The following is a 45,167-nucleotide window of genomic DNA, read 5'->3' on the forward strand; positions in this document are numbered from 1 at the left end:
GGGTTGGGGCTGGGGCGGGGGGGTTTTGGCAGGGGGGGAAAAGGTGCTGGGAAAACCACCCCCGCGCCGTGTTTTTGGCTTCGTATCGGGGTGCGGGGGGTGTGGCTGCGCTGGATGGGTTGGGTGCGTCTGCTGCGGTTGGGTGGGTGGGTGCGGGGGTTGGAGGGTGAGGGGTCCCTTTCGCGAGAAAGGTGCCTCTCGCGGATTGGGGGTCCGTGAGGGGTGCTTTGGGGGAATCGGGGGTTTGTGAAGGCGGGTGCCTGCGGATCTTGCCTTTGTCCCGCAAGTCTTGGAGGACGCCTTGAGGGAATCGAGGTCTGTGAAGGCTGCCGCGCGGATCTTGTTCCTGTCTTGAAAGCCGTGAAGGGCTCCTTGAGGGAATCTGATTCCCTCAAGGAGCCCTTCACGGCGGTGGCGCTCGTGTCGGTGTCGCGGTGGCCTCGTGGGGCTCGCGTTCGCGGGGGGTGTCTGCTGGTCAGTCTCGGCCCAATGCCAGGGCTGCTCTCCCGCCGCGTCCGTGAGGGGAACCCTGACGGACTCAAAGGCTGCGAGCGCCCCTGTAGACCGGGTGCGGGGGCGTGAGGGGAACCCTGAGGGAATCAGAGTCCGTCAGGGTTCCCCTCACGGAACCGCGGTCAGGCCAGGGCGGCGTCCAGCGTGATGGTGGTGCCGGAGAGGGCCTTGGAGACCGGGCAGGTTTGTTCTGCGGTTTTTGCCAGTTCGGCGAATTGTTCCGCGGTGACGCCGTCCAGTTTCGCGCGCAGGGTGATGGCGATTCCGCTGATTTCGAAGCCGCCGCCCGCTGCCGGGCCGAGGGTTACTTCTGCGGAGACGTCGATCGATTCCGCTTCCAGGTTCTGGGATTCCAGCACTCCGGAGAGGTTCATCGCGAGGCAGCTCGAGTGCGCGGCGGCGATGAGTTCCTCAGGGCTGGTCTGGCCGTCCGGGTCGCCTGCCCGGGTCGGGAACGACACCTCGTAGGTGCCCAGGTTCGACGAGTCGAAGGTGACCTCGCCCTTGCCTTTCTGCAGTCCGCCGGTCCAGTGGGTGGTTGCGTCGCGGCTGGGCATCGCTGTCTCCTTGAGGGCGTCGTGGATGCGTACCTCCATGAAGGTAGTGCGCAATTACATTGCGCGCAAGGTAATTCACGAAAACGGGTGGCCGGGTGCGGCAGACTGCGAGGGGTGACCAATGCTCCTGAACGTCCTGACCCGCCGATGGCGGGGGACGAGCGCACTCAGCTCACCGGGTTCCTCGACTTCCTGCGGGCCAGCGTGGTGTGGAAATGCTCCGGGCTCTCCGACGAGCAGGCTCGCCGGCGGCACTTGCCCAGCGAGCTGACCACGATCGCCGGGTTGCTGTGCCACCTCACTCTGGTGGAGAACTACTGGTTCCGCATCGTGCTGGACGGGCAGCCGGACGAGTGGGCGGATCGGCTCGAGATCGATCGGGACGCTGAGTTCCGGGTCGCGTTGGAGCTGCCGATGACGCAGTTGATCGCGGACTACGAGGCCGAGGTCGAGAAGTGCCGGGCTGTCGTGGCGGCTCGGAGTTTCGAAGACACGGTGTTGTTCAAGGGGGACAAACCGCTCACTGTGCGCTGGGTCGTCACGCACATGATCGAGGAGACCGCGCGCCATCTCGGGCACCTTGACCTTCTGCGCGAGCTGACCGACGGTCTCACCGGGGAGTGAGCCTCGATCGCGCGCAGCTGGTCGACGACCTCGAACTGCTGCGCGCGACCGTGGCGGGACGCAGTGCTTACTGGGACAACGTCGAGCTGTGCTGCGGGACCGCAGAGCGGTCGCTGGAGAATCCGGTGGGGTTCGCGGGCGACCGGTCGGTGACGGTGGAATCGGTGGTCGAGTATCTGGCCGGGGAGACCGCGCGGCATTTCGAGTTGTCGCGGGGGCTCATCGGGGAGTGAGTTTCTTCGGGGGCAGTGGGAGGAATCCGCTGGTACGGGCGATGTAATCGGCGTAGCCGGGGCGGGTGTGCCGCATGCCTTTCTCCAGCATCGGCTTGCCGGTGCCGCGGGCTAGGGTGAAGGTCATCGCGATGGGGGACAGGATCGTCGCGGCGCCGGGCCACGTGGAGCAGGCCAGCAAGTAGAGGCCCCACCAGACGCAGGCGTCGCCGAAATAGTTCGGGTGGCGGGTGTAGCGCCAGAGGCCGGTGTCGAGGACCTGGCCCCGGTTCGCCGGGTTCGCGCGGAAGCGGCGGAGTTGCTCGTCGCCGATGGTTTCGAAGGCGAAGCCGAGCAGCCAGACCGCGACGCCCAGCCAGGCGGTGACCCCGAAACCCGTGCCGGACATGGCGAATTGCACGGGCAGCGAGACGAACCACAGGACCGCGGCCTGCATCAGGTAGGTCCGCACGAAGATCCGGACGCCGGGGTCCGGGCCGGCGCGTTCGAGGATCTGCTGGTAGCGCGGGTCTTCCGGCTTGCCGCGGTTGCGCAGGTGCAGGTGGACGGCCAGCCGCACGCCCCAGAGGACGGTGAGCGCGGCGGTGGTCAGGCGCAGCGCGAGCGGGCCGGTGCCGAAGGGGAACGAGACCACGGCCACGAGGGCGAAACCCAGGCCCCAGAAGGTGTCGATGGTGTCGTAGCGGCGGCGCAGGCGGGCGATGCCGAACGTGAGGGTTACTGCGGCCAGGGTGACTCCGGCGGTGAGGCCGAGCAGCGCGATCATGCCCACTCCCTCGTCCACGGCAGTCCGGTGCGGCCGTTCTCATCGGGACGCACGGCCAGGATCTGGTCCACGCCCATCCGGTTCTCCTCGAAGGCGAGTGCGCCGCCGGCCAGGTACAGCCGCCAGACTCGGGCGCCTGCCTCGCCGATCAGCGCGACGGCTTCGTCCCAGTGTTGTTCCAGGGTGTCCGCCCAGGCTCGTACGGTCGGGACGTAGTGCTCGCGCAAGGCGTGCACGTCGCGGATCTCGAAGCCTGCGGTTTCGAGGTGGCCGAGGGTGCGGCTCAGCGGGCGCATGGTCATGTCGGGGGCGATGTAGCGCTCGATGAACGCGCCGCCGCCGGGAGCGACGGCTCCGCGCGACATTTGTTGCAGCAGCAGTCGTCCGGTGGGTTTGAGCATGCGGTACAACGTGGCGGTGTAGGCCGGGTAGTTGTCCTCGCCGACGTGTTCGCCCATCTCGATGGAGGCTACGGCGTCGAAGGAGTCTCCGGCGAGTTCCCGGTAATCCTGCCTCCGTACCTCGACCCGGTCTTCCAGATCGTGCTGCGCCAGGCGGGTTTTGACGTGCTGCACCTGCTCGGCGGAGATCGTGACGCCGACAGCCTCGACGCCGTGGTGCTTCGCCGCGTGTACGAGCAGCGAACCCCAGCCGCAGCCGACGTCGAGGAGCCGCATGCCCGGTCGCAGGCCGAGTTTCCGGCAGATCAGTTCGAGTTTGTCGTGCTGGGCGCGGGCGAGATCGGCGGATTCGGACCAGTAACCCGACGAGTACGCCATCGCATCGTCCATCAGCAGCTGATAGAAGGCGTTCGACAGGTCGTAGTGGTGCGAGATCGCCGAGCGGTCCCGGCCGAGGGTGTGCAGCTTTCCGCGCAGCCGGGCTTCTTCGGCGGGCGGCTTCGGCGGCGGGCCGAGCACGCCGAGCCGGGCGGCCAAGCGGATCGCCTCGCCGAAGTCGCGTGCGGACAGTTGCGGCCGGTAGGCCCAGATCCGCCGGAAGCCTTCGGTGAGATCGCCCTCGACGTCCAGGTCGCCCGACACGTAAGCCCGCGCCAGGCCCAGCTCGCCGGGGGAGTACAGGAGCCAGCGCAGTGCGCGGCGGTTTTTCAGGACGACGGTCGGCCCGGCTGGTCCCGCTTGGTGCCCGTCCCAGGTGCGGACGGCCACCGGCAGCGAACCGCCGAGGAGGCGTTCGGCGAAGCCGGCTAGTCGGTGAGCTGCGGATTTCGGCATACCGGGGCTTCGGAGCCGACGTCCGGCCGGATTGGTACCAATCCGGCCGGACGAGGGCGCCGAATGCCTTCCGTGCACCACACCACGGGACAACGCATCGCTGTCATCGGCAGCGGGGTCGCCGGCCTCACCGCCGCGTACCTGCTGCAGCGCCGCCACGAGGTTCTGCTGTTCGAGGCCGACGAACGGCTCGGCGGACACGCCCACACCCACGACGTGCCGAGCACGCACGGCGGGACGGTCGCCGTCGATTCCGGATTCCTCGTCCACAACGAGCGGACCTATCCGACGTTGCTGAGGCTGTTCGGCGAACTCGGTGTCCGCACCCGCGCGACTGAGATGTCGATGAGCATCCGCTGCGACGGCTGCGGCCTGCAGTACGCCGGGGCGAAAGGCCTGCGCGGGCTGTTCGCGCAACGCAGCAACGCCGCGTCCACGCGCTACCTGCTCATGCTGGCCGAGGTGAAACGGTTCCACCGGCACGCCGAGCGCCTGCTGTCCCGCGCCGAAGCCGGTGACGTCCCGCTCGGCGCGTTCCTGGCGATCGGCGGGTATTCCCGGTACTTCGTGGACCATTTCGTGCTGCCGCTCGTTTCGACGGTGTGGTCCGCCGACCGCACCGACACCATGCAGTATCCGGCGCGGTATCTGTTCGAATTCCTGCGCAACCACGGAATGCTCACCGTGCGGAATTCGCCGACGTGGCGGACGGTTGTCGGCGGTTCGCGGGAGTACGTGGAGCGGGCGGCCAAGCAGCTGACCGCCGTGCATCTGTCGACTCCGGTCCGCGCGGTGCGGCGGACCGCGCGCGGCGTCGAGGTGCGCGACGATGCCGACACCGCGCACCGGGTCGACCGGGTCGTGGTCGCGACCCATGCCGATCAAGCGTTGCGGATGCTGGCGAATCCCACTGCGGCGGAACAGGAACTGCTCGGTTCCTTCCGCTACTCCCGTAACGAAGCCTGGTTGCACACCGATCCCGCTGTGCTGCCGACTGCGCCCGCCGCCCGGTCTTCCTGGAACTACCGGACGCCCGGCTGCGGGGCGGATCTGCGTGCCGTCCAAGTCACTTACGACCTGAATCGCTTGATGGGCCTGGAAGAACCGACGACGTACGCCGTCACCCTCAATCCGGGCGATGGTCTCGATACCGCCGCGGTGGTCGCGAAAATGTCCTACGAACACCCGATCTACACGCCGGAATCCGTTGCCGCGCAAAGACGTCTGACGGAATTGAACGACGGCGTCATCGCGTACGCCGGCGCTTATCAAGGCTGGGGATTCCACGAGGACGGCTGTTCCTCCGGCGTCCGCGCCGCGGCCAGTTTCGGGGTGACCTGGTGACCGCCCTCTACGACGCCACCGTCGCGCACGTCCGCCGAGCCGATCCGCCGTACTCCTTCGCGCACCGGATGTACCTGTGGCTGACTGATCTCGACCACCTGCCGCAGTTGCCGTGGTGGCTCCGGCCGTTCGCGCGCTTCGACGGCCGCGACCACTTCAGCCGGGACGAGCCCGGAGACATCCGGTCCAAACTGGACACTTGGCTCGCGCACCGCGGAGTGGATCTGCGCGGCGGGCCGGTGACGATGCTCGCGTCGGCGCGCGTTCTCGGGTACGTGTTCAACCCGATCACCGTCTACTGGTGCCACACGCCGGACGGCGCGCTCGCCTGCGTGGTCGCCGAGGTGCACAACACCTACGGCGGCCGCCACGCCTACCTGCTCCAGCCGGGCGAAGACGTCCGGGCGGACAAGGAGTTCTACGTGTCGCCGTTCCAGGAGATGTCGGGGGAATACCGGATGCACCTGCCGCGCCCGGACGCGCTGCTGGCGCTGACCGTCGTCCTGCACCGCGACGGCGACGCCGCCCTGACGGCTACGCTGCGAGGAGTCCGCCGTCCGGCCGGGGTCCGCACGCTCGCGCGGTTCCTGGCGGGCAGGCCGCTCCAACCGCAGCGCGTCGCCGCGTTGATCCGCCGCCACGGGCTCGCGCTGTGGCGGCGGAAGGCCCCGCTCGCCGCCCGGACCGGACAGAACACGGCAGGAGCCCTCCATGGATGAGAGCGCACGGGATGAGAGCGCACGCCCGGCCGACCGGCTCTCGGCGGTGCCGTCGACGAGCGCCGAGGACCTGATGGCGCTGGTCGCGAAGGGGGACGAACGCGCCTTCGAGCGGCTTTACGATCAGCTCGCCGGCCCCGTCTACGGGCTCGTCCGCCGCATCGTGCGGGATCCCGCGCAGTCCGAGGAGGTCGCGCAGGAGGTGCTCGTGGAGCTGTGGAAGACCGCCACGCGCTACTCGTCGGCGAAGGGCAGCGTCCTGAACTGGGCGATGACGCTCGCGCACCGCCGCGCGGTCGACCGGGTGCGGTCCGCGCGGGCGAGCACCGAACGCGAACGGAAAGCGACCTTCGAAGCCGCGCGCGGGCGTCCGTTCGACGAGGTCGCCGAATCCGTCGCGACCCGGCTGGAACGCTCGCAGGTGCGGCGCTGCCTGAAGACGCTGACCGAATTGCAGCGGGAATCCGTCCTCCTGGCCTATTACCAGGGCTATACCTATCGCGAGGTCGCCGACGTGCTGGACACCCCGCAGGGGACGGTCAAGACCAGACTGCGCGACGGGTTGATCCGGCTGCGCGACTGCCTGGGGGTGACGGCGTGACCAGTCCGGACATGCACACGTTGGCCGGTGCGTACGCGCTCGACGCGCTGTCGGAGGTCGAGCGGGCCCAGTTCCGCCGCCATCTCGACCAGTGCGACTCGTGCGCGCAAGAAGTGCGGGAACTGCGCGAGACCGCGGCGCGGCTCGGCGCGGCGATGGACGAGCAGCCGCCGTCCGGCCTCAAGGACCGCGTTCTCGCGGACATGCGCACGACCCGCCAGGTGCCGCCGCGGACCGATTCCGGCGAGCCGCGCCTGCGCGGCCCTCGCCGCTGGCCGATGCTGATCGCCGCCGCGGCCGCCGTCATCGGTCTCGCCCTGGCCGGCGTGTTCGGCGGCATCGCACTCCACACCAGCAGTCAGCTCAACAGCGCACAGTCCGAATTGGACACCGCGCGCGAGCGCTACCTGCCGGTGGCCGAACTGCTCACCGCACCCGACGCGCGGACCGAACACGTCGCGTCGCCGCGCGGGGGCGGCGGCACGGTGGTGGTTTCGCGGAAGCTCGACCGCGTGATGTTCATGCAGTCCGGGCTGCCGCCGGTCCGAGCCGGGCAGGTGTACGAGGCCTGGCTGATGGGCCCGGACCTCGCGCCGCGTCCGGCCGGGCTGCTGCCCGGCGGACCCTCGGGTTCGCTGGTGGTGGCGGACGGTTTGGCTGGTGCGCGGCAGTTCGCGATCAGTGTCGAGCAGGCCGGGGGAGCGCCGTCCGGGAAGCCCTCGAACGACGTCGTGCTGGTCACTCCGGTGCCCGCATAGCAGACCGCGCGCCGGGCTCCGCGGCGGGTTCCGGCCTTGCGCGCGGCTTCGCGTTGTGGCAAAACACCTTTGCCGCTCACGGCGTGGCTACTGGATTAGAGCTTGCGCGGCGCCTACCGTCCTGCCTTGACGCCGGTGGTTGACATAACTCTCACTCTCGGGTTGAGGTTGAGGGTTTCCGGCCCCGGCGGGCGGCATGTGCACATCACGATCAGGAAGGCGGACCCGATGACGCCCCCGCACAACTACCTTGCGGTGATCAAGGTCGTCGGCATCGGCGGCGGCGGCGTGAACGCCGTGAACCGGATGATCGAGGTCGGCCTCAAGGGTGTCGAGTTCATCGCGGTGAACACCGACGCCCAGGCACTGCTCATGTCCGACGCCGACGTCAAGCTGGACATCGGCCGGGAACTCACCCGCGGCCTCGGCGCCGGCGCCGCTCCCGAGGTGGGACAGCGCGCCGCCGAGGACCACCGCGAGGAAATAGAAGAGGTCATCAAGGGCGCCGACATGGTGTTCGTGACCGCGGGCGAGGGCGGCGGCACCGGCACCGGCGGCGCGCCGGTCGTCGCGCAGATCGCCCGCAAGCTCGGCGCGCTCACGATCGGCGTGGTGACCCGTCCGTTCACCTTCGAGGGCAAACGCCGCGGCAAGCAGGCCGAGGACGGCATCCAGCAGCTGCGCAACGAGTGCGACACACTGATCGTGATCCCGAACGACCGGCTGCTGCAGCTCGGCGACATCGGCGTGTCCCTGATGGACGCGTTCCGCTCCGCCGACGAGGTGCTGCTCTCCGGTGTCCAGGGCATCACCGACCTGATCACCACGCCCGGCCTGATCAACCTGGACTTCGCCGACGTCAAGAGCGTCATGTCCGGCGCGGGCTCCGCGCTGATGGGCATCGGCTCGGCGCGCGGCGAGGGACGGGCGATCCAGGCCGCGGAGAAGGCGATCAACTCGCCGCTGCTGGAAGCGTCGATGGACGGCGCGCACGGCGCGCTGCTGTCCATCGCGGGCGGATCGGACCTCGGGCTGTTCGAGATCAACGAGGCCGCGTCGCTCGTGCAGGAGTCGGCGCACCCGGACGCGAACATCATCTTCGGGACGATCATCGACGACTCCCTCGGCGACGAGGTCCGCGTCACGGTGATCGCGGCCGGCTTCGACGCCGGCGCTCCCACGCACAAGAAGCTCGACCCGCCGGCGTTCGGCGGCAAACAGGGCAACGGCACCGCGTCCGCCTCGGCGGGCCAGGTCGGCGGCGGTTCGGCCCCGCAGTCCCCGCCGCAGACCGGGGCGACCCCGGTGCCGCCGGCGGGCAGCTCCGGCTACCCGGTGGCTCCGCCGCGGACGCCCTCGTCGGGCCTGCCGCAGCCGGGCACCGGTACCCCGCCGGGCGGCCTTCCGCAACCCGGCGGCGGCACGCGGGGGTATTCGCCGATCGGTTCGGGTTCCGCGACGGGCGGTCTGCCGAGCCGCCCGGCGACGGTCCACGACGACCCGACCGACGACGACGTGGACGTTCCTCCGTTCATGCGGCGGTAAGCACGGACTCACGAGCAACGGCCGTCCCGGCACTTTCGGGGCGGCCGTTTGCCGTGCGCGCTCGTCCCGGTTCGCGCGGGGACGAGCGCGCCCGAGGCTCGGGAGGGCAGCCGCCGCCGTTTTTGGCAGGATGACGGGGTGCGAGTACGACGAGTGGTCACGACCAGGGCGGGCGGGGCTTCCCGGCCGCCGTACGAGAGCTTCAACCTCGGCGACCACGTCGGCGACGACGCGGGCGACGTCTACGCCAACCGCAAGCGGCTGGCGTCCGAACTCGGCCTCGCCGAGGACCGGCTGGCCTGGATGGAACAGGTGCACGGCCGCACCGCGACCGTCGTGGACGGCACCGAGACCTCGGCCGCCGAAGCCACCGACGCGCTGGTGACCGACCGTCCGGGCGTCGCGCTCGTGGTGCTGGTCGCGGACTGTGTCCCGGTGCTCATGGCGGATCCGGAAGCCGGCGTCGTCGCGGCGGTGCACGCCGGCCGGGTCGGCGCCCGCGTCGGCGTGGTGCCCGCCGCGCTGGAGGCGATGCGCGAACTCGGCGCCGAACCGGGTCGCGTCGAGGCGTTGCTGGGCCCGGCGATCTGCGGCGACTGCTACGAGGTCCCGGCCGCGATGGCGGCGGACGTCGAGAAGCATCTGCCCGGCAGTTCCTGCAAAACGCGCAAGGGCACCACTGGTCTGGACCTGCGCGCCGGGCTCTGGCAGCAGCTGGCCGACCTGGGCGTCGGACGCGTCGGCGCGGACCCGCGGTGCACGGCGGAAGACAAGACGCTGTTCAGCTTCCGCCGCGACGGCACCACCGGCCGGATCGCCGGCATCACCTGGCTGGAAGAGGAGAAGGCGTGAGCGAGGACCCGGCGGAGAAGCGGCGGGCGGAGCTGGCGGCGTCGCTGGCCGCGGTCGAGGAACGCATCGCGAACGCCTGCGCGGCGGCCGGTCGGTCCCGCGACGAGGTGCGGCTGCTGGGCGTCACCAAGACGTTCCCGGCGGCCGACGCCGCGCTGCTGACCGACCTCGGGCTGCTGAACCTCGCCGAAAACCGCGACCAGGAAGCCGGTCCGAAGGCGGCCGAGGTCGCCGGACTGCGCCCGGACGCGGCGCCGCGCTGGCACATGGTCGGGCGGCTGCAGCGGAACAAGGCGCGTTCGGTCGTGCGCTGGGCGGCCGAGGTCCAGTCGGTCGACTCGGCGCGGCTCGCCGACGCGCTCGCCCGCGCGGTCGCCGCGGCGCAGGAGGCCGGGGAGCGGACCGGACCGCTCGACGTCTTGGTCCAGGTGAGCCTCGACGGCGACGTCGCGCGCGGCGGGACCCTGCTGGAGGACGTCGACGCCCTCGCCGACCGCATCGCCCACACGGGGGAGCTGCGATTGCGAGGCGTGATGGCGGTGGCCCCGTTAGGGGAGGACCCGGGCATTGCTTTTGCCCGGCTGTCCCACGCGGCGGAAAGAGTCCGCGCCCGGTATCCGGAAGCGGCTGACGTCTCCGCCGGAATGAGCCATGATCTGGACCAGGCGATCCGGCACGGCTCGACGTGTGTGCGTGTCGGAACCGCGTTGCTCGGCGGGCGCGGTTTAGCCTCGCCGTAGGGAGTCCGCCCGGTGGTCACGTTTCGTGTCCGGCCGGGCGGGGCACAACTGTGCGGGAGCGGCAAGGGCTAGGGAGAGGCATGAGCGCGCTGCAGAAGCTGAAGGCCTACTTCGGGATGGTGCCCGCGGACGAAGACGGCTACGACGACGGTTACGACGAGTACGACGACGGCTACGACCAGCCGCCTGCCCGGTCCCGGGCACGCTACCGCGACGTCGACGAGAGCTACGACGAGCCCGCCGCGCGAGTGCGGTCGCGGGCGATGGCGGCCGAGCCGGCGACGCACGGCGCGCTCGCCGTGGACCGCCAGCCGGAGCCGGTCGCCCGGCTGCGGCCGGTCGCCGAACCGGTCGCCGCGCCGGTGCGGGACCCGCTCAGCCGGATCACGACGCTGCACCCGACGAGCTACATCGAGGCGCGGGCGATCGGCGAGCACTACCGCGAGGGCATCCCGGTGATCATCAACCTCACCGAGATGGAGAACGCGGACGCCAAGCGGATCGTGGATTTCGCGGCGGGACTGGCGTTCGCCGTGCGCGGGTCGATGGACAAGGTCACCAACAAGGTGTTCCTTCTCTCACCGCCCGATGTGGACGTGACCGCGGAGGACCGTCGGCGGATCGCCGAGGGCGGATTGTTCCTGCGCGGGTGAACACGGCCGGACCGCTGGGCGCAGCCAGACGTGATTTTGTCGACTATGTCGCCCTGCGGGCGGCTGGTCGCGCCCAACCCGGCCGTCCCCCGCTAGAGTGGTGGCCGTGAATGCTGTGTGGCTTGCGATCTGGTACGTGCTGTTTGCCTTCTGGCTGCTGCTCACGGCCCGGATCGTGGTCGAGCTCGTGCGGAGTTTCGCACGGGAATGGCGTCCCGCCGGAGGGGTTGCGGTGACGCTCGAGACCATCTACACAGTGACCGACCCGCCGGTGCGGTTGTTCCGCAGGATCATTCCGATGGTCCGGATCGGCGGCGTAGGACTGGACTTGTCGATTATGGTGCTGCTGTTGGTTGTGTTCTTCGCGATGCAACTGACACCCAGGTGATCGGGGAAAACCCGGGTGTGTCCTGCAGGCCATGGAGTGCGTGAGGTGATCTGATGTCGTTGACCCCCGCTGACGTGCATAACGTCGCGTTCAGCAAGCCGCCCATCGGCAAGAGGGGCTACAACGAGGACGAGGTGGACGCGTTCCTCGACCTGGTGGAGACCGAGCTTGCCCGGTTGATCGAGGACAACAACGAGCTGCGCCAGCAGGTGGAGCAGCTCGACGCCGAGCTCGAGTCGACCCGCTCGGAGCTCGAGAACGCGAAGGTCGCCGGCCCGCCGCCGGGCCGCGACCCCGAGCCGTCGCGGCGGCTCGCCCCGGTTCCGCCCCCCGCCTCGGCGATGGAGCAGACCCAGGCGCATTCGATGGTCCCCGACAGCGGCGAGCCGAACGTCCAGGCCGCCAAGGTGCTCGGCCTGGCGCAGGAAATGGCCGACCGGCTCACCGCCGAGGCGAAGACCGAGTCCGACGGGATGCTGGCGGAGGCGCGGACCAAGTCCGAGCAGCTGCTGTCCGACGCCCGGGCGAAGTCCGACTCGATGGTGAACGAGGCGCGCACCCGCGCCGAGACCATGCTGAACGACGCGCGCACGCGCGCCGAGACGCTGGAGCGCCAGGCGCGCGACAAGGCGACCACGATGGAACGCGAGTCGCAGCGCAAGTACACCGAGACGATGAACAACCTGAACGCCGAAAAGGGCGCTCTGGGCAAGAAGATCGAAGAGCTCCGCACGATCGAGCGCGAATACCGCACCCGGCTGCGCGGATTCCTCGAGTCCCAGCTGCGCGAGCTCGACGACCGGGGCTCCGCTGCCCCGGCGTCGGCGTCCTCCGGTTCGAGCCAGTCCTCGACCGGCGCCAGCGGTCAGGGCTACTCGTTCGGCCCGCGCGCCGAGGCCGGCTGACCCACTGCCGTACCCCGCCCCGCCGAGTCCGATTCGGACCCGGCGGGGCTTCGGCGTGTCCGGATCCGGGGCCGCCACGGTGGGGAACCGGCGCGGTACGCCGCGTGGGCGGGTCGCAGCGGGAAACCGGGCGGCCCGTGTTGTAATTCAGCGTGCTCTACATCGTCCTCCTTCTGGTGCTGGCGGCTCTCGGGCTGCTCGTCACGGCGCTCATCACGGGCACCTCGCTGTGGGCCTGGGTTTCCATCGGGCTGTCCGTGCTCGCCGGGCTGCTTCTGCTCGTCGACTGGCTGCGGCGGCGCAAGCGCGCGGACACCGGGGACGCACCGGACGAGGACTCTGCGGACTCCGATCCGGACCAGGAGGACGCGGCGGAGGAAAAGGACGAGGCGGTCCCGGCCGAGGAGGACGCCGAGCAGACCGCGCTGCTCCCGGCGGCGGGCGAGCTGGGCGATCCGGCGGACGTGCCGGAACCGAAGGTCGAGAAGCCCGCTTCGGAACGCGAGCCCCAATCCGAGGCGAAGGCAGTGCGCGACACTCCGCCCGGCGTGGAGGAAACCGCGCCGGAGGACCTCGAGGTGGTCCAGGAACTCGAGGACGAGGTCGTGGTCGTCGACGAGTACCCGCGCTATCACCTGGTGGACTGCGGCTGGCTGTCCGGCCGCGACACGATCCCGATCGGCGTCGGCGAGGCGCGGCAGCTGGGCTTCACGCCGTGTGCGCGCTGCGGTCCGGACGCGGTGCTCGCCGCGGCGCACCGCTGATCCAGTCCGTTCCCCTCGTGAAACCGGACCAGCGGCAGGAAAAGCCGCGGGACCAATGTCTTCACATCGTCCGGGAGGTTGCCGGGGTCGGGCACGTGCTCGGCGACGGAACCGGTGTGCGCGTGCTCGTGCCCACTGCGCGGGCGACCGGGTCGATCGTGAACGCGGCGTTTCTGTGGAGCCTCGGGCTTACTGCCGTTGCAGTGCTTCCGTGCCTTGCCCTTCCCGGATCCCGAGCGCCTCTTCCAGCACCCTCGCGCCATTCTCGGTGAGCTGTACCGCTCGATGCGCCTTCGCCCGCGACCGGAGCCATCCCGCGTCCATGAACCGTCGCGTGACCGCCGCGCCCAGCGCTCCGGCCAGGTGATGGCGCTGCTCAGTCCAATCCAGGCAAAACCGCAGCAGCGGACGGCGGCTCTCCGCGGCCGTCGCGACATCCACGCCTAAGGCGTCGAACACTTCGTCGGCGGCAGGGCCCAGCACGTACGGATGTTCTTGCAGCTGCGAGGAAATCCGGTCCCCGGGCCGTCGCCGGGTGCTCGGCTCACCGTCCACAGTGGACAGTGCGCCGCGGTCGAGCAATGCGGCCGTGACGGTCACGCCGAGTCTTCCGGCGACGTGGTCGTAGCACAATCTCGCGGTGCGCAAGGCTTCCGCGCGGGTGCCTTCCCGCAGCGAGCGGACCGGGCGCGCGGGGGAGTGCCGGGCGAGCGCTTCCAGCAGATCCGGGGCCGCACCGGCGATGCGGTAAAACCGGTGCCTGCCGGACTTTTCCGCGGTCACCAAGCCCGCGGCCAGCAGCTTCGACAGGTGCGCGCTCACGCCCTGCGCGGTCAGACCCGCTTCGCCGGCCAGCACGGACGCGGCCAGCGACCGGCCGTCGGCGAGGGCCATCAGCACCCGGACCCGCGCCGGATCGGCGAACAGGGCGGCGGTGCGCGCGATGTCGGCGTCTCCTTCCATGCGTCCAGCATGCCCCCGGCACACTTCCACCGCGACGGAAGCGTCCCCGGTGTCTGCTGGACCCATGCGCACCGCGATCCTGTTCACCATGTGCGCCGGGATGTTCCTGGTGCAACTCGACGTCACCGTCGTCAACGTCGCCCTCCCCACCCTCGGCAGCGAACTCCACGCGGACGTTCCGCAGTTGCAGTGGGTGGTGGTCGGGTATTCCGTCGTGCTCGCCGCCTTGCTGCTGACCGGGGGCGCGCTCGGTGACGTCCTCGGGCACCGCGGCGTGGTGCTGACCGGGCTGGCCGTTTTCGGGGGCGCTTCGGCGGCGTGCGGGCTGGCGCAGTCGGCGGGCTGGCTCGTCGCGGCCCGTGCGGTGCAGGGAGCCGGGGCGGCGTTGCTGCTGCCGGGCACGATGGCCGTCATCGCCGGGACGTTCCCCGGACGGACGGAACGGGCCCGCGCGGTGGGGATCTGGGCCGGGATTTCGGCGCTCGCCCTGCCCGCCGGCCCGTTGCTGGGCGGGATCCTCGTGCAGACGGCCGGGTGGCGGCCGGTGTTCTGGCTGAACGTCCCGATCGTCGCCGCGGCGGCCGTCGCGACTCGCCGGATGGTGCCGCCGGACGTCCGGAAACCGGGCCGCGTCGACGTTCCCGGGGCGGCGGCCGCGGCCCTGGCTCTCGGTTCTGGCGTTTACGCGGTGATCGCGAAAACGCCGTGGGCCGGCTTGCTCGCGGGGGCGGCGGCCGTGGCGTTCATCGTGGTGGAACGGCGTTCTGCCGAACCGATGCTGCCGCTGTCGCTGCTGCGGTCCCGGCAGACGGCGGGCGCGAACCTGGTGTCCGCGGCGATGAACTTCGTCGGGCTCGGTTCGGTGCTGGTGTTCACGCTCTACCTGCAGGACGTCCTCCGCGCGGACCCGATCGCCGCCGCCGTCGCGTTGCTGCCGATGTTCGTTCCGCTGGTCCTCGCCGGCCCGGTCTCCGGACGGCTCACCGCGAGGTTCGGCCCGCGTCCGCAGATCGTGACCGGGCTGCTGCTCGGTGCGGCGGCGATGCTGAACCTGCTGCGGATCGGCCCCGGCACCGGGTACTGGACGCTGCTGCCGACGCTGTTCGCGCTCAGCGTCGGGATGGGACTGCTGACCGCCGCCGTGGTGACCGCGGCGATCTCCGACGCGCCGGGGGAGCGCGCGGGGATCGCGGGCGGGATCAACAACGCGGCACGGCAGGCAGGCGGCGCGCTCGGCGTGGCGGTTTTCGGTGCGGTAGCGGGAGAACCGGCGGAGCGTGCGGCGTTTGTGCACGGCTTGCATCTGCTCGGGTTCGTCTCGGCCGGGCTGTGGCTCGCGGCCGCGGTGCTCGCGGTGGTGACGGTGCGCCGCCGGGCTCGGGGCAGGCAGCTTGAGCCGACGGGCTGATCTTCGCGGCTCTGAACGAACTTCCGCCGAGCCCGCAGGACGGGCTGCGGGCTCGGGAGCTTTACTTCATGTCGAGAATTGCCAGGGAGGCTTGAATTCCGCGGTCTGTTCCGTCGCGTTCGGTGGGAAGCCCTTGGCCGTGGTTTCCGCCGCCGCTCGTGTTTCAGCGGATCGCCCCGGTTTGGCCAGCCGCCGAGCCCGCAGGATGAGCTGCGGCCTCGGCGGCCTTTACTTCGCATCGAGAATCGCGAGGAAGGTTTCGAGTTCTGCGGTCTGCTCCGAGCGGCCCCTACTTCACGTCGAGAATCGCCAAGAGCGCTTTGAGTTCCGCGATCTGCTCCGTCGCCTCCGGGGGCAGCCCCTCGATCGCCGCCTCCGCCGCGGTTCGGGCTTCGGCTGGGCGGCTCAATCCGAACAGCAGCCGGGCTTGCAGTGCCGTGGCGATCGCGGCCTCGGTGGTCGCGCCGAGGGTCTGGAGGAGTTCAGCCGCCACCTCCGCCCGGGGCAGCGCCTGTTCGGGCTGCTCCGCCGAAGCCAGCAGCCGGCCGCCGTTCAACGCGACCATGGCCCGCTCCCAGAGGACCGGCGGCTCGTCGCCCTCGAGGTCCGCGGCGCTTTTCTCCGCTTCGGACAGCGCGGCCAGTGCCTGCTCCGGGCGCTGCGCCCATCGCCACGACACCGCTGCCTGACGGAGATTGCGCACGGCGTCGACCGGGATTTCGCTCGCCCTGAAGTACTCCGCGGCGCGCAGGTAGGACTCGGCGGCGGCACCGTCGCGGTCGAGTTCGTCGAGGACGTCGCCGATGGTCTCGGCTGCCTGTCCGGCCGCGGGCTGGCTCCCCGTAGCGGCGAAGTAGTCGTGCACCTGCTCCAGCAGAGTCAGCGCCGGATCGCGCTGGCCGAGCGCTCGGTGGGCCCCGGCGAGCAGGTAGCGAGCCCTGGCCAGTTCGTCCTCGTCGCCGCCCCGCTCCAGTACCTCGATCGCCGCCTCGGCCGCGTCGGCGGCTGTCGGGGCGTCTCCGGCGCGTGTGGCCGCGGCGGCCAGTCCGAGCTGGGCGAGCGCGGTGCCGGTCAGGTCTCCGGCCTCGGCCAGGTCGGCGACCTCGCCGCGGTAGTGGCCCACCGCTTCTTCCAGCAGGTCCAGGTCGGACGCGAGCATGCCGAGGGTGTGCCGCACCTGGGCGCGCAGGACCGCGGAAGCGGCGGACTCGGCGGGCCGCAGGATGGCGTAGGCCGCCTCGAGTTCGCCGGTCGCGGCGGCCATCCGTCCGGCCATCAGCCGCGCCCACGCCTCCTGGCCGGTCGATCCGGCTTCGGCGAACAGTTCCGTCGCGCGTTCGGCCAGCTCTCGCGCCTCGGGCAGGCGACCGGTGCGCGCGGTGAGTTCGGCGCGCAGCAGGGAGAGCCGCGCGGCCAGCTCGGCGGGCATCGCCGTGGCCGCGGCTTCGGCGCGGCCGAGAACCTCGAACGCGGCGTCGAGGTCGTCGGTCTCGGAGAGCCCCACGGACCACCGCATCAGCGCGCGGACGTGCGGTTCCCGGTCGCCGAGTCCGGCGAGCGCCTCGGCCGCGTCGGAGAGTTCGTCAAGGCCGAGGCGCTCGCCCAGCTGGCAGCGGGCGAGCCCGGCCTTGCTCGCCGCGGTGTGCCGGGCGATCTCGTCGCCCTCGGCCGCGAACAGTTCGGCCGCGCACAGCCAATCGCGCGCGGCGGCCTCGGGGTCCGTGCTCGCCGCGGCGGACCCGGACAGCCGCCGGGCCAAGAGTGACCCGGTCGGCTCCGGGCACAGGTCGTCGAACCTCGCCCAGACGGCTTCGGCGGCCGAGTCTTCGCTGAGCCGGGAGTGCTTTTCGGCCAGGTCGGCCAGCTCTTCGGGAGTGTCCGGAAAGGACGGTGCGGCCGGCACCGGGGCCGGGGCCGCGCGCGGGCTCGTCCAGGACAGCGGGAGGCGGTCCACGATCGGCTCTGCGGCGAGGACGCCGCGGATCAGGTCGCCCTGCTCGCTCGTCCCGTTCCGGGCGTCGAAGCGGGCCGCGAGGCCCAGCGCGCGCTCGGAAAGCTCGTCGTGCAGTGCCTGGACGGAAATCTCGCCGCCGGGCCGCCGCACGGTCGCGTCGGCGTGGCCGGATTCGGCGACCAGGCGCAGGTTCAGCGCCGCGGCCGCGCAGAACTCCATTTCGACGTACGGGGTGCGCGCGTCGCCGAGCCAGCCGAGGTGCCGCTCGAGGATTTCCAGCCCGCGCGCGTGGTTGCCGGTGCGCGCGCAGAACTGGAGATGGTCGGGGACGAGATTCAGGTGCAGCCGGTTGTGCCGGATCGTGCGGTACGCCTGCCGATGCGCCCGCGCCGCCTCCTCCAGCCGTCCGGTGCGGACATACGGAAGCAGCAGCGACGAGAGGATCCCGTGCGGCTGCTCGCTGCAGGTGAACGTGCCGCCGAGCACCGGTTCCGCGACCGCGACGGCCTCTTCGAACCGGCCGTAGCGGCTCAGGTGCGAGACCTTGCCGGACGGTTCGCAGCCGATGCAGTCCGACATCTCGCCGCGCGGCGCGGCGTTCCAGAGCCGGTACTGCTCGGCGGCCGTCTCGTGGTCGCCGACGTGCCGCGCCACGATTTGCCGGTGCTGGTGCACCGGGTTCATCGTGTGCCCGGCCGCGCGGTACCGGCGCTCCATGTCGTCGAGCACGGCGTAGGTGCGGTCCAGCGGCACCTCGGGAAAGTCGGCCAGCGACGAGACGGCGGACTTGAACGACCAGAAAAGGCTGTGGTCCCAGTCCTCGTCGCCCTCGCCCTTGTCGCGCTTGGCGAGGCACCAGGCGAAGGGGACGAACGCCTTCGCGGGCTCGTCGCCCTGGTTGTACGCGCGGATCAGCGAAATCCGGGCGGCGTACCGCAGATCCGGCGTGCCCTCGGCGTCGACGGTCCGGACCAGGCTCTCCGTCCCGGCGATCTGGGCCTTGCCGCAGGGCAGGTCCCGGGAGGCCCACAGCCGGTTCCACAGCTCTTGTTCGGTCGGGGCGGTCATCAGTCCTCCCGGTTCGGGACGGCGTGGTCGAGAAGGCTGAGGAAGGCCCGGTTCAGCAGCGCGGAGTCGGCGGGCCGGATCGGGTGCCTGCCCAGCAGCAGCGCCTGTCCGTAGAGGGATTCGACGGCCAGCGAGGTCAGTTCCTCGTTCTCGAGCCGGGAAATCCGCCGCACCAGCGGGTTGCGGTAGTTGAGCACGAGCTGCGGGCGTTCCCGCTGCGGTTTTTCGAAGGCGGAGAGCACCCCGGCCCACAGCTCGTCCACGGCCTCCTTGGTCGCGCGCAGTTCGCCGGCGAACGCGGCGGCGCGGTCGACGAGATAGAGCACCGGGAGCGACGCGGGCTCGAACTCGCGCAGCACCGCCTCGCAGCCGAGCCGGTCCACGCAGCGTTGCGCGGCGGCGGCGAACGGCCGGACCGCCAGCGCCGCCTCGGGGTCGAGATCGTCGAAGGCGGTGGCGAGTTCGCTCGGGTCGAGCCGTTCGACGCGCACGCCCGGTTCGAGCACGCGGACGCGTTCGACGAGTTCGCTGTCGTAGGTGTAGCCGCCGTTGATCACCGGCAGGTTCTGCGCGGCCGCGACGCCGGCCAGCTGGCCGAATTCCTCGGTGGTCGCGCAGTAGCGGAGCACGCCGTACCGCGCGCGGAACTCGGCCAGCGTCATCCGGCCGACGTTCGTTTCCAGCGGCCACCACTCGTCGACCAGCCGCAGCATGTCGTCGTCGTGCAGCGCGAGCGCTTTGACGCCGAGGTGGTGGATCTTGAGGAACTGGTTCAGCCGCTGCGGATCGGTGTTCGAGAGCCCGACGAGCCAGCCGCGCAGCTGCTCGCCGAGCGCTTCGCGGGTCGCGGAGAGCTGATCGTCGTCGTAGAGCGCCTCGCGGCTCGCGGTGGGCCGCAGCTCGCCGGTGTCCACGACGCAGCGGGCGAAGAAGGCCCAGTCCGGCAGCAGCCCCGGCGCGTTCTCCGCGAGCAGCATCCGCTTGAGGTACACGCGATGCCCGGCGCGCTCGGCCGGGTTCGCCGGGAACGGCAGCACGTAGGCGACGCCGGTCAGCCCGGCCTCGGGCACGTCGAGGTCGACGACGTCGAACGGGGTGAAGCCGAGCACCTCCTGCGCGTAGCCGACGAGGTCCGCGGCGCGGTGCCCGGCCGAGCGCTCGCCGGCCTGCCACGGGACGCCGGCGCCGCTGATCGCCTTGCCGTTCACCGTGATTTCGAACGGCAGCATCGAGCCGTACAGCGTCGCGAGGTCGGCGACCGTCTCCGGCACGAACCATTGTTCGGCGCCGTGGCGCGCGGTGAGGGTGACCGTGGTGCCGATCGTCTCCCGTTCGCCGGGCCCGACGGCGTAGGTGCCGTCCGAGCGGCCGGTCCAGGAGACGGCGGGCGCACCGGTGGCCGAGCGGGTGACGACGCGGGTCTCGTCGGCGACCAGGAACGCCGACAGCAGCCCGATCCCGAACTGGCCGAGGAAATCCCGGCGGCCGTAGCCGAGCTCGTCCCGTTTGGAGCTGCGGCCGATCGTCGCCAGGAGTTCGTGCACCTGCTCCTCGGACAGGCCGATCCCGGTGTCGGTGATCCGCAGCGTCCCGCCGTCGCCGTCGATCGCGATCCCGGCGGGCGCCGAGGCGTCGGCCGCCTTCCGCGCGGTCACCGCGTCCACGGCGTTCTGGAGCAGTTCCCGCACGTACACGCGCGGACTGGAATAGAGGTGCTGGCTCAGCAGGTCGACGACCCCGCGAAGATCCACCTGAAAACTACGGCTCACCCGTTCTCGGCTCCTGTGCTGTGGCGGGGCGGGCGGTCAGCCCGGCGAGTCCGCGACGGACGCCCCGGCCGCCACCGTATCGGCGGGACCTGGTGCCCGGCACCGAATTTCCCGGGATTGCACCCGGCCGCGGCACGGATCGTTACCGGTGCCGGAACCCGGGCCGGCGGCCGCGGCCGGGGCAGGCGGAAAGCGGCTTGCGGCGACGGGTTAACCTGGGATCAGCAAGGCGTCGATCCGGCCATCACCGGGGAGCCTCCGGAAGAACCGGGCGTCCGCGCCCGCAGTAGAACCGGACGGGTGCGGCCCGTGACAGCCGCGCGACGAGTGGCCCGGGAGCAGCGTGCCGGGCAAGCGGGGTGGTACCGCGTGACGCGCGAGCGTCTCGTCCCCGTGTGGGCGGCCGCCGGTCGCCCGTACGAGCGACGAACGCAAGGAGCACCCGGATGTACCCCCAGGCTTCGCCGGGCGGAGAGACCACGGTCCCGTCCCAGCCGTCGTTCCCCGCGCTGGAGGAGAGCGTCCTCGCGTACTGGGAGAGCGACCGGACCTTCCAGGCGACCGTCGACGCCCGCCCCGAGGGCACCCACGGCGACAACGAGTACGTCTTCTACGACGGCCCGCCCTTCGCCAACGGCCTCCCGCACTACGGGCACCTGCTCACCGGGTACGTCAAGGACATCGTCCCGCGCTACCAGACGATGAAGGGCAAGCACGTCGAGCGGCGGTTCGGCTGGGACACCCACGGCCTGCCCGCCGAACTCGAGGCGATGCGGCAGCTCGGGATCACCGAGACGACCGAGATCGAAGAGATGGGCATCGCGAAGTTCAACGAGGCTTCGCGCGAGTCCGTGCTGCGCTACACCGACGAATGGCGCGAGTACGTCACCCGCCAGGCCCGCTGGGTCGACTTCGACAACGACTACAAGACGCTCGACGTCACCTACATGGAGTCGGTGCTCTGGGCGTTCAAACGGTTGTGGGACAAGGGACTCGTCTACGAGGGCTACCGCGTCCTGCCCTACTGCTGGCGCGACGCGACGCCGCTGTCCAATCACGAGCTGGGCATGGACGCCGACGTCTACCGCAACCGCCAGGACCCGGCCGTCACGGTCGGGTTCCGCCTGGAGGGCAACGACAACGAGCTCGACGGCACGTACCTGCTGATCTGGACGACCACGCCGTGGACGCTGCCGTCCAACCTCGCCACCGCGGTGCACCCCGAGGTGCGGTACGTCGTGGTGGAAAGCGACGGCAACCGCTTCCTGCTCGCGGAGGCCCGCGTCGCCGCGTACGCGCGCGAACTCGGCGAGGAGCCGACCGTCGTCGCGCACTACACCGGCGAGCAGCTGCTCGGATCCCGTTACGCGCCGCCGTTCCCGTACTTCGTCGGCACGGAGAACGCGCACCGCGTGCTGTCGGCGGACTACGTCACCACCGACGACGGCACCGGCGTCGTGCACATCGCGCCCGCCTACGGCGCCGAGGACAAGGTGGTCACCGACGCGGCCGGGATCGCCCCGGTGACGCCGGTGGACGACCACGGCAAGTTCGACGAGACCGTTCCGGACTACGCCGGGCAGCTGGTGTTCGACGCGAACCCGAACATCGTGCGGGACCTCAAGAACGGCACCGGCGGCGCGGCCCGCCAGGGCGCGGTGCTGCTGCGCCACGAGACCTACGACCACTCGTACCCGCACTGCTGGCGCTGCCGGAACCCGCTGATCTACCGCGCGGTCTCGTCGTGGTTCGTCGCGGTGACGCAGTTCAAGGACCGGATGGTCGAGCTGAACCAGCAGATCACCTGGTACCCGGAGAACGTCAAGGACGGCCAGTTCGGCAAGTGGCTGGAGAACGCCATCGACTGGTCGATCTCCCGCAACCGCTACTTCGGCACGCCGATCCCGGTGTGGCGCTCGGACGACCCGGCCTATCCGCGCATCGACGTCTACGGCTCGCTGGACGAGCTGGAGGCCGACTTCGGCGTGCGGCTGGACAACCTGCACCGGCCCTACATCGACGAGCTGACCCGGCCGAACCCGGACGACCCGACCGGGAAGTCCGTCATGCGCCGCGTGCCGGACGTGCTCGACGTGTGGTTCGACTCGGGTTCGATGCCCTACGCCCAGGTGCACTACCCGTTCGAGAACGCCGACTGGTTCGAGCACCACTACCCGAGCGACTTCATCGTCGAGTACATCGGGCAGACCCGCGGCTGGTTCTACCTGCTGCACGTGCTCGCGACCGCGCTGTTCGACCGGCCGGCGTTCCGCACCTGCGTGTCGCACGGCATCGTGCTCGGCTCCGACGGCCAGAAGATGTCGAAGTCGCTGCGGAACTACCCGGACGTCAACGAGGTCTTCGACCGCGACGGGTCCGACGCCATGCGGTGGTACCTGATGGCGAGCCCGATCCTGCGCGGCGGCAACCTCGTCGTCACCGACCGGGGGATCCGCGACGCGGTCCGCCAGGCCGTGCTCCCGCTGTGGAACTCGTACTACTTCCTTGCCCTGTATGCGAATGCCGAAGGCAAGCAAGGGCAGTGGCGCACGGATTCGACGCACCTGCTCGACCGGTACGTGCTCGCGAAAACGCACGAACTGGTCACCGATGTCGAGTCCGCGATGGACGGCTACGACATCGCGGGCGCGTGCCAGACCGTGCGGGACTTCCTCGAGGTGCTCACGAACTGGTACGTCCGCCGGTCGCGCGACCGCTTCTGGGCGGGCGAGCAGGACGCGATCGACACGCTGCACACGGTGCTGGAGGTGACCTGCCGGGTCATCGCCCCGCTGCTGCCGCTCACCACCGAAACGGTGTGGCGCGGGCTGACCGGCGGCCGTTCGGTGCACCTGACCGACTGGCCGAACGCGCTCGACCTGCCCGCCGACGCGGCGCTGGTGACCGCGATGGACAAGGTGCGGCAGGTGGCGTCGTCGGCGCTGGCGCTGCGCAAGGCGAACAAGCTGCGGGTGCGGCTGCCGCTGGCGAAGCTCGTCGTGGCGGCCGAGGACGTCGAACCGCTGCGCGGGTTCACCGAGATCCTGCGGGACGAGGTGAACGTGAAGTCGGTGGAGCTGACCGCCGACGTCGCGGCGCACGGCACGTTCGAGGTCGCGGTGAACGCGCGGGCGGCCGGGCCGCGGCTCGGCAAGACCGTGCAGCAGGTGATCAAGGCGGTCAAGGCGGGCGACTGGACGACGAACGCGGCCGGCGCGGTCGTGGCGGCGGGGGTCGAACTGGTCGAGGGCGAGTACGACCGGCGCCTGGTGGCGGCCGGCGGCGGCGCGGCGGCCGAACTGCCCGGCGGGGCCGGTCTGGTCGTGCTGGACACCGAGGTCACCGAGGAGCTGGCGGCCGAGGGCCTGGCGCGCGACCTGGTCCGCGTGGTCCAGCAGGCGCGCCGCGAGGCCGGTCTCGACGTCGGCGACCGGATCTCGCTGACCGTGGACGCCACCGGCGAGGTGACGGCCGCGGTGCGCGAGCACGAGGAGTTCGTGGCGTCCGAAACGCTCGCGACGTCGGTGTCCTACGCCGAGGTGGCCGAGGGCTTCGACGGCACGGTCGGCGAAGGCGTGAAGGTCCGCGTGGCGGTCGCTAAGGCGTGAGAGGTCGCGGTCTTGCTCCGGGTCCGGAGCAAGACCGCGGTTTCCGCAAAATTCTTGGCTGAAACCGCGAAGCCGCCCGCACCATGGGCGCATGAGCGAAGAGTTCGACGCCGTGCTGGCCGCGGTCGGGCCCAGGCTGCGCGAGCTGCGCCGCCGCGGATGCTCCTCGGCGACCAGGATTTCGTGCTGAACGCCGGGGAATCCGCCGAATTCGACACGCATCTGCCGCATTGGTTCGGGAACGCCGACGAGCACGCGGCGGAATTCCTCAGCATCCTCGGTCCGCAGGGCGAACGCTTCCATCTCAAAGCCCGCTACCGGCTCAGCAGGCCTTCCGCCTGACGGACGACCGAGCTGCGACGTCCCGGGAAGCGTCTGCTAGGGATTTCCCATGACTTCAGAAGCCGCCGCCGAACCGGCCGCCGAGGGGCTGGCCGCCGGCTTGCGCCAGCGGCACCTCGCCATGCTCGCGATGGGCGGCGTGATCGGTTCGGGACTGTTCGTCAGCTCCGGCGTCGGTATCAAGCTCGCCGGGCCCGGCATCGTGCTGTCCTTCGTGTTCGCGGGCACGCTGGCGATGCTGGTCATGCGCATGATGGCCGAAATGGCCGCCGCGATCCCGGCCAGCGGGTCGTTCTCCGTGCACGCCGAGCGCGCGTTCGGGTCGTGGGCCGGTTTCGCCATCGGCTGGCTGTACTGGGCCGCGCTCGTCGTCGTGCTCGCCGTCGAGGCCACCGCCGCCGCCATCATCGTCAACGGCTGGCTTCCCGGCATTCCGCAGTGGGCGCTGGTCCTGATCTTCATGGCGGTGCTGACCGCGGTCAACTTCACCGCGGTGTCCCGGTTCGGCGAGCTCGAGTTCTGGCTGGCGCTGATCAAGGTCGTGGCGGTCGTGGCCTTCCTGGTCCTCGGGGTGCTCGCGTTTCTCGGCGTTCTGCCGGGCACTTCCTTCGTCGGCACGGACAACCTCCTCGGCCACGGCGGCCTGCTGCCCCACGGATGGCAGGGCGTCGGCACCGGACTGCTCGCGGTCGTCTTCACCTTCGGCGGCCTGGAAGTGGTGACCATCGCGGCCGCGGAGTCCGACGACCCCGCGCACGCCGTCGGCAGGGCGGTCCGCAACGCGGTCGTGCGGATTTCGGTGTTCTACATCGGTTCCATGCTGGTCATCGTGTCGCTCCTGCCGTGGACGAGCGTGCAGCCGGGACAGAGCCCGTTCGCCGCGGTGCTCGAACGGATCGGGATTCCGGCGACCGGGCAGATCATGAACGTGGTCGTGCTGTTCGCCTTGCTGTCCACGCTGAACACCAACATGTACGGCGCGGCGCGGATGGTGTATTCGCTGGCGCAGCGCGGCCACGCGCCCCGCGCACTGACCAAAGTGGACCGAAACGGCGTGCCGGTCTTCGCCGTCGCGGCTTCGGTGTTGTTCGGCTTTGTCGCCGTGGCGCTCAACGCGCTCTGGCCGGACACCGTCTTCCAGTACCTGCTGAACGCGGTCGGGTCCGTGCTGCTGATCGTGTGGATCCTCGTGGCCTGCACCCAGTTGCGAGTGCGCCGGGAACTGGAACGCACCGCACCGGACAGCCTCACTGTGCGGATGTGGGGCTTCCCGTACCTGACCTGGGCCACCCTCGCCGCGATGGTGGCGATCCTGGTGGTGATGACCGGCGACCCCGACGCCCGGATCCAGCTGATCAGCTCGGGCATCCTGGTCGCGGTGCTGGTCGTGGCCGGGCTCTGGTGGCAACGCGCCCGGGGGAAGGTCGACCAGGGTGTATAACGCCCTATGTCCGGGTGCGTAGCGCGCCTGGGAATTCAGTTCGCCAAGGCTTTCTCCAGGGTGCCCCTCCGCGCCACGCAGACGCCCCGTTCCTCTGGCCGGAACGAACTCTGAGTCATGAAGCAGGTGCCCGCGACCTCGGTAGGCTCGGCACCCAGGCAGGCCCCAGGTCGAGGGAGGGCGATGTCAGGGTCGCAGCTGGCGGTGACGATTGCCCTTGGGCTGCTCACCGTCGCGGGGGCTTTCGTCGGTGCGCGAATGGGCGTGCGCGCGAACGACCGGGCCACGAAGCAGCGTGAAGAAGCAGCGCGCCGCGAGGAGTGGTGGCGGCGCTTCGCCTGGGCGGCGGAACTCGCGCTGGACGACTCGGCCCGGAAGCGGGTGGCCGGTCTCAAACTGCTGGCCAAACTGGGGAGATCCGACCTGGCCACGCACGACGACAATCAGTTGCTCGACGTGTTCCACCACCACGCGCTCGATAGACTGATCCACGAGGTGGAAGGAGGCGAGTACTCATGAGCCGACTCCACCACGTTACCGAAGAGGAGATAGCTGCGGCCGAACTGCGCCTCGTCACGGACAAGAATCTCGGCCGGACCTCTCCCGCTGTCGTGGTGGCTGTCGCGGGAATGGCCGCGGGAGACATTCTCGAGCTTCCAGGCGGTGCGCGCGGAACAGGGACGTGCCGTTCCGAAACCGTGGAGGACATACCTGGCGCCCGCAGTCCTGAGCCGGATAGCGCGCCAGTGCGGATCGACAAAGACGCTCGTCAGAAGAGCGCGGTGGTACAGCAGCTTCTCGACCTCTTCTTCGTAGAGGGCCGGGCTATCGAGCGGGCGCAACGTGACGAAGTCGAACGCCAAGGACGAAATTCGGGCGATATCGAGAAATTCACCCCGTCCTCGCCGGACGGGCAGGCTGTCCTCTGCATGAGAATACGGGAGAGGGTCCACCTGATTTTGTCCGATTTACGGCAATCGGGGAGCGAGGCTGTCGTGATCCCCGAGTTCGAGCGCGTAATCGGATACCTGGCGGAGACTTTTGGCGAGGAGCATTTGTACACGAGGGCGGCTCGGCTGGAGTTCGAACAGTTGCGTCAGGATTCGGCTCCGTCTGGCGCGGATTCTCCCGGGCTCAGCCGTAAAGATGCTGGCTGACCTCGGCCCTGCTGCGAGGGCGTGGCGCTGAACTCGCCCGAGCTGACTGTATAACGACCTATACAACGCGGCATTGATCACGAATCTGTCCCGTTCCCCGAGGTAACACCCGGTTCCGTTCCGCGATGGGCAAGCTGGGCCAGGGACGCGGGCGGACCGCGTGGGGTGAGGGGATGCGACGGTGAGTCCTGCCGGGAAGAAGGGCGTGCTGATCGGAGGCGCGCTGGCCGTGGTCGCGATCGTGGTGGCCGCGGTCGTGCTGCTCCGCGGAGGGGAATCGACGGCCGCCTCGCCAGGTTCGGAGCCGGCGTCAACCGCAGCGGAGCCCAACGACCCGTCCTCGGCGGCCCGCGGGTACCTGCTTGCCTTCGCCACGAAGGACGCCGACACCGCCAGCAAGGCGACCGACGCTCCGACGGATGCCTCCTCCGCGCTTCAGGACGCGTGGGCGACGCTTCGGCCCACGCAGCTGGCCGCCAAGCTCGGCGACGTCGGCGCGCCGCAGGGCGACAAAGCCACCGCGGCCTACACCGTCACCTGGAACCTCGGTTCCGGCCGCACCTGGACGTACTCCGGCTCCCTCGGTCTCGTCCAGGCGCAGGGCAAATGGCGGGTCCACTGGGCGCCGACGGTGCTGCACCCCAAGCTGGAAGCCGGGCAGCGGCTGGCGATCGCGTCCTCGGACATTCCGGCCGTGGTCGACCGCGACGGCAAACCGCTCGTCGTCTCCGGCGGCGGCGGGCTGAAACTGGCTGACGACAAGGCGTTCCCGCTGCTCCGCTCGGCGCTCACCGGGCACGGGCAGGCGTCCCAAGCCTTCGCGGTCGAGCGCGTGGACGCGTCGGGCAAGAACCTGGAGACGCTGTTCGGAAACCCCGAGGGCGACCACAAACCGGCGACCACCGGGCTCAGCGTCGCGACCCAGAACGCAGCTCAGGCAGCGGTCGACGGATATCGCGGCAAGGCGGTCCTCGTCGCGATCCAGCCGTCTTCCGGCGATGTGCTCGCCGTGGCGCAGAACAGCAACGTCACCAACGCGGCGTCGGCGTTCAGCGGCCAGTACGCGCCGGGTTCGACGTTCAAGATCGTCACCGCGACCGCGGCGCTGGAAGCCGGGCTGGTCACGCCGGATTCCTCGGTTCCGTGCCCGCTGACCGACCGGATCGGCACCCGCACGCTCTCCAACGAGGGTTTCGACCTCGGCACGACCACCGTGCACAAGGCGTTCGCGAAGTCCTGCAACACCACGTTCGCCCGGCTCGCGTCGCAGCTGCCCGCCGACGGGCTCGCGAAGGCGGCCACGCAGTTCGGCCTCAACGCCGACTTCGGGATCGGCGGCGCGTCCACCGAGCTGGGCCGCGTCGACCCGGCGGCGAGTGCGGACGAGCAGGTCGAGGACGGGATCGGGCAGGGAAAGGTACAGGTCAGCCCGATGGGAGCGGCGGTGATGGCGGCGACCGCGGCGTCCGGGCGCGCGGTCGTGCCGCGGCTGTGGGCGGACGGCACCAAGGTCAACACCGGCTACAACCCGCCGCCGTCGCCGGTGCTGTCGGCGCTGCGCGGGATGATGCGCGAGGTCGTCACCGGCGGCACGGCGACCGGTCTGGCGCACTCCGGCTCGGTGTTCGGCAAGACCGGCACCGCGCAGTTCGGCGACGGCGCGGAGGCGCACGGCTGGTTCGTCGGCTACCGCGGCGACCTGGCGTTCGCGGTGTTCCTGGAGGGGGCCAACGACTCCAAACCAGCCGTCTCGCTGGGCGCCAAGTTCCTCGACGCGCTGTAGCGCTTCGGTTCGGCCGCGGCCGAAGTATCCCCGCTCTACCGTGGAGGCATGGAAACCGTCGCCTTGGCCGAGGTCGCCGCCGTGCTCGCCGATCCGAGCCGGGCGACCATGTGTCTCGCGCTGCTGGACGGCCGCGCCTGGACTGTCGGCGAACTGGCCGCCGCGGCGCGGATCGCGGTCTCGACAGCCAGCGAGCACGTGACGCGATTGGCCGGCGCTGGGTTCGTGGCCCGGGTGAAGCAGGGGCGGCACGCGTACGTGCGGCTCGCGAATCCGCGGGTCGCGGAGCTGATCGAGCATCTGGCGCAGCACGCCGAACTGAAACGGCCGTCCGGGCTGCGGACTTCGTTGCGGGTACAGCGATTGTCGTTCGCGCGCAGTTGTTACGACCATCTCGCCGGGACGCTCGGGGTCGCTTTGCGGGACGGGATGGTCGAGCGGGGGCTGATCGACGTGTCGGACGGGCTCGCGCTCACCGACACCGGACGCGAGGTGCTGGCCGATCTCGGCGTGGCGGTCCCGGACCGGCCGCGGCGGCCGTTGCTGCGCGACTGTCTGGATTGGACAGAGCGGCGGGAGCACCTCGCCGGCGCGGTCCCGGCGGCGGTGCTGGAGCGGGCGGTCGAGGCGGGATGGCTGACGCGGGACCAGCAGCGCGCGGTCCGGGTGCTGCCTGGTGCGAGGGGTCCGTTCGCCGCGCTGGGTGTCGATCTCGCGACGGCGAGTGCCGCCGAGGCGTCGTAACACACCTGGGTGGTCCCCCGCACCGGTGGTGCGCGCTCGGGAACCGGACACTGCCTCACTATTCTGGACGCCTGCGGGCGACCGGGAGGGAGGCGGAGGAGTGGACGAGCTTCCCATGGTGCTGGGCGTCGGCGCGCTGGTCCTGGTCGTCTCGGTCGTCGCGGTGCGGGTGTCCATCCGGCTCGGATTCCCGTCGCTGCTGCTGTATCTCGGGATCGGCGTCGTGCTCGGCGAGGCCGGGTTCGGCATCCGCTTCGACAATCCGGCGCTCACCCAGTCCCTCGGGCTCGCCGCGCTCGTCCTGATCCTCACCGAGGGCGGGCTCACCACCCGCTGGTCCGCGGTGAAACCCTCGCTGGGGCCCGGAATCCTGCTGTCCACAGTGGCCGTGGTGATCAGCATCGCGGTCACCGGCGCGGCCCTGCACTGGCTGCTCGGCCTCGACTGGCGGCTCGCCCTGCTGTGGGGCGCGGTCCTCGCGTCCACCGACGCCGCGGCGGTGTTCTCCGTGCTGCGCACGGCCGGGGTCGGCAAACGGCTCGTCGGCGCGCTGGAGCTGGAGTCCGGCATCAACGACGCGCCCGCCTACATCGCGGTCGTCGTGCTCGCGTCCGGCGAGGCGGTCGACTGGTCGCTGCCGCTGCTGGTGGTCTACGAACTGCTCACCGGTCTCGTGCTCGGCCTCGCCTTCGGCTGGCTGGGCGCGCAGGCGCTGCGCCGGGCCGCGCTCCCGGCGACCGGTCTGTACCCGCTCGCCACGGTCGCGGTGTGCGTGCTCGCGTACTCCTCGGGGCAGCTGGCGCACGCGTCCGGCCTGCTGGCCACTTACGTCGCCGGCCTGGTGCTGGGGAATTCCAAGCTGCCGCACCGGTCGGACACCCTGTCGTTCGCCGAGGGGCTCGGCTGGCTCGCGCAGATCGGGCTGTTCGTGCTGCTCGGCCTGTTCGCGTCACCGACCCGGCTGCTCGAAACGCTCATCCCCGGCCTCGTCGCGGGTGCGGTGGTGCTCTTGCTCGCCCGGCCGCTGTCGGTGGTTTTGTCGCTGCTGCCGTTCCGATTGCCCTGGCGGGATCAGGCGTTCCTGTCCTGGGCGGGGCTCCGGGGCGCGGTGCCGATCGTGCTCGCGATGATCCCGCTGTCCGAGGGCGTGCCCGGCGCGCAACGGCTCGTGGACGCGGTGTTCGTGCTCGTCATCGTGCTCACCGTGCTGCAGGGCGCGACGCTCAGCCCGCTAGCGCGGATCCTCGGGCTGGCGAAGGCGACGCAGGCGCACGAGATCGAAGTCGACGCCGCGCCGCTCGACGAACTCGGCGCCGAACTGCTGCAGGTGCGCATCCAGAAGGGGTCGAAGCTGCACGGCGTGTACCTGTCGGAGCTGCGGTTGCCCGCCGGGGCGACGGTCAGTCTCGTGGTCCGCGGGGGTACTGCTTTCACCCCGCAGAAAACCAGCCGGTTGCAGGTCGAAGACCAGCTTCTGGTGGTCACGACGGCCGCCGACCGGGACGCGACCGAACGGCGCATCCGGGCGGTCGACCGGGCTGGTCGCCTCGCCCGCTGGCACGGGGAATCCGGGGCCTGACCCTTCTGTCCTTTGTGGACACTCGTGTGACCGCCGTCTCAGATCCCGGGACGGGTCTGGTTTCTTTCTCCGGTTGTCCGCTATCGTCGGTTTCAGGTCATGAGTGCCAGCGCGAAGCCCCGGCTTGCTGGCCGGCAACCCTCCTACCGCGGTGGGGTGCCCCGGGTGAGGACCAGGCCGGTCGCGCAGCGCGACGGGCAAGCGCGGGCCCCTCGCCGGGGGTCCCCCGGAACGCCGAGGAGGCACCGTCATGACTCTCGCACTCGACCGGTCCACGGAAACTGTTCCCACTGTTGCTGGTGCGGCGCTGCGCGTGCCGCTGGTGACCGGCGGCGACATCGGTTACGCCAACCTCGATCACGCGGCCAGCGCGCCGTGCCTGGACGCGGTGCGTTCGGCGGTGGACGAGTTTCTTCCGTGGTACGCCAGTGTGCATCGTGGTGCTGGGTTCGCCTCGCAGGTTTCCACGCGGTTGTACGAGCGGACGCGGGGTGTGCTGCGCCGGTTCGTGGACGCTCGCAGCGGCGACTCGGTGATCTTCACTCGCAACACGACCGATGCGTTCAACCTGCTGGCGAAGGCGTTGCCGCGTAAGACTTCTGTCGTGGTTTTCGACAGCGAGCACCATGCCGCGCTGCTGCCTTGGCGGGGGCCGAACGTTCGTCGGGTGCAGTTGCCGCGGACTCGGCTCGCCGCAGTGTCCGTTGTGGACGAAGCACTGGCGGAATGCCCGCAGGGGCCTCGGTTGGTGGTTGTCGCCGGGGCGTCGAACGTGACCGGTGAGTTGTTGCCGGTGGCGGAGATTGCCGCGGTGGCGCGGAAACATGGGGCTCGGGTGGCGTTGGACGCTGCCCAGCTCGCGCCGCATCGGCGGATTTCGTTGCGAGAGTTGGACGTCGACTACGTGGCGTTGTCCGGGCACAAGTTGTACGCGCCGTTCGGGGCTGGGGCGTTGATCGGGCGCAGCGACTGGTTGCGGGCTGCTGAGCCGTATCTCGCCGGTGGCGGCGCTACGAAGCTGGTGACTGAGGAAGCCGTGGTGTGGAACAGCGGCGAGGAGCGGCACGAGGCCGGGTCGCCTAATACCGTTGGGGTGTATGCGCTCGGGGTGGCTTGCGAGCAGCTGGCGGCGCAGTGGGATGCCGTGGGGGCGCATGAGGCTGCGTTGCTGGAGCGGTTGCGTAAGGGGCTCGCTGGGTTGCCCGGGTGTGCTGATCTGCGGTTTTTCGACGCGCCGGTGGATCGCGTCGGCACGGTGAGTTTTGTGGTCGACGGGTTTGAGCCCGGGTGGTTGGCGGCGGTGCTGTCGGCTGAGTACGGGATCGGGGTGCGGGACGGGGCGTTCTGCGCCCATGTGGCTGCTCGGCGGCTGATCCGCGAGGCCGGGGGCGAGGGCCAGCAGGCGGTTCGGGTGAGCCTTGGGTTGGGGAGTACCGAGGAACACGTGGACCGGTTGGTGCTGGCGTTGCGGCAGATCGTGGCCCGGGGGGCTCGGTGGGAGTACACGAAGGTGGACGGGCGGTGGGGGCCGGTGGGGGACACGCGGGAGTTGCCGGGGTTTTGCGCTTGATGGTGTGATCATGCTCCGAACTGTCTGATGTTTCCGGCAAGATGGCCTTGGAGGGTCAGCACGGAATCAGGCGAGGGGATGCATGCCTACCGAGATCGGACTGTGGCGGATCGAAGACGGGCAGCCGGTGCGGCTGCGATCCAGTGGGGCCCCGCTGGAGTCTCAGCTCGAGCAATTGATCGAAGTTGATCCAGACTCCTGGGTCCCCGATTGTTGCTGATCGGCCGCCAGGTGCCGACTAGCTTCGGCAAAATTGTCGACTTGCTCGCAGTCGACGGAGACGGCGCGTTGCACGTTCTGGAGTTGAAGCGTGACCGCACGCCGCGCGAAGTTGTCGCTCAAGTGCTCGACTACGGCTCGTGGGTCGCCGAGCTGACACACGACGATGTACTGCGGTTGTATGCCAGCTACAAGACCGAAAAGGCATTCGAGGAAGCGTTCGCGGAGAGGTTCGGCACCAACCCGCCGGAGGAGCTGAACACCGCCCACCGCTTGTCCGTAGTCGCAGCCGAGGCGGACGCCGCGACCGAGCGCATTGTCACGTACCTCAATACCGGCTACGGGGTGCCGATCAACGTCGTCTTCTTCCGGTACTACCGCGACGGCGGACATGAGTACCTTGCTCGCACCTGGCTGGTTGACGACAGCGCGACCCCGGCACGGCCAGCGTCGTCTCGTCGGGCAGCGAGCCGGGCGGAGTGGAACGGCAACGATTGGTATGTGTCCTTCGGGGAGGAAAAAGGCAGCCGGAACTGGGACGATGCCCGCCGTTACGGTTTCGTCTCTGCCGGAGGCGGGGTGTGGTACTCGCGTTCCCTAATCGCTCTCGGGGACCGGCCTGGTGCTCGGATTTTCGTAAATATTCCTAAGACCGGATACGTCGGAGTAGGGGTTGTCGCCGGTCCTGCGGTCACGTTCAGTGAAGCTGAAGTCGTTCTCGACGACGGTCCGCGCAGACTCGCCGACTGTCAACTCGACGGAACGTACCGACGTACGGGCGAGACCGACGACACGGCGGAGTACGTCGTGCCAGTCGAGTGGGTGGCTACTCGCGACCGAACAGAAGGTTTTTGGCAGAGCGGCATGTTCGCCAATCAGCACAGCGCCTGCCGTCTCAGCAACAAATTCACCATCGACCGATTGACAGAACACTTCAAACTCGACGATGAGGACGGCGATTCGGAAGATTAGGGTGCCTGGGTAGTGGCGTCAGCGCCGCTGCCGCGTGCGGGAACGCGCCATCCCGCGCTTTCTGTCGGGCTGGGTGGGGCTAGTTGAGCTTCGCAGGCCGAGCGGATTGCCTCTTTGATTTGTTTTTCTGTGCGTCCCCAGCCGCCGTCCCACTCTTCGTCCAGCAGCCAGACCTGGGCGAGTGGCGAGGCGGTGGCGCTTTCCGCGTAATCGGTGCGGACGATGATCGCGTGCAGGGCGTTCAGCAGGCCGCGTTCGGTGAGGTGGCCGTTGAGGAGCATTCGGGCCAGGTGGGCGAAGGCGACGGGGGCGGCGTCGGACTTGGTGGGGATGGGAGTGTGGCAGTCGGCCAGGGCGGACTGCTGCACGTCGTGGATTTCTCGCGGTTCGGTCCGGGAGAGGCCCGCCAGGCGACGCAGGTGTTCGCCGTCTTCGCCGTTGGTTAGCCAGTGGGCCGCGAACAGGGGGAGGTCGTCGGTGGGGGACAGGTCCAGGGCGATCCAGGCGGCGGCTACCGCGGGGGTGGGGATCTCGGCGGGCATGGGTACGAGGATGGCGGGAGGGGGCGCGCGGGGCGAATGAATTCGGGCCGGGGGCTGCCGCTGTGACCTGGTCGGGCGCGGTTGTGGACAATGGGGGTGTGAGCACCGATCCTTCGCCGTCCGAATCCGAGGTCGAGCCGTCTGCGGAACCGCCTGAGCAGGGGGTCGCTGAGGAGAGCCCGGCGGAAGCCCCGCTGCCCAAGCGGCGGGTCTGGGTGGTGTTCGCGGTCGCGGCGCTGCTGTGGGCGATCGACCTGATCACCAAGAACCTCGTGGTCGCCAATCTCGAGGGCAAGGAACCGAAGCCGATCCTCGGCGGGCTGATCTACCTGCAGGTGATCCGCAACCCGGGCGCCGCGTTCTCGATGGCGACCGGCATGACCTGGGTGCTCGCGCTGGTCGCGATCGGCGTCGTGATCGCGATCGTGTGGATCTCGCGCAGGCTGCGCTCGGTCGGCTGGGCGATCGGCCTCGGGCTCGTGCTCGCCGGCGCGCTCGGCAACCTGACCGACCGGTTCTTCCGCGAGCCCGGACCGCTGCGCGGGCACGTCGTGGACTTCATCTCCGCGTTCGCGCCCAACGGGCAGGGCTTCGCGATCTTCAACATCGCCGACTCCGCGATCTGCGTCGGCGGCGCGCTGATCGTGCTGCTGTCCCTGCTCGGCAAGGACTACGACGGCACCACCACCCGAGGCAAGAAGAAGGAAACCGCGTGAGCGCGCGCATGCTGCCCGTCCCCGACGGGCTCGACGGAATGCGCGTCGACGCCGGGCTGGCCAAACTGCTCGGCCTCTCCCGCACCGCGGTCGCCGACCTCGCGGCGGCGGGCGACGTGCTCCTCGACGGCCGTCCGGCGGGCAAATCCGACCGGCTGTCCGCGGGCGGGCTGCTCGAGGTGACGTTGCCGGAACCGGAGCGTCCGGCGGAAATCGTCGCGGAGCCGGTCGACGGCATGAAGATCCTGCACGATGACGACGACATCGTGGTGATTTCGAAACCGATCGGCGTCGCCGTGCACCCGAGCCCTGGCTGGACCGGCCCGACGGTCGTCGGCGGGCTCGCCGCGGCCGGGCTGCGCGTCTCGACGTCCGGCGCGGCCGAACGGCAGGGCGTCGTGCACCGGCTCGACGCGGGCACCACCGGGGTGATGGTGGTGGCCAAGAGCGAGCACGCGTACACCGTGCTGAAGCGGGCGTTCAAGGAACGGACCGTCGACAAGGGCTACCACGCCGTCGTGCAGGGCCACCCCGACCCGACGCGCGGCACCATCGACGCCCCGATCGACCGCCATCCGCGGCACGACTACAAGTTCGCGGTCGTCGCGGGCGGACGGCCGAGCGTCACGCACTACGAGGTGGTCGAGGCGTTCCGGGCGGCTTCGCTGGCGCACGTGAAGCTGGAAACCGGGCGCACCCACCAGATCCGCGTGCACTTCTCCGCGCTCCGGCACCCGTGCGCCGGGGACCTGACCTACGGAGCGGACCCGGTGCTGGCCCGGAAACTCGGCCTGACCCGCCAGTGGCTGCACGCGCGGACGCTGGGTTTCGCGCATCCGGCGGACGGCCGGTGGGTCGAGTTCGAGGCGGAGTACCCGGACGATCTGGCCCGTGCGCTGGAGATCTTGCGGGACGGGAACTAACCGGCTAGTCGACGGCCCAGGTCAAGGTGCGCTCGTCCGGTTCGGGCCGCGGGCTCCAGCGCACCGAGACCACCCGCGTCGCGGTGGGCAGGACGTAGACAGTGTGCCCGCCGAGCGTCTCGCCCGGCTGCACGCCGATCTTGTGCGGCGGCCGGGACGTGAGCGAAACCGGGGCCTTCGCGACGGTCTCGCCGGTGTCGGTGACGAGCTCGAGATAATTGTCCGGCAGCGAGGCGAACGGAATCGGCCCGCGGTTGGTGATCTCGGTGTGCACGACGACCGCGCGCTCGCCGTCCTCGAGCCGGTAGCCGGCCGCGCCGAAGAGGAAGTCGGCGGGATCCTGGACTTCCAGCAGCTGCACGGAAAGCTGTTCCCCCTCAAGCCCCTGGGACGGCATCGTCTCGCCGATCCGCCCCTGTTTCGCCGGCGCGGCGGCGGGCCGGGGCTCGTCGCCGCGGGCCCAGGACGCGGTCTGCGGGACGCCCCACGTGCTGACGACCGGATCCGGGGCCGGGTACGGCCCGGACTGTCCATTGTGGACGTTCGAGGGATGCGGCGTTCCGGTCTGCGCGGGGGAGTACGCGCCGGACATCCCGTTCGGCGCCGGGGGATACGCGCCCGATATCCCGGCCGGTCCCGGGGAGTGCGCACCGGACATCCCGGCCATTCCCGGGGCGTACGCGCCGGACATCCCAGCGGGGCCAGGTGCGGGGATCCCGGTCTGTCCGGGCGGATACGCGCCGGAGATTCCGGGGCCTGGCGAACTTGATCCTGTTGCCGGGATCCCGGATTGCCCCGGCGGATACGCGCCGGAGATCGCGGGGCCGTGCTGCCCTGGTGCGGGGATCCCGGTTTGCCCCGGCGGGTAGGCGCCGGAAGTCCCGGGGCCGGGCAGGCCGTGCTGTCCCGGCGGATGCGGGCCGGAATGCCCCGGCATCCCGGCCGATTCGGGGCCGGGGATCCCGGACTGCGCGGGCGGGTGCGGACCGGACGCGCCGGGAGAGCCGCCGGGCATCCCGGGAGGCTGTGCCCCGGCCATCCCGCCGGAAGCCGGAATCCCGGACGACGCCGGGCCATTCGGCATCGGCGCCCCCGACGGCATCGAGCCCGGCGCCGACGCGGGTCCGGACGGCATCGGGCCGGGCATCCGGGAACCCTGCGGCACCGGCCCGGCCGCGGCGGGGAACGGCACCGATCCGGGCCCGCCCGGATACCCCGGGGCCTGCGGACGCTGCCACGACGCCGGAGCCCCGGAAATCGCCGCGCGAAGACCGTTGGGGTCGCTCTCGACCCCGACCAGCAGCGGCAACCCGCTGCCGGACAGCGCGACCAGCCGGTAGGCGACCTCGCGCGGATCCATCCCGACCTTCGCCGCCAGCTCGTGCACAGCCCCCTTGCCCAGCTCGGCGAGCGCGGCGAGCAGGCGGATGTCGGCGGGATCGGTCACGGCCACTCCGGCAACGCTACCGCCTCGCCCGCCGGACCCGGCCGTGCCGCTCCGTCCGGCGTGCCCCGCGCCACCGCGGCGGGCGGCGAGCTGCGGAGGGGTCGGGTCGTGTCTCCGGGACTGCGCGAGACGGACCTGGCCATACCTCCGTGCCCGCGCCACCGCGACGGACGGCGAGTCGCGGAGGGGGCAGGCGGTGTCTCCGGGACTGCGCGAGACGGACCTGGCCATACCTCCGTGCCCGCGCCACCGCGACGGTCGGCGAATCGCGGGGTGGTCGGGTCGTGTCTCCGGGACTGCCCGAGACGGACCCCGCCACACCTCCGTGCTCGCGCCACCGCGACGGACGGCGAATCGCGCCGGGGCCAGGGCCGTGTCTCCCGGACCGCCGAGCCGGACCCGGGTGCCGCTCCACCCCAGCGAATCGCGCCCCCATCAGCCGCAACCCGCCCGGTCGCCCCGTCCCGCCCGGCCGGTGCTGCCCGGCGAGAGGGAACCAGCCACACGGGCCCCAACCGAGCCCCAGGTTCCACGCCCCGGAACGTCCCCGCCGCCGGACGGAGGCCGACGGCCCCGGACACGGGCGTGCGCACCCCCGTCTCGATTAGGGTCGGAATCGCACCTTCTCCGCCTACCCTGGGGGTCCACGCCGATGTCCGTCGTTTCCGATCTCGCCGACGAGCTCGTCGAGGCGTCGTTCGACCATGAACCGCTCGACGCCGCCATTCTCGGCATCCGGCCGGACGCGCCGGGGCTCGGCGATCCGTCGGCCGCGGCGGAGGCGGCGTTCCGCGAAAAAATCCTCGCTCTCCGGGAGCGCGCGGAGGCGATCGATCCGGCCGGGCTCGGAGAAGCCGATCGCGTCACTCGCGACGTCCTGCTCAGCTCAGTCGACGGAAGCCTCGACCGGATCGACAGCCGGGCCGTCGACTTCACCGTCACCGACCTGTTCGTCGGCCCCGCCTCCGGGCTCCTGTCCGCGCTGCCGATGATCACGGTCACCGCGGAAACCGCGGAGGCACATCTCGGACGGCTCGCCGAGATCCCCGCGTACCTCCGTGCCGTCGCGCAACGCCACCGCGACGGGATCGCCGCTGGTCTCCTGCCGATCGAACGCCTGGTCAAGGCCGCGATCGCGCACCTCGACCGCTACCTGGCCGAGCCCGAGAACGACCCGCTGCTGCGCCAGCCCGCCCCGGACGAGGACTTCGCCGCCCGCCGCGAGCAGATCCTCCGCGACGTCGCCCGGCCCGGTTTCCGCGAGTACCGCGACTTCCTCGAGGCCGAGGTCCTCCCGCACGGCCGCCCGGACGACAAGGCAGGCGTCTCCTGGCTCCCCGGCGGCGCCGAGATCTACGCCCGCCTCGCCCGCACCCACACCACCAGCGACCGCACCCCGCAGGAGCTGCACGACACCGGCCTCGCGGTGATCGCCGGCCAGGTCGAGCAGTACCGGGCCCTCGGCGAGCGCGTGTTCGGCACCCGCGAGCTGCCGGAGATCTTCGAGCGGCTGCGCACCGACCCGAAGCTCCGCTGGACGAGCGCCGAAGACCTCCTCGACACCGCCCGCACGGCGATTTCCCGCGCCGCGGCCGAGGCGCCGAACTGGTTCGGCCACATCCCGCAGCACCCGTGGACCGTCGAGGCGGTGCCGGAGGACTCCGCGCCCGGCGCGCCCCCGGCGTACTACATGCCGCCCGCCGCCGACGGGTCCCGGCCGGGCGTCTACTTCGCCAACACCTACCAGGCCACCGAGCGGTTCCGGCACACCGCCGAGGTCATCGCGTTCCACGAGGCGATCCCGGGCCACCACTTCCAGCTCAGCACCGCGCTCGACCTCACCGACCTGCCGTTGCTGCGCCGCATCGGCAACTTCACCGCGTACGCCGAGGGCTGGGGCCTCTACACCGAGCGCCTCGCCGACGAGATGGGCCTGTACTCCGAGGACGTGTCGCTGCTCGGCATGCTGACGATGGAGTCGATGAGGGCCGGCCGGCTGGTAGTCGACACCGGGCTGCACGCGCTGGGCTGGAGCCGTCAGCAGGCGGTCGACTACCTGCTGGAGCACACACCGATGGCGCAGGTCGAGATCGAGGCCGAGGTCGACCGGTACCTCGGTTACCCGGGCCAGGCGCTCGCGTACATGGTGGGGCGGCTGGAAATCGAGCGGCTGCGCAAGCAGGCCGAACAGCGGCTCGGCAGCCGGTTCGACATCAAGGCGTTCCACGACACCGTCCTCTCCGGCGGCTCCCTGCCGCTGTCGGTGCTGGACGCCGTGGTCACCGAATGGGTGGCCGGCCACGGCGACACCGTCCTCGGCTTGGCCGACGAACTGGTCGAGCTGAGCTTCGAGGCGGAGCCTCTGGAGCGGACCGTCCTCGGTCTTCCCGGCGACCACACCAAGCTCGCCGACCCGAGTCTCGCCGCGGCCGAGCGCCACCGGGCCGCGTACGCCGCGATCGCCGAGCGCGCCGACGCGATCGACCCGGCCGGGCTGACCGCGTCCGAGGTCATCACCCGCGAGGTGGTGCGCACGCACGCCCGCGGCGCGATCGACACGATCGACTCGCGGCTGTCCGGGTTCGCGGTGAGCGACGGGTTCAGCTCGCCCGCGCTGAACCTCATGACCATCCTCCCCGCGCTGGTCCCGGACAACGCGGCCAAGGCGGGCGACTACCTCAGCAGGCTCGCGGCGATCGGCGGCTACCTCGACGCGGTGATCGAGGCCCAGCGGACGACCGTCGCGGACGGGTTCGCGCCGCCGGACTTCCTGGTGCGCACCGGGATCGAGTACGTCGAGCGCTACCTCGCGAACGAGGAGGGCGACCCGTTCGCGGTCACGCCGACGGTCGAGGTCGAGGGCTTCGCGGCGGAGCGCGACCGGCTGCTCGCCGAGGTCGTGCGGCCCGCGTATCGACGCTACCGCGACTTCCTCGCCGAGGTTGTGCTGCCGGTTTCGAAGACGGACAGCCAGCCGGGCATCAGCCACCTGCCGGGCGGGCTGGAGAAGTACCAGGGCCTGATCCGCGCGCACACCACCACCGACCGCACCGCGCAGGAGCTGCACGACACCGGTCTGCGCATGGGCGAAAAACTGGCCGAGGAGTACCGCGAACTGGGCACCCGCGTGTTCGGCACCGGGGAACTGGCGGAGATCTTCGACCGCCTCCGCAACGACCCGGAGCTGCGCTGGCGCGACGGCGAGGAGCTGCTGGAAGGCGCGCGGGCGGCCATCGTCCGGGCGGAAGCCGTTGCCCCGCAATGGTTCTCCCGGGTGCCGGACGCGAAGTGCGAGGTCGAGCCGGTCCCGGAGGCGGACGCGGCGAGCGGCACCATCGCCTACTACCTGCAGGCGGCGTTCGACGGTTCCCGGCCCGGCACGTACTACGCGAACACCTACGAGGCGAATTCGCGGCCGCGCTTCACCAGCGAGGGGATCGCGTTCCACGAAGCCGTTCCCGGACACCACTTCCAGCTCACCTTCGCGCAGGAACTCACCGATCTGCCGCTGCTGCGCCGGATCGCGCCGTTCAACGCCTACATCGAGGGCTGGGGCCTGTACGCGGAGCGCCTCGCCGACGAGATGGGCCTGTACTCCGACGACATCGCCCGCTTCGGCATGCTCGCCCAGGACTCCATGCGGGCCGGCCGGCTCGTGGTCGACACCGGCCTGCACGCGCTGGGCTGGAGCCGTCAGCAGGCGGTCGACTACCTGGTGGAGCACACGCCGATGGCGAAGATGGAGATCGAGGCCGAGATCGACCGGTACGTCGCGAATCCGGGCCAGGCGCTGAGCTACATGGTGGGGCGGCTGGAAATCCAGCGCGTCCGCGCCGAGGCCGAACAGGCGCTCGGGGACCGGTTCGACATCCGCGCGTTCCACGACGTCGTACTGGGCAACGGAATCCTCCCGCTGTCCGCATTGGACACCGTGGTCGGCGCGTGGATCGCGGAGGCTTCCGCGTGACCTGGCTCGATCTTCCGCCGGACACCCTCTTCGGCCTCGACAACCTGCCCTACGGCGTCTTCTCGCACGGCGAGCGGGCCCGTCGGGCGGGCGTCGCGATCGGAGACCAGGTGCTCGACCTGAGCGCGGCGGCCGAGGGGGAGTCCTTCGGCCGCCTGCTCGCCGCGGGCGTGCTGAACCCGTTGCTCGCCGCCGGCCCGGACACCTGGGCCGACGTGCGGGCGCGGGTCCGCGAATGGCTCACCGAACCGCGCCACGCCGACCGGATCCGGCCGCATCTGGTGCCCCGCACCGAAATCACGAGCCATCTGCCGGTGGAGGTCGCGGACTACGTCGACTTCTACTCCAGCGAACAGCACGCGCTCAACGCCAGCCGGATCTTCAGCGGCGGCGACGAGCTGGTGCCGCCGAACTGGCGGCACCTGCCGATCGGCTACCACGGCCGGGCAGGCACGGTCGTCGCGTCCGGCACGCCGGTGATCCGCCCCTCCGGGCAATGGAAATCTCAGCGCGCGGAGAAGCCGTCGTTCGGCACCTCCCGACGGCTCGACTTCGAGGCCGAGGTCGGTTTCGTCGTCGGCGTGGGCTCCGAACAGGGCGCTCCGGTGCCGATCGACGAGTTCCCGCGGCACGTGTTCGGCGTCTGCCTGGTCAACGACTGGTCGGCGCGCGACCTGCAGGGGTGGGAAATGCAGCCGCTCGGGCCGTTCCTGGGCAAATCGTTCGCCACGTCCATGTCGCCGTGGCTGGTCCCGCTCGCCGCGCTGGAGCACGCCCGGGTCCCGCAGCCCGCGCAGGACCCGGAGCCGTTCGAGTACCTGCGTGCGGCCGAGCCGTGGAACCTGGATCTGGCGCTGGAGATCCGGATCAACGGTCACCTCGTGTCCAGCCCGCCGTTCGCCACGCAGTACTGGACGGCCGCGCAGCAGCTCGCCCACCTCACGGTGAACGGCGCGAGCCTGCGCACCGGCGACCTGTACGCGTCCGGCACGGTCACCGGCCCGGCGAAGGACCAGCGCGGCTCGCTGCTGGAGCTGAGCTGGGGCGGTCGCGAACCGCTCGCGCTCGGCGGCAGCGGCGAGACACGCGCGTTCCTGGAAGACGGCGACGAGGTCGTCATCAGCGCCTCCGCCCCGGGTCCAGGCGGTGCCCGGATCGGCTTCGGCGAGGTGCGCGGAACGGTGGCGCCCGCTGTGGTGTGACCCACGCCGTAGCGTCGTCACCCGAGCGGCCGCATAATGAGCAAACGCTTAGTCACAGTCGACCGGCACGGGAATGAGGGATCGATGAGGATCGGCACCGGCGTCAGCTACTCGGGCGGGTTCGCCGAAAGCGTCGCGGACATCGTGGAGCTGGAACGGGTCGGGCTCGACATCGTGTTCGTCCCCGAGGCCTACAGCTTCGACGCGGTGAGCCAGCTCGGCTACCTCGCCGCGAAGACCGAGCGCGTCGGCCTGATGTCGGGGATTTTCCAGATCTACACCCGCACCCCGAGCCTCACCGCGATGACCGCGGCCGGGCTGGACTTCGTGTCCGACGGCCGCTTCACCCTCGGCCTCGGCGCGTCCGGGCCGCAGGTCATCGAGGGTTTCCACGGCGTGAAGTACGACGCGCCGATCGGCCGCACCCGCGAGATCATCGAGATCTGCCGCCAGGTGTGGAAGCGCGAGCGCGTCGTGCACGAGGGCAAGCACTACACGATCCCGCTGCCCGCCGATCAGGGCACCGGCCTCGGCAAGCCGCTCAAGCTGATCAACCACCCGGTGCGCGAGCGGATCCCGGTCGTGCTCGCCGCGCTCGGGCCGAAGAACGTCGCGCTCGCCGCCGAGGTCGCCGAGGGCTGGCAGCCGATCTTCTTCCACCCGGAGAAGGCCGCCGACGTCTGGGGCGCCTCGCTGGCCGAGGGCAAGGCCAAGCGCGACCCGGAGCTGGGCGAGCTGGACGTGTTCGCCGCGCCGCCGCTGGCGATCGGCGACGACGTCGATCACCTGCTCGACTGGGTCCGCCCGGTGTTCGCGCTGTACATCGGCGGGATGGGCGCGCGCGGCAAGAACTTCTACAACACGCTCGCCTGCAACTACGGCTACGAGGCCGAGGCCAAGAAGATCCAGGACCTCTACCTCGACGGCAAGAAGGAAGAAGCCGCCGCGGCGGTCCCGACGGAGCTGCTGCGCGCCACCTCGCTGGTGGGTCCGGCGGGGTATGTGAAAGAGCGGCTGGCGGCGTTCAAGGAGGCGGGGGCGACGACCCTGGCGGTCAACCCGCTGCAGCCCGGACGCGAGGCGCGAGTGGCCGCCGTCGCCAAACTGAAGGAGCTGCTCGGCTAGGTCCGCTATGATGCGGACTACTGAGAGTGTGAAAGAACCGCACTTCAGGTCGATGCCGCCGTCGAAATGCCGTCAACTCCCCGCGCGGGACGCGAATTCGGGAGTAAGAACGGGTTCAACGGGGAATCCGGGCGGGGCGAAAGCGAGGTAGGCCGGGCTGTGCGCAGAATCGAAGGATCCGCCGCTGCGGTGCTGGACGTCGGGTCGTTCAGTGCCCGGCTTGTCGTGCTCGAACCCGGCGGATCCCCGATCGACCCGGCGCTGACGCACCAGACCCGGCTGCGGCTCGACCGCGAACTCGACGACGACGGACGGCTCAGCACCTGCGGCATCGCGGCGATCGCGAAGGCCGTTTCCAGCGGGATGGAGTTCGCCCGCGAGCACGGTGTCAAGGACGTGTTCCCGCTGGCCACGTCGTCAATCCGGGACGCGGTCAACTCCCGCGAAGCGGTCCGCGAGGTCGCTCGCGAAACCGGCGTCGAACTGCGGTTCCTCTCCGGCCGCCGGGAGGCGGAGCTGACCTATGTCGGCGCGCGCCGCTGGTACGGCGCGTCCGGCGGCCCGCTGCTGGCGCTCGACATCGGCGGCGGCACAGTCGAGCTGTCGGCCGGATCCGGCGAACAGGCCACCTTCGCGCGGTCGCTGCCTCTGGGTGCCCGCTCGGTCACGCGCGACTGGCTCCCCGCGGAACCGCCGGTGCGCAGCAAGCACGTGGGTGCGCTGCGTGACCACGTGCTGGAGGAAGTCGCCGCCGCCTTGGGCGACGTGAAGGACGAACTGGCCGAACACCGGGTGGTCGGCTGCTCCAAGGTGCTGCGGCAGCTGGCCCGGCTGGCGGGCGACCGGCCGGGCAAGGCACGCGAACTGCACCTGGACGACGTGCGCGCGTGGATCCCGAGGCTGTCGGCGATGCCGTTCGCGCGGCGGGCGCAGTTGCCCGGGATTTCGCGGCAGCGGGCCCAGCAGGCGCTGGGCGGCGCGGTGGTCGCGGAGGCGCTGCTGACGGTCGCGGGCGGGAAGCTGTCGATCTGCCCGTGGTCGACGCGAGACGGGCTGTTGCTGACGTTGTTGGATCAGCTCACGGACGCGACCGGTAAGCAGCGATCGCGTCCGGCCGCGTGAACTCCCTGGTGCGAGGGCGATAAACCGGGTATCCCGGAACCATGACCCCGCGCAGCGAATTCCTTCCCCGTGACCGGTCCGAGGACGAAGACGAGCCGCCGTTCCCGGCGCGCCGGAAGAAGACTGAGCTGCCCGACTCGGACGAGCTGCCCGGCGAGGTGGCCACCGCGCCGGGGCCGGATCTGAGCCCCTCCCGGACGGACGACGTGCCGCGGGTGCCGGGCACGGACGAAACGCCGTCGTGGGGGGTGGGGGGGGGGGTTGACGGTGTGCACACTCACAAGCAGAAGGTGGCCGGGACGGCCAGACCCCCATGCATGGTGGGGGGGGAAGGGGAGGAGAAGCAATA

Annotated in this window: 38 protein-coding genes, 1 pseudogene and 1 riboswitch; of the genes and pseudogenes, 31 read left to right on the forward strand and 8 right to left on the reverse strand. The window is 70.6% G+C overall.

Going from position 1 to position 45,167, the window contains the following annotated elements:
• Nucleotides 1-635: 635 nt before the first annotated feature.
• On the reverse strand, nt 636-1,070 hold the full coding sequence (locus tag ACZ7SW_RS36300; RefSeq protein WP_470234885.1) for an OsmC family peroxiredoxin: 435 nt from the start codon (nt 1,068-1,070) through the stop codon (nt 636-638).
• Nucleotides 1,071-1,184: 114 nt separating this feature from the next.
• Here ACZ7SW_RS36300 and ACZ7SW_RS36305 point away from each other — a divergent pair, with 114 nt between their 5' ends.
• Nucleotides 1,185-1,694 (forward strand): DinB family protein, encoded by a 510-nt coding sequence (locus tag ACZ7SW_RS36305; RefSeq protein ID WP_470234886.1) that lies wholly within the window; start codon nt 1,185-1,187, stop codon nt 1,692-1,694.
• Entirely contained in the window at nt 1,691-1,927 is a 237-nt protein-coding gene (locus tag ACZ7SW_RS36310; RefSeq protein ID WP_470234887.1) for a hypothetical protein, read from the forward strand. Before ACZ7SW_RS36305 ends, ACZ7SW_RS36310 begins: the two co-directional genes overlap by 4 nt.
• On the opposite strand, the gene ACZ7SW_RS36315 is transcribed toward ACZ7SW_RS36310, so the two are convergent.
• Entirely contained in the window at nt 1,914-2,693 is a 780-nt protein-coding gene (locus ACZ7SW_RS36315) for a DUF1295 domain-containing protein (RefSeq protein WP_470234888.1), read from the reverse strand. The genes ACZ7SW_RS36310 and ACZ7SW_RS36315 overlap by 14 nt on opposite strands.
• Nucleotides 2,690-3,928: a class I SAM-dependent methyltransferase gene (locus tag ACZ7SW_RS36320; protein ID WP_470234889.1), complete on the reverse strand. Its 1,239-nt coding sequence runs from the start codon at nt 3,926-3,928 to the stop codon at nt 2,690-2,692. Before ACZ7SW_RS36320 ends, ACZ7SW_RS36315 begins: the two co-directional genes overlap by 4 nt.
• Before the next feature lie 63 nt (nt 3,929-3,991).
• Between ACZ7SW_RS36320 and ACZ7SW_RS36325 the strand changes: the two genes are divergently transcribed.
• From ACZ7SW_RS36325 to ACZ7SW_RS36375, 11 genes are all read left to right on the forward strand, one after another.
• Nucleotides 3,992-5,272: an NAD(P)/FAD-dependent oxidoreductase gene (locus ACZ7SW_RS36325; RefSeq protein ID WP_470234890.1), complete on the forward strand. Its 1,281-nt coding sequence runs from the start codon at nt 3,992-3,994 to the stop codon at nt 5,270-5,272.
• The gene (locus ACZ7SW_RS36330) at nt 5,266-5,991 is read left to right on the forward strand and encodes a DUF1365 domain-containing protein (protein WP_470234967.1); all 726 of its coding nucleotides are present in this window, start codon (nt 5,266-5,268) and stop codon (nt 5,989-5,991) included. The genes ACZ7SW_RS36325 and ACZ7SW_RS36330 overlap by 7 nt, the downstream gene beginning before the upstream one ends.
• A complete protein-coding gene (gene sigK, locus ACZ7SW_RS36335) occupies nt 5,984-6,592 on the forward strand; it encodes an ECF RNA polymerase sigma factor SigK (RefSeq protein ID WP_470234891.1) in 609 nt (202 codons plus the stop codon). Before ACZ7SW_RS36330 ends, sigK begins: the two co-directional genes overlap by 8 nt.
• Complete coding sequence (locus tag ACZ7SW_RS36340) at nt 6,589-7,350, forward strand: anti-sigma factor (RefSeq protein ID WP_470234892.1); 762 nt, start codon at nt 6,589-6,591, stop codon at nt 7,348-7,350. The genes sigK and ACZ7SW_RS36340 overlap by 4 nt, the downstream gene beginning before the upstream one ends.
• 228 nt (nt 7,351-7,578) lie before the next feature.
• The gene (gene ftsZ / locus ACZ7SW_RS36345; protein WP_470234893.1) at nt 7,579-8,895 is read left to right on the forward strand and encodes a cell division protein FtsZ; all 1,317 of its coding nucleotides are present in this window, start codon (nt 7,579-7,581) and stop codon (nt 8,893-8,895) included.
• Nucleotides 8,896-9,033: 138 nt separating this feature from the next.
• Nucleotides 9,034-9,747, forward strand: coding sequence for a peptidoglycan editing factor PgeF (pgeF, locus tag ACZ7SW_RS36350; protein ID WP_470234894.1), 714 nt, complete (start codon nt 9,034-9,036; stop codon nt 9,745-9,747).
• A complete protein-coding gene (locus tag ACZ7SW_RS36355) occupies nt 9,744-10,487 on the forward strand; it encodes a YggS family pyridoxal phosphate-dependent enzyme (protein ID WP_470234895.1) in 744 nt (247 codons plus the stop codon). Before pgeF ends, ACZ7SW_RS36355 begins: the two co-directional genes overlap by 4 nt.
• An 80-nt stretch (nt 10,488-10,567) precedes the next feature.
• A complete protein-coding gene (locus ACZ7SW_RS36360) occupies nt 10,568-11,140 on the forward strand; it encodes a cell division protein SepF (protein WP_470234896.1) in 573 nt (190 codons plus the stop codon).
• A 115-nt stretch (nt 11,141-11,255) separates the two neighbouring features.
• Nucleotides 11,256-11,528: a YggT family protein gene (locus ACZ7SW_RS36365; RefSeq protein WP_470234968.1), complete on the forward strand. Its 273-nt coding sequence runs from the start codon at nt 11,256-11,258 to the stop codon at nt 11,526-11,528.
• 53 nt (nt 11,529-11,581) lie between these two features.
• Nucleotides 11,582-12,433 (forward strand): DivIVA-like cell division protein Wag31, encoded by an 852-nt coding sequence (wag31, locus tag ACZ7SW_RS36370; protein WP_470234897.1) that lies wholly within the window; start codon nt 11,582-11,584, stop codon nt 12,431-12,433.
• 152 nt (nt 12,434-12,585) lie between these two features.
• The gene (locus ACZ7SW_RS36375; RefSeq protein ID WP_470234898.1) at nt 12,586-13,197 is read left to right on the forward strand and encodes a hypothetical protein; all 612 of its coding nucleotides are present in this window, start codon (nt 12,586-12,588) and stop codon (nt 13,195-13,197) included.
• Nucleotides 13,198-13,386: 189 nt separating this feature from the next.
• On the opposite strand, the gene ACZ7SW_RS36380 is transcribed toward ACZ7SW_RS36375, so the two are convergent.
• Complete coding sequence (locus tag ACZ7SW_RS36380; RefSeq protein ID WP_470234899.1) at nt 13,387-14,160, reverse strand: ArsR/SmtB family transcription factor; 774 nt, start codon at nt 14,158-14,160, stop codon at nt 13,387-13,389.
• 64 nt (nt 14,161-14,224) lie between these two features.
• Between ACZ7SW_RS36380 and ACZ7SW_RS36385 the strand changes: the two genes are divergently transcribed.
• Nucleotides 14,225-15,568 (forward strand): MFS transporter, encoded by a 1,344-nt coding sequence (locus ACZ7SW_RS36385; protein ID WP_470234900.1) that lies wholly within the window; start codon nt 14,225-14,227, stop codon nt 15,566-15,568.
• Between the two features lie 289 nt (nt 15,569-15,857).
• Here the strand turns inward: ACZ7SW_RS36385 and ACZ7SW_RS36390 are convergent, their stop codons facing one another.
• Complete coding sequence (locus ACZ7SW_RS36390; RefSeq protein WP_470234901.1) at nt 15,858-18,590, reverse strand: hypothetical protein; 2,733 nt, start codon at nt 18,588-18,590, stop codon at nt 15,858-15,860.
• Complete coding sequence (locus ACZ7SW_RS36395; RefSeq protein ID WP_470234902.1) at nt 18,590-20,359, reverse strand: HSP90 family protein; 1,770 nt, start codon at nt 20,357-20,359, stop codon at nt 18,590-18,592. Before ACZ7SW_RS36395 ends, ACZ7SW_RS36390 begins: the two co-directional genes overlap by 1 nt.
• Nucleotides 20,360-20,805: 446 nt before the next feature.
• On the opposite strand from ACZ7SW_RS36395, the gene ileS reads away from it, so the two are divergent.
• The 10 genes and pseudogenes from ileS to ACZ7SW_RS36445 all read left to right on the forward strand — a co-directional run bounded on the left by ileS (nt 20,806) and on the right by ACZ7SW_RS36445 (nt 33,774).
• Nucleotides 20,806-23,967 carry an isoleucine--tRNA ligase gene (ileS, locus tag ACZ7SW_RS36400; RefSeq protein WP_470234903.1) on the forward strand — a complete coding sequence of 1,054 codons (3,162 nt, stop codon included), beginning with the start codon at nt 20,806-20,808 and terminating at the stop codon, nt 23,965-23,967.
• A gap of 156 nt (nt 23,968-24,123) precedes the next feature.
• Nucleotides 24,124-24,309: pseudogene (locus tag ACZ7SW_RS36405) on the forward strand (cupin domain-containing protein); the annotation flags it as partial.
• A gap of 49 nt (nt 24,310-24,358) precedes the next feature.
• Nucleotides 24,359-25,750, forward strand: a complete 1,392-nt coding sequence (locus tag ACZ7SW_RS36410) for an amino acid permease (RefSeq protein ID WP_470234904.1) — start codon at nt 24,359-24,361, stop codon at nt 25,748-25,750.
• Nucleotides 25,751-25,933: 183 nt separating this feature from the next.
• A complete protein-coding gene (locus tag ACZ7SW_RS36415) occupies nt 25,934-26,269 on the forward strand; it encodes a hypothetical protein (RefSeq protein ID WP_470234905.1) in 336 nt (111 codons plus the stop codon).
• A complete protein-coding gene (locus tag ACZ7SW_RS36420; protein WP_470234906.1) occupies nt 26,266-26,907 on the forward strand; it encodes a hypothetical protein in 642 nt (213 codons plus the stop codon). The genes ACZ7SW_RS36415 and ACZ7SW_RS36420 overlap by 4 nt, the downstream gene beginning before the upstream one ends.
• Nucleotides 26,908-27,088: 181 nt before the next feature.
• Entirely contained in the window at nt 27,089-28,690 is a 1,602-nt protein-coding gene (locus ACZ7SW_RS36425) for a penicillin-binding transpeptidase domain-containing protein (protein ID WP_470234907.1), read from the forward strand.
• A gap of 48 nt (nt 28,691-28,738) precedes the next feature.
• Nucleotides 28,739-29,434: an ArsR/SmtB family transcription factor gene (locus ACZ7SW_RS36430; protein WP_470234908.1), complete on the forward strand. Its 696-nt coding sequence runs from the start codon at nt 28,739-28,741 to the stop codon at nt 29,432-29,434.
• A gap of 100 nt (nt 29,435-29,534) precedes the next feature.
• Nucleotides 29,535-31,013 (forward strand): potassium/proton antiporter, encoded by a 1,479-nt coding sequence (locus tag ACZ7SW_RS36435; protein ID WP_470234909.1) that lies wholly within the window; start codon nt 29,535-29,537, stop codon nt 31,011-31,013.
• A 95-nt stretch (nt 31,014-31,108) separates the two neighbouring features.
• A riboswitch (SAM riboswitch) is annotated at nt 31,109-31,223 on the forward strand.
• 40 nt (nt 31,224-31,263) lie between these two features.
• Nucleotides 31,264-32,583 (forward strand): aminotransferase class V-fold PLP-dependent enzyme, encoded by a 1,320-nt coding sequence (locus tag ACZ7SW_RS36440; RefSeq protein WP_470234910.1) that lies wholly within the window; start codon nt 31,264-31,266, stop codon nt 32,581-32,583.
• Between the two features lie 261 nt (nt 32,584-32,844).
• On the forward strand, nt 32,845-33,774 hold the full coding sequence (locus ACZ7SW_RS36445; protein WP_470234911.1) for a hypothetical protein: 930 nt from the start codon (nt 32,845-32,847) through the stop codon (nt 33,772-33,774).
• On the opposite strand, the gene ACZ7SW_RS36450 is transcribed toward ACZ7SW_RS36445, so the two are convergent.
• Nucleotides 33,771-34,316, reverse strand: a complete 546-nt coding sequence (locus ACZ7SW_RS36450; RefSeq protein ID WP_470234912.1) for a hypothetical protein — start codon at nt 34,314-34,316, stop codon at nt 33,771-33,773. The two genes, ACZ7SW_RS36445 and ACZ7SW_RS36450, sit on opposite strands and share 4 nt — an antisense overlap.
• A 98-nt stretch (nt 34,317-34,414) precedes the next feature.
• On the opposite strand from ACZ7SW_RS36450, the gene lspA reads away from it, so the two are divergent.
• Both lspA and ACZ7SW_RS36460 read left to right on the forward strand, forming a co-directional pair.
• Nucleotides 34,415-35,032: a signal peptidase II gene (gene lspA / locus ACZ7SW_RS36455; protein ID WP_470234913.1), complete on the forward strand. Its 618-nt coding sequence runs from the start codon at nt 34,415-34,417 to the stop codon at nt 35,030-35,032.
• Nucleotides 35,029-35,955: an RluA family pseudouridine synthase gene (locus ACZ7SW_RS36460; protein WP_470234914.1), complete on the forward strand. Its 927-nt coding sequence runs from the start codon at nt 35,029-35,031 to the stop codon at nt 35,953-35,955. Before lspA ends, ACZ7SW_RS36460 begins: the two co-directional genes overlap by 4 nt.
• 4 nt (nt 35,956-35,959) lie before the next feature.
• Here the strand turns inward: ACZ7SW_RS36460 and ACZ7SW_RS36465 are convergent, their stop codons facing one another.
• Nucleotides 35,960-36,970 carry an AsnC family protein gene (locus tag ACZ7SW_RS36465; RefSeq protein ID WP_470234969.1) on the reverse strand — a complete coding sequence of 337 codons (1,011 nt, stop codon included), beginning with the start codon at nt 36,968-36,970 and terminating at the stop codon, nt 35,960-35,962.
• Between the two features lie 1,084 nt (nt 36,971-38,054).
• Here ACZ7SW_RS36465 and ACZ7SW_RS36470 point away from each other — a divergent pair.
• The 5 genes from ACZ7SW_RS36470 to ACZ7SW_RS36490 form a co-directional block, all read left to right on the forward strand.
• Nucleotides 38,055-41,369 carry a DUF885 domain-containing protein gene (locus ACZ7SW_RS36470; RefSeq protein WP_470234915.1) on the forward strand — a complete coding sequence of 1,105 codons (3,315 nt, stop codon included), beginning with the start codon at nt 38,055-38,057 and terminating at the stop codon, nt 41,367-41,369.
• Complete coding sequence (gene fahA, locus ACZ7SW_RS36475; protein WP_470234916.1) at nt 41,366-42,571, forward strand: fumarylacetoacetase; 1,206 nt, start codon at nt 41,366-41,368, stop codon at nt 42,569-42,571. The genes ACZ7SW_RS36470 and fahA overlap by 4 nt, the downstream gene beginning before the upstream one ends.
• 84 nt (nt 42,572-42,655) lie before the next feature.
• Nucleotides 42,656-43,696 carry an LLM class F420-dependent oxidoreductase gene (locus ACZ7SW_RS36480; protein ID WP_470234917.1) on the forward strand — a complete coding sequence of 347 codons (1,041 nt, stop codon included), beginning with the start codon at nt 42,656-42,658 and terminating at the stop codon, nt 43,694-43,696.
• A 159-nt stretch (nt 43,697-43,855) separates the two neighbouring features.
• On the forward strand, nt 43,856-44,818 hold the full coding sequence (locus ACZ7SW_RS36485; protein ID WP_470234918.1) for a Ppx/GppA phosphatase family protein: 963 nt from the start codon (nt 43,856-43,858) through the stop codon (nt 44,816-44,818).
• Between the two features lie 41 nt (nt 44,819-44,859).
• A partial coding sequence (locus ACZ7SW_RS36490) for a hypothetical protein (protein ID WP_470234919.1) occupies nt 44,860-45,167 on the forward strand: 308 nt, incomplete at its 3' end.

The sequence above is a fragment of the Amycolatopsis sp. NPDC114484 genome (assembly GCF_055633755.1).

Coding starts and splice junctions, on each gene's coding strand:
- ftsZ (WP_470234893.1), top strand. CDS start 7,579: ATGACGCCCCCGCACAACTACCTTGCGGTGATCAAGGTCGTCGGCATC.
- ACZ7SW_RS36480 (WP_470234917.1), top strand. CDS start 42,656: ATGAGGATCGGCACCGGCGTCAGCTACTCGGGCGGGTTCGCCGAAAGC.
- ACZ7SW_RS36325 (WP_470234890.1), top strand. CDS start 3,992: ATGCCTTCCGTGCACCACACCACGGGACAACGCATCGCTGTCATCGGC.
- ACZ7SW_RS36320 (WP_470234889.1), bottom strand. CDS start 3,928: ATGCCGAAATCCGCAGCTCACCGACTAGCCGGCTTCGCCGAACGCCTC.
- ACZ7SW_RS36470 (WP_470234915.1), top strand. CDS start 38,055: ATGTCCGTCGTTTCCGATCTCGCCGACGAGCTCGTCGAGGCGTCGTTC.
- ACZ7SW_RS36450 (WP_470234912.1), bottom strand. CDS start 34,316: ATGCCCGCCGAGATCCCCACCCCCGCGGTAGCCGCCGCCTGGATCGCC.
- sigK (WP_470234891.1), top strand. CDS start 5,984: ATGGATGAGAGCGCACGGGATGAGAGCGCACGCCCGGCCGACCGGCTC.
- ACZ7SW_RS36315 (WP_470234888.1), bottom strand. CDS start 2,693: ATGATCGCGCTGCTCGGCCTCACCGCCGGAGTCACCCTGGCCGCAGTA.
- ACZ7SW_RS36430 (WP_470234908.1), top strand. CDS start 28,739: ATGGAAACCGTCGCCTTGGCCGAGGTCGCCGCCGTGCTCGCCGATCCG.
- ACZ7SW_RS36465 (WP_470234969.1), bottom strand. CDS start 36,970: ATGCCCGGCGGCTCTCCCGGCGCGTCCGGTCCGCACCCGCCCGCGCAG.
- ACZ7SW_RS36440 (WP_470234910.1), top strand. CDS start 31,264: ATGACTCTCGCACTCGACCGGTCCACGGAAACTGTTCCCACTGTTGCT.
- ACZ7SW_RS36360 (WP_470234896.1), top strand. CDS start 10,568: ATGAGCGCGCTGCAGAAGCTGAAGGCCTACTTCGGGATGGTGCCCGCG.
- ACZ7SW_RS36415 (WP_470234905.1), top strand. CDS start 25,934: ATGTCAGGGTCGCAGCTGGCGGTGACGATTGCCCTTGGGCTGCTCACC.
- ACZ7SW_RS36390 (WP_470234901.1), bottom strand. CDS start 18,590: ATGACCGCCCCGACCGAACAAGAGCTGTGGAACCGGCTGTGGGCCTCC.
- ACZ7SW_RS36420 (WP_470234906.1), top strand. CDS start 26,266: ATGAGCCGACTCCACCACGTTACCGAAGAGGAGATAGCTGCGGCCGAA.
- wag31 (WP_470234897.1), top strand. CDS start 11,582: ATGTCGTTGACCCCCGCTGACGTGCATAACGTCGCGTTCAGCAAGCCG.
- ileS (WP_470234903.1), top strand. CDS start 20,806: ATGTACCCCCAGGCTTCGCCGGGCGGAGAGACCACGGTCCCGTCCCAG.
- ACZ7SW_RS36385 (WP_470234900.1), top strand. CDS start 14,225: ATGCGCACCGCGATCCTGTTCACCATGTGCGCCGGGATGTTCCTGGTG.
- ACZ7SW_RS36300 (WP_470234885.1), bottom strand. CDS start 1,070: ATGCCCAGCCGCGACGCAACCACCCACTGGACCGGCGGACTGCAGAAA.
- ACZ7SW_RS36380 (WP_470234899.1), bottom strand. CDS start 14,160: ATGGAAGGAGACGCCGACATCGCGCGCACCGCCGCCCTGTTCGCCGAT.
- ACZ7SW_RS36410 (WP_470234904.1), top strand. CDS start 24,359: ATGACTTCAGAAGCCGCCGCCGAACCGGCCGCCGAGGGGCTGGCCGCC.